Here is a 57,671-nt window from a genome sequence, read left to right on the forward strand (position 1 = left end):
CGTCAGCGGCAAAGCGAGTAGCCTGGAACGGAGATCACCTTCATTTGACTTAGGAGTGTTCACAAAGAGTCCCTTGACCATTTAGTTTTTCAACAACAAAAATAGACCTCTACCTAAAAGCAGAGGTCTATTTTTATGTTGTTGAAATACTATTATGTCAATGACATCAGGGTGACAAATTAAAAAGTATAGTCCTTTTTCAAAACGAGGGGTTGATCTCCGTTCCGACTGAGTGCTTTCCTCGGGGCGTCCGATGAGCCGCTTGGGGCAACAGATGTTTTTTGCGCGAAAGCGAAGCGGCAGCGGCAAAGCGAGTAGCCTGGAACGGAAATCACTTTCATTTGACTTAGTAGTATTCACAAAGAGTCCCTTGACCATTTAGTTTTTCAACACTATGAAAATAGACCTCTACCTAAAAGCAGAGGTCTATTTTATTTTTAACTTTTATCAAACTTCTCGTTAACCCATTCTTTAAATAATTCATAATCAGTATAAACGACTTCCTTGTAGCGCATTGCTTGTAAAATACTACTTTCCACAAATACACGGCGCTCTTTTCCGATGGCATTTAAAATTTCCTCTTCACTATGATATGTGAAAACCTGTGAGTAATCCACATCGGCACGGGCATGAATCTTAGCTGCAATTTGGCCCATAGTCGCAGTAGTTGTAAAATAATCCTCTAAATCCCGATAGTTTTTCGGCTTTACCTTTTTCTTATAAGGAGAGCGCTCTCGAATATAGTATTCCTGACCATTCATTGTGACATAATCAAGATGTGGGTCCTCTAGATGATGCATGGCTTTTTGAGTGCTGACTACACGGGCTCCTTGATGCTTATAATTCTCCCAAAATATCTCATTATATGGCAAAAAGTAAGCTGGAATGGCTGTGCGTACCTCCTTCATTTCAAGCACTAAATCGTCTATTCCCAACGAATCTGTTAGTCCCTCAACTAAAATATAATAACGTTTCAAGCCTATAGATGCTGTTCCTGAGCCATATTTGATGGCTATGTCTTTAATTTTATAGCTTGAATATACAGAGGTGATAGCAGCATATTCCTCAGCAGAGACGGGCTGAACCTCATCATTCCATTGGAAAACACGCTGACCAACATCGTTAATGTATGTTATATCCTGTAAAAAATGAGAGCGTTGCCGTTTTTCAAGCTTTTTCAACACACGTTTAATAGGCCCTTTTGTATTGTGTTTAGTAAATGTTAGTGTGAGTGGATCATCCTGCTTACGTTGAAATCGTTTTAATTGATTGATGTAGCTATTTAGAAAATGATGGATAGCCGTTTCCTGAGCAGCCTGATGTAAGCCCTGCTCCTCAAGATATAGTGCAATACTGACACTCATGCGAATAAGATCATAGAGATAAGAGCCGACATAACCTTCATCGAAATCATTAACATCAAATACAATGTCGCCTGTTTCATTTTGAAATGCTCCAAAGTTGTCCATATGCATATCACCCTGTATCCATGTTGGCTTAACATCAGACGTATGGAATATAGAAGGGGATTTTGTAACATCAAAATAAAATAAGTAGGCACTTCCACGGAAGAAGCGAAAGGGACTTTCTAGCATCGTATCATACTTTTCTTTACGTTGCTGTTCGCTTAATTTCATACGCTGTACATCAAACTCTTCAAAAATAGTTGCCAGCAAAGATCTTCTTAAATGTAAGCGTGTATCCTTTACTTGCTCTAACAATGTATGTTCCATCATTTATTCCTCTTTTCATTTTTTTACAACTATATACTGAGAATAAAGGAATAAGTTTCGATTGTTAAGTAGAAGAATGAATTTTTTTGACGGCACTTATTGTTGAAAAATTTATCGAGCGGACTCGATAAAAAAAGTGAGAGTATTCTTGTACAAACGCGTATTTGATAACATGTTCATTTTCAAATTATCATACTATATTTACATGCTAAGTCCCGGAGGGGGGTTATATGTATTTTTTTACGAAAGGTCTGGTCATTCTTATAGGTAGTACTGCTGTATCGTTAGGGATTAATTTATTCTTAACGCCCTATCAAATTTTAGATGGGGGAGTTGTAGGAATAGCACTAATTTTATACTACTTGTATAAGTTAAAAATTGGCTTAATGATTATCATCATTAGTATTCCTATTTTTATTATAGCTTGGTATAAATATAGAACGTATTTTTACAATAGCATACATGGATTAATTGCCTCTTCATTTATTATTGATTTACTGAAGCCTGTTCGCAATCTTATTCAAATCGAAGCCATCTATAGTGCCATATTGGGTGGGATTCTTATGGGATTTGGAATAGGACTAATGCTTAGATTTCAGACAAGCACTGGTGGTACAGATTTAATTGCGCAGTTCATATGCGATAAAACAGGCATTAATGTCGGGATACTTATTTTTATGATTGATTCTATTGTTATTGTTGTAGGGGGGCTGCTTTTATCCTCTAGTACATTGATGCTGTCCATTATCACCGTATTTGTTGTCGGTATTACTACCAGTTTAATGACTAGTCATCCATAAAAAATAGCCTCAGTCAGACTGAAACTATTTTAAAGTTCTTAGCGAGAGCTTTTCATCATTCTTTTTTTAGGATGAGCAGGTTTGACCTCTGCAATAAATATAGCAAGTAAAATTAGTACTGCACCTACAACCATGCGACCTGTTAATACCTCATGTAAGAATATTACAGACAATACCATACCGAAGAAGGATTCTGTCGACAAAATAATTGCAGCCTTTGTAGCGGAAGTATATTGATTTGCCACATTTTGAAATAGGTAGGCAAGGGTAGTTGAAAAAATAGCTAAATATATAATAGAATAAATGGCTTCCTTTTCAAGTGTAGTAGGGATGTCACCTTGACTGACTACAACCAGAATACCTAATAATGATGCTGTGATAAATTGAATAATTGTCAGGGCAATGGCATCTTCCTTTTGGACAAAGAGGTTTGTACAAAAAATATCAAAGGCGAATGCAACAGCGCATGCTAAGGAAAGTGCGTCTCCTATATTCATTGTTAATGAGCCCTGTAGTGATAAAAAACCGATTCCGACAATAGCCACTATTGAACCAATAATTTCATAACCGTCTATACGGCGTTTGTAAACGGCATATGCGATTAATGGAACGACAATAACATTGACTGCTGTTAAAAAGGCATTTTTAGATGGGGTTGTATATTGTAAACCCACTGTCTGAAGAGCAAAGGCAATGTACAATATGGTGCCTAATATAATCCCTTTCCAAATTACCGATTTCGAAGCTTTTTTTAATCTGTAGCCAAATATAGCTGTTAGTATAATAGCGGCTAATAAAAATCTCCCTGCCATTACTTGATAAGCTGTTAAATATTCTAAAGCGATAGCCGTTATAACAAATCCGCTACCCCAAACGATAGCTGTAACTAAAAGCATACCGTCAGCCATATATTGTTTCATCTTTCTTCCTCCTAACTTTACTAGAATAGCATGAGATGGAGGAAATTATTTTGATTTTAATTCTAAATATTCAGGCGTTTCTTTGTACTTATTCCAAAGCTGTAATTAATCACTCATTTTGCTATGTAATAAGTACAATTTAACGGCTGCTGCGAGTCGTTCATAGAAAACATACTCATTATCAATAGGTGCTAATAGCTGACGAATTTTTGCCATGCGATAGCGAATAGTATTTGGGTGGCAAAAATGGGCAACCGCTACTTCTTTGATATTGCCTTTTTTTATAACAAAGGTCATGGCGGTTTTTATTAAATCAGGATCAGCCTTTTCCTCAAGTAAGGGTCCAAGATAGCTATTAACATAGTCCATAGCAAATTTAGCGTCCTTACGGTGTAATTCAATTAACAAACAATCTGATGCAAGGGCTTCGTAATGACGGTTAGGGATAGCTTCAATGTCAGCCATGATGCGTGCATAGTAGGCCTCTCGAACAGCAATTGAGAGTTCCTGTTGAGTTACGTGACGACCGCTATAGCCAAAGGTCATTGATTCAGTTGAAATTGCATACATCACTAACCATTCATTTAGAAATTTTTCAAATTGAAACTGGTCAGATGAATGTGTAAATAAAATAAAGAGACTCTGTTTGTAAGAGCAAATCATTCCAGATTTCATTAAGGGCTCTAATTGAAATAGGGGTTGCATCCATTGATTATCTGCATATTCTTGTACTTGAATATTGACGGCAAATACATATTTATCAAAGGGCTTATTGACTTGCTGTAAGAAGGATTTTATTTGTTCATAAGGAACGTCCTCTTCGATAAGACGTCTCATCATCGTTTCTAAAAAGAATGAATAATCCTGTGTTTTTGCATAAGCCATCGTTTCTAAAATGATTTTTTCAAAAAATTCATCTCCCCCAAATCGTAATATTGGGAAATTGTTTTCATCTGCATACATTAATACTTCCGCAGGTAAATCCTTGAAGATTACAGGCTTATAAGCTAAAGCACTTGCCCCGAGCTCAATTAGATTTTTCACCGCATTCAATAAATATTCTGGTTGCTGTTTAGCAAATAATAAGCTGCTTAACACAACACTATTTGGTGTGAAAATCGTGTCACGTACAGTTTGAATATCAGGTGAAAATTCAAAGTCTAGAATTTCGACATTTTGAACTGATTTATGTAATCCATTGTGACCAGCAACGACTGTAAAATCTTTTGTAATAGGTAGTTGTAAAAAGTTCTCTACGTTCATAGGAATATCAAGCAACCTTTCTTGAGATTGAGCTTCTACTACTTATTATAAAAGTAATTGTCAATAAAATTCTATTAGTATTGATGAATCGCAGATAACATACTCTCAACGAAAAAAAACTGCTGACATTACATCAGCAGTTTTCTAGTAAAATATCTGTTTTATTTTTAAAGATTTGCAAAAATATTAGGCTTTCTATTTTTCAGCGGATTCGTTTGTTCGATCGCATAGCCAACATTCAGAATGAGACCCTCTTTAAAGGCAGGTCCTATGATTTGAAGGCCTACTGGTAAATTGCCCTTAAAGCCACAAGGAACGGAAAGGGCAGGTAATCCTGTTAAGTTACTTGGACCAGTAAAACGAATGATATTGTCAATTAAATCAACCTTTTCACCATTTAAAGTGGCAAAATTATCACCGATAGTACTTGCCACTACAGGCAATGTAGGTGATATTAACACATCTACCTGATCAAATATTTGAGTAAATTCTTGTTTAATTTGTCGACGGACTTGCTGAGCCTGTAAGTAATCCACTGCAGAAGGTAATTCACCTAGCTCGAATAACAATCGGATATCATCACCAAAATCCTGTGGTCTGCTTTGTAAATCTGAATGATGGATGGCTGCAGCCTCTGAAAGGGAAGTAACCAGCTCAGCCCATTCAGCATATTGCAGGGAAGGGATACGAACAGTTTCAACTTTTGCACCCTGATCCACTAAGCCTTGAATGCTTGCTCGCACAGCCTTTTCTACATCTGAATCAACGCGATTAAAGAAATAATCTTCGTTGATGCCAATAACTAAACCTTTTACATCACCTGAGATTTGCTGACTATAATTCTCAGTTGTGACATTTACACAAGTAGGATCTCTATGGTCAAAACCAGCGATAATTTCAAGTAGACCTGCCGCATCTTTGACTGTCTTAGTCATAGGTCCAATATGATCTAGGCTCCAGGCAAGCGGGTAGCAACCATACTTGCTTACACGTCCATGAGTGGGCTTTAAGCCAACAATCCCACAGGCGGATGATGGAATTCGAATGGAGCCAGCAGTATCAGTCCCTAATGAGGCAACACTAGCTCCTGCTACTACTGCCGCGCCGGAGCCACCACTAGAGCCTCCAGGAATCTTCTCTAAGTCCCAGGGGTTGCGAACGGGTCCATAATGAGGGTTATTATTGGTAATCCCCCAAGCATATTCATGCATGCTTAATTTCCCTGTGAAAATCACACCAGCATCACGAAGCTTTTCTACGACAGTCGCATCATAGCCTGATACGAAGTCTTTATGAATCTTGGAAGACATCGTTGTAATTTTATCTTTAAAATACAGATTATCTTTTAAAGCCATGGGAATCCCGTGGTACATTCCACGATACTGTCCGTTTAAGATCTCTTTTTCTACAACTTGTGCCTGTGCTAAGGCCTCTTCACGATAAAATGCCATATATGCGTTAATCTTTGGCTGACTTTCTTCTGCAAAATCTAAGATTGCTTTCGTCAATTCGACAGGGGAAAGTTTTTTAGCCTCCAGTAAAGGTGCCAGCTCTTCAACAGATTTTAAATGTAAATCAGTTGTCAATATGATCACCTCCAGGAAGATTACGGATAGCAATATCAGCGTCATCGATAGCGATTCCTTCTAAATTACCTCGAAGCGACCACATGCCTTCCCAGCGTATTTTTAATTGTTCAAGGTGTTCAGATTTTGGTGTAATTCCTTTGTTTTCCAATATTTGTTGAATAGACAAGCTCATTAACAGGATCCTCCTTGAAAAATAGTTTTTATCTAAATAGGTTTCCCTATTAAGAACAAATTTTTATAAAAGGTAATAAAATACTATTATTGCAAGCATACACTAATTATAAAATATATCAAATTTGTTATATTTGAATAGTTTGTATATTATGAAAAATGTACTATGGTTAAAAATAATTAAAAAAGCTTACTTTTTAAGAGAGCATTGGTTTTGATTGATAGAAATATAGTGCTTGGGCTATCTCTTTTTACATCCTATTCACAGTATATTTACAATAAAGGGGTACAATAGATCATAATAACCAATTTAAGAGGTGCGAGAATGGAGTCTGTTGTGAGACAAAGCATAAAAACTAGTAATGTATTTTCTTATTTGAAGCATTTATATGAGCAGCATCAAAACAATACATTGTATATAAAACGTTTAAAGGCATTAAAGCAAATTATTCAAGAAAATGCTTTACATACTTATTTTCAACCGATTGTCGATATTCAGACTATGCAGACAATGGGGTTTGAAGCGCTAAATCGTCCAGAGCCTTCTCAACTGTTTTCAAGTGTCGATCAGTTTTATGAATTTGTTGGACAAACTGACTGTGTTTTTTTATTTGAATGCTTTTGTCGTAACCTTTCATTACAACGTTTTAAAGAGAGGTTACACGGAGATTTGATAAATAGAGATTTTTTAGTTTTTCTAAATATACATCCGAATGTTCTGCTAGATAAGAAATATCATAGTGGTGAAACCTTGCAATTATTAAAAGAGTTAGGCATTAAACCCCAGCAGGTTGTATTTGAGCTGACAGAGCGTAGTGCAGTAATAGATTTTGTAGAGTTTGAACGTGTGTTATCACATTATCGATCACAGGGCTATCGAATTGCAGTAGATGATGTGGGTTCAGGCTATAACAGCTTAAAAACACTTATTTATTTAAAGCCTGAATTTATTAAACTAGATCGCTCTTTAATTCAATTTATCGATCAGAATAGTGAACAGCAGCAGCTGGTGTCATTGCTGGTGGGATATGCGGAGCAGGTAGAAACAAAAATTATTGCAGAGGGTATTGAACGGCAAGAGGAGCTTGAATATTTGCATAAGATAGGTATTCATTATGCCCAAGGATATGCGATAGGAAAGCCCGCAAAGGAAATACATTTAGGGAAAATAAGGATGGGTGACCATGAAGATAGGGGAAGTCATTGAAACTGTTCCTTGTATTGATGAATTTGTGAAAAACAAAGAGGTGGATTTACTGTTTACCAGTAATCTATCATTGCGCAGTGTTGTTGTTGTCAGGGATGAGAGACCAATTGGGCATATTACACGCACACATTTCTATCAAAAAATTGGTACACGTTATGGCTATAATTTATTTATGGGACGTCAAAACCAACTTATTATTAAGGACAATCCGTTAATGGTAGAACATCATACGCCTATTACTGAGGTCAGTACAGTTGCAATGAGTAGACCTCCAGAGGATTTATATGATGATGTTATTGTTACACGGAATGGTCTATATGTTGGTGTAGTTAGCATTCGCGAATTATTACTAAAGCTTGTAGACACGCAAGTAGCTATTGCAAGCTTCTTAAATCCATTAAGCAGCCTTCCAGGTAATAAATTAATTGATGAAAAACTAGAAGAATCGTTGTTATTACCACAGTATAGCTTAATCTATTTTGATTTAGATCATTTTAAATCCTATAATGACACGTACGGTTTTAATAAAGGAGATAAAATCCTACTATATTTAACTGATATTTTGAAAAGAAATATCGTTGGTGTGGAGGACTTTTTAGGGCATATTGGCGGAGATGATTTTGTCGCAATTCTTCCTCATTATGATACCACTCCAATTTGTGAAAGAATTATAAACGAATTTGATGCTCAAATTTTAGACTTTTATGACCTAGAGAATTTAGCTACATTACAGATTCATAATAGAATGGGGAAGCTAGAGCCCTTTAAATGTACATCTCTATCAGTCGCGGTGATTACCAATCAAAATCAACAATTCACCTCTGTCAATCATTTATCAGATGCTGTGACGCGTGTAAAAAAACAATGTAAAAAGATCTCAGGAAGCTGTTATTTAATTAATGAATACAAAAAAGAACCCTACCTCGTTCATTAATTGAGGTAGGATTTTTAGTTTCTATAATTTTAATAAGCACTCCAACCAGCATCGGCTGCTAATGCCACACCATTAATTAGACCAGCGTCTTCTGAGGCAAGGAATAGAGCAATGTTAGCGATATCAGAAACCTGTCCAGCTTCTGGCATCAGTTGTATACCACGAATAGATTGTTCCATTCCGAATGGGTCAACATTTGTCATTGTTGCCGCAAAGCCAGTCTCTACATGTGCAGGTGCAATAGCGTTACAGCGAATGTTTTGTGAACCATAGTGAGAGGCAATATTTTTTGTCATACCAACTACAGCATGCTTGGCAGTTGTGTATGCTAAGCCTCCTCGTCCTCCTGTAAGACCAGTAATAGAGGACATATTAACAATTGTGCCACCGCCATTTTCAACAAATATCGGCAAAACTTGACGAATCGCACGCATCATACCAGTTACATTAATGTCTATTACGCGCTGCCAAACAGTATCTTCTACATTCGCTGCTGCTTGCATATTGTCACCAACTCCAGCGTTGTTGACTAAAATATCAATACGACCATAATAATTAATGGTATTAGCAATCATTGCACGAATATCTTCCTCTACAGCGACATCTACTTTTACTCCAAATGCTTCATAGCCAGCTTCCCTAAATTCAGTAACAGTTGTGTTTAAGGCATTGTCATTAAAATCAGCAATGACCACTTTTGCACCTTCGATAGCATATTTACGTGCTATTTCTTTTCCTATTCCTGCACCACTACCAGTTATAATAGCTACTTTATCTTGTAATTTTCCCATAAAGAAACTCCTCTCTAATTGTAAAAAAAGGTTTAGTGTTAAACTAAATTTATTATATTCCGTGTTTGGGGCATAATCAAAGAAAAGGAATCGTTTTCAATTTAGGAAATTATTAATCTTAATAAAACATACTTGAATTATAGGGATTATGGGTATATAATTCGATTTACATCATAATTAAGCATCATAGGAGGATTTACATTGTCTACATTACAAATCATTCTTAACGTAGCTGTTTTGCTCGTCTTCGTTGGAATTTTATATTTTATGAACAAAAAACACGTTAAGTTTTCAAATCGTGTTTTTACAGGTTTAAGTCTAGGAATTGCACTTGGTCTTGGACTTCATTTAATTTATGGTATCGATTCTGAGGTATTGGCTAAAACGACATCTTGGTACAACATAATCGGTACTGGTTATGTGAAATTGCTACAAATGGTTGCTATGCCATTAGTGTTTATTTCTATTTTAATCGCCTTTACAAAAATGAAGGTGGGTAAGAATTTTGGTAAAATGGCTGCATTAATTTTAGCAATTTTAATTGGTACGACAGCTGTATCAGCAGCAGTAGGTATTTTATCAGCAACTGTATTTGATTTAGATGCATCACAAATTATGCAAGGTGATGCAGAAACAGAGCGTGGAGCATATATCGAAGAAAAAACTTCTGGATTAGCTGCACCAGATTTACCAACACAAATTATTGAGTTATTCCCAGCAAACCCATTCCTTGATTTAACGGGAGCTCGTTCAACATCAACGATTGCGGTCGTAATTTTTTCAGCATTCTTAGGCTTTGCCTATTTACGTGTAGCACGTAAGGATGAAGCGATGGGCGCAACGATTAAGAAGGGTCTAGATGCTATCTATGCATTAGTAATGGGTGTTGTAACAATCGTTTTACGTTTAACACCATACGGCATACTTGCCATTATGGCACGTACAGTAGCAACATCTGATTTTGGGGCAATTTATAATTTAGGTAAATTTGTCATTGCATCCTATGCAGCACTATTTATTGTGTTATTAGTACACTTATTAATCTTAACATTGAGTGGTTTAAATCCATTTACGTATTTGAAAAAATCTGCAGAAACATTATTATTCGCCTTTACATCACGTTCAAGTGCTGGTGCTTTGCCAATGAACATTAAAACGCAAACAGGTCGTCTAGGTGTACCAGAAGGAATTGCGAACTTCTCAGGTTCATTTGGTTTATCGATTGGTCAAAATGGCTGTGCGGGTGTCTATCCTGCTATGCTAGCCATCATGATTGCGCCTACAGTTGGCATTAATCCACTTGATCCAGTGTTCATCATTACTGTGATTGCAGTGGTGGCAATTAGTTCATTTGGTGTAGCTGGTGTTGGTGGTGGTGCAACATTTGCAGCAATTCTAGTCTTATCAGCTCTTGATTTACCAGTTGCGCTTGCAGGTATTTTAATCTCTGTTGAACCATTAATCGACATGGGACGTACTGCACTAAATGTAAGTGGCTCTATGACAGCGGGTGTCACAACTGCACGTGTAACCAAAGAATTGGACACAGATATGTACAATAATAAAGAATTAGGTGCTCAAGTAGCGGACCTATAAAAATGTAAGAAGGAGCTATTCTCATTTGAGAGTAGCTCCTTCTTAGTGTGAAAAATTAAATAGTCAAGGGACTTTTTGTGAATATTTAGTTAAAATGAAGGTGATTTCCGTTCCAGGCTACTCGCTTTGCCGCTGACGCTTCGCTTTCGCGCAGAGCAAGGCTTCCAGTGGGCGAGCGACGAGCCGCTTCCTGCGCTAGAGGAACGAAGACTAAGTGCGTCACGTCCTGTGACAATTTATCTGTGCGAAAGCGTAGCGACAGCAACAACGCCTTCGTGACCAACATCGTGTTGGCCTCAGTTTCTCGTCTGTCTCGCTATCCCACGGGAGTCGAGTAGCCCTGCACTCCAATCAACAATAGTGTAGAACTTTAAATATTTTCTTCCCTCAAAAGAAAAGTAAAGTAAAAGCATGTTACTCACCATCATTAAGTGGATAGAATAGTGGTACAAATTCTACAGCTGTTAACCTACATTTTATGCGTAAAACTACTTTGTCACTTTACATAAAGTACTCCTCTGTTTTCGCATAGAAAATTGTTATCAAAGCTCCATTTTTGCACAATATAATGATGGCTAAGACTCCAAATTTATCACTATATATTTGTTTGAATTGCCAGAAGAAAATACTATGAGCAAAGGTTGATTGGAGTGTAGACTGAGTGACTCCTCGGGGATACAGCGTCACAGATGAGACCCTGGAGCGAGCTACGCGAGTGAAGCGGCTCATCGGACGCCCCCAGGAAAGCACTCAGTCGGAACGGAGATCAACCCCTCGTTTTGAAAAAGGACTATACTTTTTAATTTGTCACCTTGATGTCATTGACATAATAGTATTTCAACAACATGAAGGAGCTATTCTCATTTGAGAGTAGCTCCTTCTTACATTTAGAATTTAAATTATTTTGACATAAAAATCCTTGCCGTTAATTAGTTCACTAAGTTCAATGGCATAATTGGTTTTATAGTAATCATAGATATTGCGTGCTAACCCGGAGTGACCATTTAAATATGTTCCCTTGATAATTTCCTTACGTGGATTATGGAAATCAAAATATAAGCGTGAATCGTGGCACATTGTATCCAAAATAGCTTTAAACTCTTGTTCTTCAATATGAATCCCGCGCGTATATTTGCATTCTCTGCGATACGTATCATGGGAAACATTGACCGGAGAAGGCTCAAGAATCATTTCGATTTTTTTATTCAAATGTCAACAGCTCCTTTTAGGATATTAGCAACATGACTAGTTGAAATTCAAAGATGGCTTTTAATGAGTTAACCTTATAATTAAGTATATAATTGTCAGAAAATTATATCAATATTTTTCTACCAATCTTGCTGCTGTATTTCCTCAGCTATTACTTGTAAATCGTAGGCATTTATCATTAAAAGTGTGTAATCGTGAGTGTCCATATACTTTTCAGCTAGACGCTTCATATATTTTGGAGAGCCCTCGTTTTCTTCGTCGTAAACTAGTAGCAGACCATCTGTGTTTTGGATGATAAATTTATCCTTCTCGATAAATTGCCATGGAGCCTCATATGGCTTTTTCGTAACACTCGTCACAAAATCTGCTTGAGCTACTAAGGATTGATATGCTTCCTTTTTATGGTCCTGCCAATTTTTATCCTGCTCTAAAAAAGGGGTGATGATAGCATATTTTAAATGAGGAAATTCTTTTCTTAATATAATAACAACTTCCACAGCCCATGATTCCACCCCTTGCTGACCACTAATAATAACCCATTCTAAACCTTCATCAATAAGTACACGCAGACGGTTTTCAATTGCTTTTTTTATGATGGCAATGCCAGGATGCTTGTCATTGAAAATTCCTAATTCATGTGGTTTATAGCCTGTAATGATGATTCGTTGTATCAATAGGAAATCCTCCTAGGTTTAAGCTTTGTTATAGTAATTATACAATACGAGGCAATGGAAAAGAGTACGATATATTGTTGAAGAAGGCTATTGGAAGATTACAGTTCTAATAATTCTAGTTATTTGGTTAAGTTAATTACTATATAACTAAAATTATGTTTTACATAGAAAAATAGTAGTCTACTTACTTAAATAAGAAAAGTGTAGTTTAGTTTAATAAATCATTTTTCTGAAAATTTTGTTGCCTTTTGTAAATGATTAAGGTTATAGTTGAAATGTTAAATATTTTACAATTGAGTATATAATAGTAAATATAAATAAAATATGCATTTTATGTTTATTTTAGTAAAGGAGTTAGATAGAGTGATCCAATTTCAAAATGTTAATAAACATTATGGAGATTTCCATGTTTTAAAAGATATTAATTTAACAATTGAAAAAGGTGAGGTTGTTGTTATTATTGGTCCTTCAGGCTCTGGAAAAAGTACTTTACTCCGTTGCATAAATCGTTTAGAAACCATTTCTGATGGATTGTTAGAGGTAAATGGAGTGGAGATTAACAACAAAAAAACAGATATAAATGATCTGCGTAAAAATATTGGTATGGTATTCCAGCATTTTTATTTGTATCCACATAAAACAGTTCTAAAAAATATAATGCTAGCTCCTATGAAAGTAATAGGAAAATCGGAGGAAGAGGCGAAGAAAACAGCTTTGTATTACTTAGAAAAAGTAGGTATTCCAGATAAGGCGAATTCATTTCCATCGCAATTATCAGGGGGACAACAGCAACGTGTTGCAATTGCACGTGGTTTGGCAATGAGTCCTGACATTATGTTATTTGATGAACCGACGTCTGCACTTGATCCAGAAATGATTGGAGAAGTGTTGGATGTTATGAAAGCGCTAGCACGAGAAGGAATGTCGATGGTAGTTGTGACACATGAAATGGGGTTTGCTCGTGAAGTGGCCGATCGAGTGATTTTTATCGATAAGGGTCAAATTTTGGAGGATGCTAATCCAGCGGAATTTTTTAGTGAACCGAAAGAAGAGCGGGCTAAATTATTTTTAAGCAGGATTTTCAATCATTAATAACTTTTCAGAGAAAAGAATAGGGGGATTTTCAATGTTTAAAAACAGAAAATTTTTAATGTTCACTCTACTTATTGCTCTATCTGTGCTTGTCCTAGTAGCCTGTGGTGGAGGCGATAAAGAATCAAAGGATAAAGACTCTTCAGGTGCTGCGTCAAAATCAGCATTAGAAACTATTAAAGCGAACGACAAAATTGTATGGGGTGTTAAAAACGATACAAAGTTATTTGGTTTAAAAAATCCAAGTACTGGTGAAATTGAAGGTTTTGACGTAGATATTGCAAAGGAGCTTACAAAAATTATTCTCGGTGATGAGACAAAATTTGAATTTAAGGAAGTAACATCTAAAACACGTATACCAATGTTAAATAATGGTGATATTGATGCAATTATTGCAACAATGACAATTTCAAAAGATCGCAGTAAAGAAGTTGATTTTTCTGATGTTTATTTCGAGGCGGGACAATCGCTTTTAGTAAAAAAGGGTAGCTCAATTAAGAGTATTAAGGATATAGATCAAAACACAAAAGTAATTGCTGTTAAAGGTTCTACATCGGCAATTAATATTCGCGAAAAGGCTCCAAAAGCTCAAGTTCTAGAATTTGAAAACTATGCAGAGGCATTTACAGCATTAAAAGCTGGCCAAGGTGATGTATTAACGACGGATGATTCGATTTTATATGGTATGGCTTCAGAGGATGATAGATTCGAATTAGTTGGTGGACAATTCACAGAGGAGCCTTATGGCATTGCAATGAAAAAAGGTAGTGATGATTTTGTAAAAGCTGTTAATGACGCGCTTGCAGAATTAAAATCAAATGGTAAGTATGATGAAATCCACAATAAATGGATTAAGAAATAATTTATTATAAAACAATTTTTAATGTAACGAGCAGTCATATGAATATCCTCATGAATGTGGTGTTCAATAGGTGTATGACTGCTTGTTTCAATTTGGTTATTTAGTTCTATTCAGCGAGCTTTAATATATATCGATTGAATAAAGTTAATGTTTCTACTGGGGGTTGCGAATTTTGAAATTTAAAAATGCAAATGTAACTATATCGGCGGAACGTATTGGATTGGAGTGAAAATTGAATGCTAGATTTTACTATTCTTTCAGATAATATGGGGATGTTTCTTGAGGGTTTTAAAAATACTTTAGTTGTAAGTTTGTTAGCATTGGTTGGTAGTTTTATTCTAGGAACATTAATCGCTGTATTTCGAATTGCCCCCATCAAACCCTTGAACTGGATTGGTACAATTTATGTCGAATTTTTCCGTAATATTCCGTTGTTAATTATTTTATTTTTCATCTTTGTGGGATTACCAGTTTTAGGTGCTCGATTTAGTGGATTCCAAGCGGGCACAATTGCGTTGACAGTATATACTGCTGCTTTTATCGCAGAGGCTATTCGTGCAGGTGTTTTGTCTGTACATAAAGGCCAAACAGAGGCAGCAAGATCTTCAGGTTTAACGTATATCCAAACTAAGCGTTATATCATTCTACCTCAAGCTATTAAAATTGTTATTCCTCCATTAGGCAATCAATTTTTGAATCTCGTGAAAAACTCATCGATTTTAACTATTGTTGCTGCAGGCGAGCTAATGTATCAAGGTGATTTGATTTCTTCAAGAACTTTCGTAACCTTTGATGTGTATATTTTTATAGCGTTTTTTTATTTAATCATTACGCTTCCGTTAAGCTATGGTGTTAATCGTTTAGAAAAAAGCTTAGCGAAGAGCAACTAGTAGGGGGTTAGATAAATGGACTTTATTGGAGCATATAGCCCTGATCATTTTGTTTTTATATTGAAAGGTTTTTGGGTGACGCTAAAAGTTGCAGGTATTTCTATTTTATTGAGCTTTATTTTAGGGGCAATTCTAGGTATTTTTCGTTTTGCCAACATACCCATAATTGCGCAAATTTCAGCTGTTTTTGTTGAAGTGATAAGAAATTTACCACTATTATTAATTATTTTCTTTGTATACTTTGCCTTGCCAGAAGTAGGAATTAAATTAAGTATTACATGGTCTGCTATTTTAGCCCTGACAATTTTTGAATCTGCAATGCTAGCAGAAATTATCCGTAGTGGCTTAAACTCTGTACATAAAGGGCAGATGGAGGCAGGTCGTTCGTCTGGTTTATCTTATATACAAACATTATGGTATATTATTTTACCACAAGGGGTACGACGTATGGTTCCTCCGATCGTTAGTCAGTTTATTTCACTTCTAAAAGATACATCGCTAGCAGTTGTTATTGCGCTACCCGAGATGATGCATAATGCACAAGTAATCAACGCTCAAAATATTAATTATATTATTCCTGTTTTCATTTTAGTTTCTATTATTTATTTCATTGTAAATTTTGCACTTTCTTTAGTTGCACGTCGTTTAGAATTGAATGTAAGTAATTAATAAATTATATTATTTATAAAAGTTAGAAGCGATCCTATTTATAGTGCACCCCTAAACTTGGATATATTTATCTAGTTTAGGGGTTTAATTTTCAAAATGATAGTTAAAGAGGGTCTATCTATTAGAAAGAAATGTTAATACCACAGCTACAGCTGCACAGATGCCTAAAAACCACCATGTGTCTGTGAAGTCCTCTTTGGTGTCACTATTCATGTGTTATCTGTCCTTTCTTCTTAATCTGCCCATTCCATGACCAATTTGTCCATGCTCGCAGTATTGCTTCGAATGGTCCGCGTTTAAATTTCTTTAAATAGGCAATGCTAAACGCACATTGCAAGCTATAAACTACAATTCCGAATACAATGCCGCCAAAAACGCCCAGTTTGCTATATAAGCCTAGTCCATATCCGTAAAAGATTGTTGTACAAATCATGGTTTGCATTAGATAATTGGTAAGTGATAATTTACCAACACTTTCAAAGGCAGGAGAGAGCAATTGAACAGGACGAGATTTAAATAATAGTGCTGCTAGGCAGACATAGCCAATTGCTAAAAGCTGTGAGCCTCCCATTAACAAGAGATTCGAAAAATTATTTTCTATAAAACTAAAGCTTTTACAAGCAATCCCTATCGGAACGAGTAATGAACCTAGCTTATACCATTTCTTCTCATCCTCCATATTCACAAATGCTTGCTTTTTAGCAAGTCCCATACCAAGTAGGAACAATGGGGCATAGAAGATAGGTGCAAATATAAGGATGATAAAAATAAATGCAGGATCATCCATTCCAGGAGGTAAAGCATTTGCTCGAAAATCAAAAATTTCTAAATAGCTTCCATGTGCATACACATCATTGGCTTGCTCGATGTAAGTTGCTAACTCTTTTTGTTCTTTTTTATTTGGATCCATATAACCGAATGTTAAAGCAGTTGTCAGTACAAAAAGAATTCCTGCCCAAATAAAAAGTGTTTTCGGCTTACGGTTAATAAAAGGGAGTAAAAATAGAGTCATGCAGCCATAGGATAGAAGAATATCTCCCTCCCATAGTAGTGTGGAATGAAGCCAGCCAAGTACAATAAGCCCAGTGGCACGACGTAAAATGGACCAGCGACTTTTATTTTTTCTTTTTCGAATGGATTCAATCATTTTAATAAGAGAGAAGCCAAATAAAATTGTAAAAATAGGCATGAATGATCCTTCGATAAAGATTTTAACAAAATATAAAGCACCATTATCGATGGTTGAAAGATGCTGAAGCTCATCTTTACCATACATACCAAATTGGAAAATCAGTAAATTCGCCATTAAGATGCCAAATAAACTAAATCCACGCATTGTATCAATGAAGGTTACACGGTTTGTTGTCATTGCGTTTTATCTCCTTAATTGGTTATCTTATACATAGTGTACTTGGTGAAGCTTATGGTGAAATAATGACAGCCTTAAAGTAATCTTAAAAGTAGGTGATAGAATGCAAGATGCGTCAATTTTAGTGTTAGAGGATGAACGTGCTATTGCGGAGATGATTGAAATTATCTTAAGAAAAGATGGATTTTTAAACATCACATTATGTAGCACAGTGCAAGAAGCGAGAAAGAACTTAGAGATGAAAAGCTTTGATTTTTACTTATTAGATATAATGCTGCCAGATGGAAATGGGATAGATATGGCGAATCTTATTCGTGAACGTAGTGATGCACCTGTATTCTTTTTAACTGCCAAGGGTAGTGATGCAGATAAGCTTAGGGGGTTTATGAACGGTGCAGATGATTATATTACGAAGCCATTTAATCCACTTGAGCTGGTAGCGAGGGTGAAGGTACAGCTTGGACGCTATCTAAAAAAGAAGGATGTACGACAAAACAATCTTTTTGCATGTGGTCGATTTACATTTGATATTGATGCGGCAGAGATAACAGTGGATGGGATAAAGGAAATTATAAGTGGCCGATTGTTTCATCTATTAAAATATTTATGCGAAAATGCTGGACAGGTATTATCAAAGGAGCAAATTTATGAGCGTGTATGGGGCGATTGCTTATTCGATGATAATACTGTGATGGTGCATATTCGAAAACTACGAGAAAAAATAGAAAAAAATCCAGGTAAACCAGCGTGCATTATAACTGTTAGAGGTATTGGTTATAAACTTGTTGGAGATGTTCTTTCATGAAGCCTGCCAGAAAATTAACACTTCGCTTTGTGTCTTATTTCATTGTATTTTATTTGCTAATTATCTCGGGTTTTATCATTAGTTTAGTGTCCTTCGGAATCTTTATCAATAAACGAGTGGGCGACAATATTCATGTAATGAGCTCCTATGAAATTAAAGATGATGCTATCGTAGAAAAGGGAGCATCCATTCAAATTGCTGATTATTTAGTAAAGAGAGCGAAGGAGAATGCAGGGCAATTATATTTATTCAATCAGTCCATGAACATTGTTGATTATACAGGAGACTTGTGTGAGCTATGCGGAATGTCCGATAGTGAGATAATGAATCTTAAGAAACCAGGTATGCATACGTGGGAGATTCCTAATTATTATTTATTATTTCTGCCAGTATCACCTGTTCAGCCACTTTTTGAGAGCGCACTTCAAAGTTGGAAAGAAGAAGGTGAGATATCCACAGAACTACTCCAACGTATTCAGGATAAAAAGGCAGCTATTGAAATCTATAATGAGCAATGGGACCGTGTAGAAGTTATTGGAGAGCATTATAAAAAGCTCCATAAGCCACAATTACTAGAAGAAAAATATGATATTTTTGAGCATGCAGAGTTAACACAGAGTGCAGCTTTAGAGAACAGCTCAACGCTGGTTGTACGGATGCCCAATCCATCGTATAAGCCATTTGAGGAGCCCTTTAATAAAGCAATGCTGTTATTTATCTCCATCTTTTTTGGTGGACATATTATTTTGTTAATTGGTGTTATTTTTTTATCTATAAGCATTTCCCGTCAATTTGTACGACCACTTGTTTATGTATTATCTAGAATTGATCGACTTACTCAGTTTGATTATAGTGAGGTAAGTGATAAGAATATTCATCATCGGAAGACAGGGAAGCTAAAAAGGAAATTTAAATTATTTCAACCTGTGGATGAATCTCTCAACCATTTATCAGAACGACTTACTTTTAACGAAAGGCAAATTAAACAGGCAGAGCAATTACGTGAAGAGTGGATTACGGGGCTATCACATGATTTAAAAACACCTCTTAGCTCAATTTATGGTTACTCCACTATGCTTGCTTCAGAAGACTATCATTGGTCAATGGAGGAAATGCGTATTTTTGCAAGTACAATGCAGGAAAAGGCAACGTATATGGACGCACTTATTCAGGATTTGACCTATACGTATCAATTGAAAAATAAAGCCATTCAACTTGAAAAAGTGCTGTTACCGCTTGCCTCGTGGCTACCGAAGTTCGTAGATGAGCAAGTATCTGTAAATGTCTATGGAGATGTTATGCTAGAAGCAGATGAGCTTTTATTAAAACGTATTTTAGATAATTTGATTACCAATGCTAAGAAATATACACCTAAAGGCACCAAAGTAATGGTGGAGGCACAGCAAATCAATAAATCTATAGTAATGACAATCACGGACCAAGGACCTGGTATACCGCAGGAAGAGCTAGATAATTTATTTGAACGATATTATCGAGGTACTAATACGACAGATGATACTACTGGTACAGGGTTGGGATTAGCTATTACTAAGCAATTGATTGATCTGCATAACGGATCAATCAACGTTCGTTCAGACTCAGGTGGCACAGTTTTTGTTTTAACATTTCATTGTAAATCGCAATAAAAATAGGGGTAGTACAAGTGATGATTCACTATGTACTACCCCTTGTTGTCATTCTAGTTGAAATTTCAGCATGAAAGTGTAATTTTTTAGGGGATTCCCCCTATATGAAGTCTATTTTCTAACAATTAGTATAAAGATACAAAAGGCATATTCGAAAAAATGGCAATAATCAGGGGGGATACATATGAAAACTTCTTTCAAAGTAGTCATTGTTGGAGGAGGAGCGGCTGGTATTTCTGTGGCGGCGCGTTTACTCCGGAAATCTCATGCTCTTCAAGGGGAGATTGCTATTATTGACCCAGCCGAAAATCATTATTATCAACCGCTCTGGACCTTGGTTGGTGGTGGTGCAGCGAACAAAAGTGACTCTGAACGTAAAATGGCTTCGGTTATTCCTCAAGGAGCAATTTGGTTAAAGGAGGCTGTTAATGGCTTTAAACCAGCAGAAAATCGGGTGTTTACGCATAGTGGTACAACCTATACATACGATTTTTTAGTGGTTGCAGGAGGTATTGAAATTAACTGGAATGCTATCAAAGGACTGAAGGAGTCGCTTGGCAGCAATAGTGTATGTAGTAATTATTCATTTGAACATGTGGATTATACATGGGAAACGATTCGTAATTTTAAATCTGGTACTGCTGTCTTTACACATCCTAACTCTCCAGTTAAATGTGGTGGTGCACCTCAAAAAATTATGCATATCGCAGAGGATTATTTTAATAGGGTAGATGTTCGAGACAATATTAGCATTATTTTTGGTTCAGCAAATCCAGCGATTTTTGACGTACTGAAATATCGTGAGGCACTTGAAAAAGTTATAGAACGGAAAAAAATAGATGCACGATTCCGACTAAATTTAATTGAATTAAAGGCTGATGCAAAAGTTGCTGTTTTTGAAAATTTAGATACAGGTATATTAGAGGAAATTAAATACGATATGATCCATGTTACGCCATATATGTGTTCCCCTGAATTTATCAGGACAAGTCCTTTAGCGGATGAAAATGGCTGGGTAGATGTTAACCCATTTACATTACAACACACAAGATTCCAAAATGTTTTTGGTTTGGGGGATAACGCAAATCTATCGACATCAAAAACAGGAGCTGCTATCCGTAAGCAAGCACCAGTTGTAACAGATAATTTAATGGCTTTAATGCGACAACAGCCGATGACACAAAAGTATAATGGCTATTCCTCCTGTCCAATCGTAACAGGTTATAACAAATTGATTTTAGCTGAATTTGATTATAGTAAGGAACCTGTTGAATCCATGCCTTTTAATCAAGCTGTGGAAAGGGCAAGTATGTATTTTATGAAGAAAGAGTTACTCCCTGTTTTGTATTGGGATGGCATGCTAAAAGGCACTATGTAAGTACGAATGAAGGGAGGCGATATGAATGGCTAATGCAACAACAAGCATGAACGAGGAAATACATCAATTAATGGAAGTGCTTGAGAAACCAGAAATTCGACACTCTTTACAACAATTATTAGAGAAATTACCAGAAATACAAGAAACGATAGAATCTGTTGGCGAAGTAATGGAATTTGGGAAATCTGTATTAAAAGATGATAAAACGATAAGTCGATATGAGGATTTAGTTTCTACCTATAATATAAGCCTTGATACACTTTCTGCCATTGTACAGATCATTGAGAAAATGCCAAAGCTAGTTCATATTTTACAGCAGTTAGAGGATGTAATGGATTTTATTACAGCGGTTCTTCAAGATAAGCAGACAACAACATATGCCATTAATAATGCTAAGGAATATATAGATCCATTGATTGAGAATGGGAAAAAAGGTATGGGCTTTATAAAGATAGTGCAGCAAAGGGCAGAGGAAAAACCTCAAAACCTTACCGTTTTTTCAATTATTAAATGGATGAAGGATCCTTCTGTTCAAAGGCTTCTAAATTATGTGCAGGCTACATTAGACATTTTAAAAGAAAAAAATAGAACGTAAAGGGGAGTAGAACAAATGTTATTACGCTATTTTTATGATGAAAAATTAGCTCACGCTTCATATGTAGTAGGTTGTCAGGCAAAAGGGGAAATGGTCATTATTGACCCGATGCGTAATATTGAGCCTTATCTTGCGCTAGCAGAGAAAGAGAAAATGGAAATTATAGGATCTTTAGAAACACATATACATGCTGATTTTGTTGCAGGTTCTCGTGAGCTAGCAGATCGTACAGGAGCGATAATGTATATTTCTGATGAAGGTGATAATGATTGGAAATATAAGAATCTTGAAGGAATTCCACATCAGCTATTAAAAGATGGTGACGAGTTTGTTATTGGTAATCTGATTTTTAAAGTTATGCATACACCAGGACATACGCCTGAAAGTATCTCCTTTTTACTCACTGATCGAGGTGGTGTAGCTGATAAACCAATGGGGATTTTTACAGGCGACTTTGTATTCGTAGGAGATATTGGACGTCCTGATTTATTAGAAAAGGCTGCTGGAATGAAGGGAACCTCATTAGTAGGAGCAAAGGCAATGTTTAAATCATTAGATCGCTTTAAGGATTTACCTGATTATATGCAGATTTGGCCAGCGCATGGTGCAGGTAGTGCATGTGGTAAAGCGTTAGGTGCTGTTCCATCATCGACAGTTGGATACGAAAAGCAATTTAATTGGGCTTTGCAATTTGATGATGAACAGAAATTTATAAATGCATTGCTAGATGGACAGCCAGAGCCCCCGTACTATTTCGCTATAATGAAGCAGGTCAATAAAGTGGGAATTGAGCTTGTTAAAAATTTACCTATAGTACAAGTAGTATCTAGTTATGCAGAGCTTTCTCAACTTATATCTGAAGGAAAGCAAGTCATTGATACGCGATCAGCAGCTGATTTTTCAAAAGGGCATATCGCAGGTACATTGAATATTCCTTATAATAATTCTTTTACAAATTGGGCTGGTTGGCTGGTTGATTATTCAAAGCCATTATATATGCTTATAGCACCTGACCAACTAGATGATATATTAATAGCATTACGCTCAATTGGTATTGATAATGTTGAGGGCTATGCAGATATAGAGAAAATTATACAAGAGGCAACATCCAAGGAAACCTATGAGAATATAACACCCTTGGAAGCGAAGCCACTAATAGAGGATGGAAGCGTCTATATACTAGATGTTCGTAATCAAACAGAATATATGGCTGGACATATTGAAAATGCCCAACATATTATGGTAGGGACACTAAAAAACCGTTTAAATGAGGTACAAACAGATAAAAAAATTATTGTACAGTGCCAAGCAGGTGCTCGTTCAGCTATTGCTTGTAGTGTACTAAAAGCCAATGGAATTCATGATATTACTAATTTAACAGGCGGTTATACAGCCTGGGTACAAAAAGTTATGAATAAATAGATTTTTATAAGCCGCTAGAAGCAAATGCTTTATAGCGGTTTTTTTCTAAACAAGTAAGTAAAATATGGTTATCATGCCCCTTTGAGATTTTTCAGAAAGTAAAGAAGTTCAACATGAAAAGGGTTTAGGAGGAATGCTTGTCTTGGAGGAAGAACAGCTTAAAAATAAATATTTAAAGCAAATTTTTCAATATATTCAAGATGGAATCATTATTATGAATCACGATAGAGAAATTTTAATGATGAATCCTTCAGCTAAGCGATTAACTGGTTGGAAAATGGGGGATCGAGTACCCTATTGTTCATTTTGTGAAAATCGAAAAAAATCTCCAGGAGAACAGACATGTTATTTAATAGAACGCAATGAGGTTCCCTATTTTTTGTCAAAGATGCCAACGTATCATGGTAGTAAGATCGACGTTGAGATGAGTACGGCATTAATCTATACAGATAGTAAAACAAAGGAGCAGGAATTTCTTCTAGTTCTACGAGATCAAACACTTCAATTAAGGGAAGAAGAGGCAAGAGTTTCTAAGTTTATTATTAAAAAATTAATTGAAGCAAAGGAAGAGGAGCATAAAAGACTAGCACAGGAATTACATGATGGTGTCGGGCAATCATTATTTACTATTTCAGTTGCTCTGCAAGCGGTTGAAGCCTATGTAAAAGAGCATGAAAAACTACATATTTATATTGAAGAGGTTCGGAATGAACTTGAGAAAGTGATGAATGATATTAAATCATACTCCTATCAACTCCGTCCACATAGTCTCGATCAATTAGGGATTACACCTACACTAAGTACACTTGTAGACTCTGTGCAAAAGGTCCATTCAGAAATTTCTATCTTGTTAGATGCAGATTTTCGAGAGCGTTGTCATCCATCTGTAGAAATCAATATTTATCGTGTAGTACAAGAGGCACTGCATAATATTGTGAAATACGCCAAGGCTTCAAAGGTGATTGTTCGATTAGAAAAGAAGGCAGAATACTTAACACTTTATATAGAAGATAATGGTATAGGTTTTAATCTGCAAGAGGTAAAAAAAGAAGGACTTGGTTTAAAGCATATGGAGGAACGAATAACATTGTTAGGTGGAAGCTTTAATATAATTTCTGCCCATAACCAAGGGACAAAAATTAAGATTTCAGTGCCTAACTGGAAGGATGACTATCAATGATTCGTGTACTAGTGGTAGATGATCATGTTTTAATCCGTAAGGGTATTGTTCTTTTATTAGAAAATTATAAAGATGTTGAGGTAGTTGGTGAGGCGGGTGATGGGGCGGAAGCTATTACTCAAGCAATCGCTTTAGAGCCGGATGTTATGCTAATGGATGTTTCCATACCAAATGGTCTAGATGGATTTACTGCTACAGAGGAAATTTTAAAGCAAATGGATAATGTCAAAATTATTATGCTAACAATGCATAATGAAATCGCTTATATTCAAAAGGCAATTTCTTTGGATGCACATGGCTATATTTTAAAAAATAGTCAGGGTGGAGTACTTTATGAGGCGATTCATGCCGTCTATAACGGGCGTACTTTTTATCATGTTGGTATTCCACAGGAATTAATCAATAAATTATTTAAGTATAAGGGACAAGAGGGAAAGTGTATATTAACCGTTCGGGAGAAGGAAATAGTAAGACTAACAGTGCTTGGTTTTACAAATGTTCAAATTGCTGAACAACTTTTTATAAGTAGTAAAACAGTTGAAAATCATAAGTCAAATATTATGCAAAAACTGCATTTGAAAAGCAAGGCAGAGCTTATTCAGTATGGATTGGCGAATAGCTATTTATAAGAATGAGGAACCTAATTTAGTTTGAAGTTCTCTGTCACAATGATAAAGGCGATTAGTGGAAAACCCCTATATGTCTAAAAAAACGGAGGGATTATACTGTAAGCACATATAAAGCGTGAAGGAGATGTAAAAATAATGGATATAGAATTTATAATCGTTATTTTCCTCATTGGTTTCATTGGCTCTTTTGTGTCTGGAATGCTAGGAATTGGCGGTTCAATTATTAAGTATCCAATGCTTTTATATATTCCACCGCTTTTTGGTATAACTGCATTTTCAGCACATGAAGTTTCAGGAATTAGTGCTGTTCAGGTATTTTTTGCAGCCATTGCAGGAGTTTGGGTATATCGTAAAGATGGCTATCTAAATAAAACCCTCATTCTTTATATGGGTGGAGCAATATTAGCTGGTAGTTTCATAGGGAGCTATGGATCGAAATTTTTATCCGAAAACGGTGTTAATATTGTATATGGTATTCTAGCCTTGATTGCAGCGATAATGATGTTTATGCCAAAGAAAAAAAACGATGATAAGCCGATGAATGAAATAATTTTTAACAAGCCATTAGCAGTAACCCTAGCCTTTATTGTTGGAGTAGGCTCAGGGATTGTAGGGGCTGCAGGAGGTTTTTTACTTGTTCCAATTATGCTTGTCGTTCTTGATATACCAACGCGAATGACCATTGCCACAAGTCTTGCTATTACATTTATTTCATCAATTGGGGGTACAATTGGTAAAATCATGACTGGACAGGTAGAGTACTATTCAGCAATCATCATGATTATTTCTAGTATAATAGCAGCTCCATTAGGGGCAAAAGTAGGCAAAAATATAAATACAAAAATACTACAAGGTATTTTAGCTGTACTAATATTAGCGACAGCCATTAAGATTTGGATTGATTTATTATGAAAGGATGCCTGTGTTAAATAAAGATAAGCACTGTTAATGTAATGGATTTCTAAATGCTAGGACAAAAAAACAAGGCATGGCTATATGGAAAGCTACATATTCAAGCTTCCTATATAGCCCTTTCTTGACTTTATTTTTTGCATCTCTCAGAGGGTTGCTCAATTTTTACATATCGCCAAAGGCTATTGGCAATATCACGTGCTTCTGCGACGTGCCCCGTTCCAACGAAAGCTTTACGGAAAGGTGTAAGAAGTGATTCTATGATAAAAAGCTTTGGTTTTTCACGCTGTAGTTCCTCTAATAAAAAATCCACGTACTCTAAGCCTTCCACTGTCTCATTCTTAGTTAAACCCTTTTTAAAGCCTCTTAATTGCTCAATAACTGTGTCTTTATTAACTGTTTTATAATTCACAACATTTTGGATGGTGTTAATCATTTCAACACTAACAATGATTTCTTTTGATTCAAGCATAGCAGGTATAATTACGCTAATATTGCGTAATGCTACACGTACAATTGCTTCGCGATTTATATATTTATAATCGGCAATTAAAACAGCTCGCAATGTCAGATTAATCATACCAAGTGTCTGTACAGCACATTCATAGCTTATTGGACTAATTTCTTCTCCAAATACTTGAACAAGTCGATTTGCAAGCCATTCTAGCTCTTGTAAGTGATAGTTTATAATGATTTTTTTAAGTTCATTATCCCGAGAATGGAATATAGACTCGAAAATTTGAATTAAATTATGCTCACGATTGACATACATAAGTACTGCGACTTGCTGTGTTAAGACTTCCAGGTCGGTAGGATCTTTCCCATATAGAAGTTCGTGGCGACGATTACTTGCCTCCTCACGCCCCTCATCCAATATGGCGATTAAGCATTCATTTTTAGAAGAGAAATGATTATAAAATGTGCCCTTTGAAATTTTAGCTGCACCGATGATGTCATTAATGGATGTATCAACGAATCCTTTTTCAATAAATAAGTCCCTTGCAGCAGAAATGATTTGTCTTTTTCTTTTATTCATAACCTCACCTTTTTATCAATATTATACTCTTATTCTATATCTAAAACGCTTATATATCAACGTTTAAAATTTTTATAGACTTAATTCTTGAAAAAAGTAGACTGCGAGTATAAAATAAGTTTTATCGAAAAACAAGAAAGAATTGAGGGATATATATGGAAAGTGAGCAAACAATGAAAAAGCCCCCATATGGCATGATTTCAATATTATTTGTGGGTGCTTTTGTTGCTTTTCTAAACAACACATTGTTAAATGTTGCGTTACCAACAATCATGAAAGATTTTGGTATAACGTATTCAAAAGTACAATGGCTCGCAACAGGTTATATGCTGGTAAGTGGTATTCTAGTGCCAGCTTCAGCGTTCTTTGTTACACGCTTTAAAAATAGACATTTGTTTATTGCAGCAATGTCAGTCTTTACAATCGGTACAATTATGGCTGGATTTGCACCTAACTTCGAAGTATTACTAGCAGGTCGTATGGTGCAAGCAGCAGGGGCTTCTAGTATGTCGCCGCTTTTAATGAATGTAATGCTGTTTAGTTTTCCAAAAGAAAAACGCGGTGCAGCAATGGGGATTTTTGGTTTAGTAATGATTTCTGCGCCAGCGATAGGTCCTACATTATCAGGATATATTGTTGAGCACCATGATTGGCGTATGCTATTCCAAATGATTATTCCGTTTGCTGTCATTAGTTTGTTGTTTGGTATTTGGAAATTAGAAAACGTGATGGAGACACGTAAGGTTCATTTAGATCTACTTTCAGTACTATTATCAACAGTTGCGTTCGGTGGTATTCTATATGGTTTCAGTACTGCAGGGGATAAAGGCTGGTCAAGTCCTTGGGTATATGGCCCAATTTCAATTGGTTTTATTGCTTTACTGATATTCATCTATAAACAGTTACGCATGGACCAACCTTTGTTAAATTTACGTATTTATAAATATCCGATGTTTGCATTAGGTTCTGCTATCTCAATTATCGTGTCAATGGCTATGTTCTCTGGTATGATTTTAACTCCTGCTTATGTACAATCGATTCGTGGGATTGATCCGTTTACAGCGGGTTTAATGATGCTTCCAGGGGCACTTGTAATGGGGATTATGTCGCCGATTACAGGGAAACTTTTTGATAAGTTTGGACCGCGTATCTTAGCCATTATCGGGTTAGCTATTACAACGGTTGCAACATTCGGTTTAACAAAATTAGAATTAGATTCAAGCTATACATTTATCGTATCTATGTACTCAATTCGTATGTTTGGTATATCAATGGTAATGATGCCAATTATGACAAATGGTTTAAACCAATTACCACAAATGATGAACCCGCATGGTACAGCTATTAATAATACTGTACAGCAAGTGGCAGGAGCCATTGGTAGTGCTGTAATGGTTACGTTCATGAATAACCGTACAAAAGCTACAGCCCAGGATTTAATTGCAGAGGCAAAAGCAAATGCAGCGCAATCAGGAGCAGCTCCAACACCTGAGCAAATGCAGCAAATGCAGGATCAAATCATGCAAAATGCCTTATTAGATGGGATTACACACTCATTCTTTATAGCAGCTTGTGTTACAGTAATTGCCTTTGTACTTGCGTTCTTCTTAAAACGTGTAAAAATTGAAAGTGCAGCTGCACATATGGATTTGAAAAAACCAACTAAATAATTTATAACCTGCCAGAAGTAATTCTACTGGCAGGTTTTTCCTTTTAGTAGAAAAAAATAACCCGTTTATGTAATCACAGCGATTACAAAACGGGTTATTGCTTTGCGTGATGATATTAAATGTCCTTTTTAAATAATGCCCCTGGCCAAAAAGCAAATTTACCCAAAACGGTAGTGATTGCTGGGACAAGTAAAGGACGCACAATGAATGTATCTAGAAGTACCCCAATTGCTGTAACGACACCGAACTGCACTAATACTTGAATTGGCAGTGTTGCAAGAACTGCAAATGTCCCTGCCAAGATAAGCCCAGCAGATGTAATAACACTCCCTGTTCGTACAACACCTTCCTCTACTGCAGTTAAATGATCGGTAGTCTTTCGTTTTTTCCAAATCTCTGAAATCATAAAGATATTATAATCTTCTCCAAGTGCTACTAAGAAGACAAAGGCATAGAGCGGAATTGCTCCTGAAATGGCCTCAGCTCCCATAACATGATGTAAAATAAGCCATCCAGCCCCAAGTGCACCGAAATAGGAAATAATAACAGTGGCTAATAAATAAACTGTCGCTGTAAGGGAGCGAAGATAGATAAATAATAATAGAGCGATCAAGGCAATCATCGTTGGCATAATGACCGTTTCATCCCTTACCGTAATTTGCTGTGTATCATATTGACTAGCTGTCTCTCCACCAATCCATATATGCTGGTCTGCCTCTTTAATGCCTTTAGATTCAAGCATTTTTACTACTTCTGCTTTTAGCCCTGGAATATGTGCTAATGATTCCTTAGCATAAGGATTTATATTTAAAGTTAGTTCATACAATTGTATATGATTATTCTTTTCTCCAATCTGAACATCTGTGACATTGTCAATATAAGAGATAGATGCTAATTGCTGTTGTAAATTAATATCTGTTCCCTTAGTGTCAATGACGAGCTGTATAGGTGCTAATTCACCAGGAGAGAAGTTTTCTTCTATTAAAGTAAAGCCTTCACGTGACGGCATATCCTCAGGGAAGGATGATAATAAATCAAAAGTATATTGAATACGTGGCACAAATACGCTTAAACCACCTAATAATAATAAAGTTACTACTATCACAATCCATGGTTTATGTGTCACAAAATACCCGATTTTATGACTTGTTTTATGGGAAGGCTTGTGTTGCTTTTTACCTTTCCTTTGAGCCATGTCCTCTGTTCTAGGTACAAATGGGAAAAAGGCTACGCGACCTATTAAAACAAGAATTGCTGGTAGTACAACGAGTGCTGCAACTCCCATTACAAGTACGCCAAAGCTAAATGGAACTGCAAAGCGTTGAAATGCACCATAATGGGCAAGGCTAAGAGTAGCTAGACCGATCACAACAGTTAAGGCACTCATCAAAATTGCTCCACCAGATTCCCTTACTGCAAGCTTCATGGCTGTTGTTTTATCCTCAACCTCAAATAGAATTTCGCGGTACTTTGAGATTAAAAATAGACAATAGTCTGTACCTGCACCAAAGAGTAGCACGGTCATAATAGAAACAGCCTGTGAATCCTTAGCAATCCATCCATGATCAGCGAAGAAGCCAAGGGTTGGACTGATGATACCATAAGCAAGGCCCACAACGAGTAAAGGAATGATAGCCAACAATGGTGAACGATAAATAATAATTAATAGCACCAAAACAAGGAGTACAGTTGCCATTAATAATTTTGTATCAGCTTTTGAAAATAGACTGACGGCATCTGTTGCAATGCCGACTGGTCCAGAATAACGAACATGAAGTGCGTCACTGGCTAAGTCCTTCTTTGATTGAACATTATTTTCATCCATTGTTTTCGTTAATGCATTTAAACTTTCTTGCAAAATATCAGTTGCAAGCCCTTTTTCAAAGAAGACAGGAGTGACAATGGTTGTACTGTTTTCAGATGCGGAGGCGGCAATGGCCTGTGTAGGCATTTGATCGTACGGTGGAATGAGCATTTGATGAGCTAAAGGTTTATCTTTTAGCTTTCCATAAATCTTTTGGATAACACCAAAATCATCAGTAGTTAGACCACTTTCTCGATGCCAAACAAGTAATAAGGGTGTGCCTGCATCATTAGGGAATTGCTCTGCAATGATAGCAGCGGCTTGTTCTGACATTTCTGTACTAGGTAAATTTTTACCTGATTCACTTTCAATGCTATTGATTTGTGGCCAAGCAAAGGATAGAACAACAACAAGTAAAACCCAAAAAACAAGGGTTAGGACCCGACCCTTTTTACTTGCTACTATTGAGCCCCATTGCTCAAGCGGATGTTTTTTCACAAGAAGACCTCCATTCGGTATAAGTATTATTAATTATATATACTAGTAGGTTAATTAATCAATTGTGAAATACTAATATGTTATACTATGTTTAACTTCTTTCAGCAATGTTTTTTGTATCGAATGCGTAGCTGCAGATGTTTTATGCGCGTAAGCGTAGCGGCAGATACAGAAGTCTCCCACCTCTATAGGTGGTGAGATGAATGCGAATTTAATTTTCAGAGGGTGTTCAAACTTCCGCTGAAAGAAGTTAAAGTCTCCGGCAGATGTCACAGAATCGAAAAGGAGTTCTTTGTGTAAGCACAAAGCCGATTCCGGACGCAATTATGCCGAGGCATAATTGATAAACAATGCTTTATAAGGAGGCGAATATGATGAAACAATCGCCGCGTGTTCTCGGAAGGCCTCGCCATAATGAAAATGCAAAACCGACAAAAAATATTGTCCTTGAAACGGCCACAAGACTTTTTATTAAAGAGGGCTACAAAAATATTTCGATGGATGATGTAGCAAAGGCTTGTAACGTGACAAAGGCAACCGTCTATTATTACTACCCAACAAAAGGTGATCTATATACATCTGCATTAATTGCAATGATGGATAGAATTCGACTAGCTATTCTGCAAATTTTAGAGCAGCCAAAACCCTTTAAAGAACGTCTAGAGCAACTTGTTGAAGTTCACTTATCAGCTACAGTAGATATTGACATGAAAAACTTTATGAGAGAGGCGACAATTAATTTATCGGAATCTCAGTTAAAAGAAGTACATGTTTCAGAAAATAAAATCTATCAAACAATTGAGCAGACAATGCAGCTAGAGATGGAGAAGGGTACAATTCGTAAAGGAAATGCTACCTTTTTTGCGCATACATTTATGGCGATGATGTCCATTGGATATTTCAAAGATGGGGAAGGAAAGCGATTGTTTAACACAGTACAAGAAACAGCCAAAGAAGTGACTACTTTCTTTTGGCAATCTGTTCATAATAATGAATAAGCACCTTTAAAACTTTTAAAAGAAGTTATCTCAAATTTTGAGGTAACTTCTTTTTTGTGATGCAGGTCACATTAATTGATAATGGTTCTCATTTATAGTGATGAATATAACGAAAAGAGGAGGAACTGGAATGGCAATATCAGAACAACGTCTACCAACACATTTATTTTTAGCGAAATTAGGGAAAACGGTTTTACGCCCGGGTGGGAAAGAAGCAACGAATCGAATACTTAAGGCTTGCCAATTACATAAAGGAAGTCAAGTTCTAGAGGTTGCAACAAATATGGGCACTACCGCGATACACATAGCTAAAACATATGAGGCAAAAGTAATTGGCATAGATATCAACAAGGATGCTGTTCAAAAAGCAAACGACAATATTATTCGTGAAAATGTTCAACATCTAGTTCAAATCCAACAAGGTAATGCAACACAACTACCCTTTGAGGATGCATCATTTGATGTAGTTATCAATGAAGCCATGCTCACAATGCTTCCTCAAGAAATGAAGGAACAGGCATTGTCTGAATATATGCGTGTTTTAAAGCCAGGTGGTATTTTAGCAACACATGATTTAGTTATAAAGGCTGTGAACGAGGAAAATGTGTTAGAAGAAATACAGGCATTACGTGATGTCATCATCGTAAAGGCACAGCCATTAACTAAACAGCATTGGCAGACATTGTTTGAAAATGTAGGCTTTCAACAGATTGATTCACAGACAGGTGAGCTCCATCTAGTATCCTTAGTAGGGCTTGTTCGTGATGAAGGCTTGGATGGTTTAGCTCATATGATTGAGAATGCTCGAAAAAAACCAGAGGATGAAAAATATTTCCTTGAAATTATTGAACATTTCGATGTTGCTCGTCAGCATTTTGGACACATCACTGTCGTAGCAAAAAAGCAAGGATAACGTATGGAAACAATCATCCAATTTCAACAGGTATCAAAATCCTTTGGTGCTAAACAAATAATTAAAAATTGCAATTTGAGCTTACAGGAAGGTGAGATTGCTGCGATTATCGGACCTTCAGGGTGTGGGAAAACGACTTTTTTACATTTAGCCACAAAAGTATTGCAGCCAACATCAGGACAAGTCACATGCTTTGCAGATCGATTAGGTTACGTATTCCAGGAGCCAAGGCTATTACCGTGGTGTACATTATACGAAAATGTTGCATTTAGCTGTAATGGTGTTGTAGACAAAGCACAGATTATCAATCTACTGAGTCGAGTCAAACTTGAGAATGAGCTAGCTGCGTTTCCAAAGCAATTATCTGGCGGTATGAAGCAACGGGCATCCATTGCTAGAGCATTTGCTTGTAAACCAAAGCTTATTATGATGGATGAGCCTTTTTCAGCGTTAGATTATTGGATAAAAAAAGAGCTTATAGAGGATGTTATTGATTTAATCGACAACGAGCATGTGAGTATGCTTTATGTGACACATGACTACGAGGAGGCAGCGACAGTTGCAGACCGTATTATTAATATCACGCAAGCGAAAGAGGGCATTTACAAGGAATATATATTAAATGTACCACGTAAACAACGTAGCTTTGACTACATTAAAAATATGGAATATCAATTATTACAAAAATCGTAAGGGAGAAAATAGGATGAAAAAATGGTCTTTTAATAGTTTTTTAATCATATGCCTAGTATTTATATTAGTAGCTTGTGGAAAAACGGACAATGCACAAAAAGAACAAGCATCGAAAGAAAAAGAGCAGCCTTCTACTGAGCAATCAGCAACTACTGAGGTAGAAAAGGCTGAAAAAATTACGATTCAAGCACCTGCAGGTATTTCGATTGCAGCTCCACTCTATAAAATCATGAAGGATAATTCCTTATTGGAGGGTGCAGAGGAGGTTGAATTTTTGACGTGGAATACACCTGATGAGCTACGAGCACGCATAAGCGGTAAGCAAGTGCAAATATCTGCTGTTCCCACATATGTAGGAGCAAATCTTTATAATAAAGGTGTAGACATTCAATTAGTCAATACATTAATTTGGGGAATTTTATATTTTATTGGACCTGAAGGGGAAACGATTTCATGGGAGAGTTTGAAGGGAAAAACAGTACATGTTCCTTTTAAGGGTGACATGCCAGCTTTAGTATTCCAGTATTTATTGCAAAAAAATGGTCTGGATATTGAAAAGGATTTAAAGGTGGAATATTCCTCTACACCACAAGAGGTCGTGCAGCTATTAGCAGCAGGCAAGGCACAGTATGCAGTGTTACCAGAGCATACAGCATCATTAGTTATGGCAAAGGCTAAGAAAGAGGGAGTTGCGTTACAGAAATCAATGAGTTTGCAAGAGGAGTGGGCAAAGGCAACAGGAAAGGAACCACGAATTCCACAAGCAGGAATTATTGTTGATCGAGCATTAATCCAAGAGCATCCTGAGTTTGTGGAGTTATTGCAAAAACAAATAGAGACATCCATTCAATTTTTAAAAAATGAACCTGTGGCTGCAGGCGAACTATTAGCGAGCTATCAAGAGGGACTAGAACCTGCGTTTATTACTAAATTGCTTCCGTATTTAAATATTGAATTCGTAACAGCTCAAGAAGCAAAAGAGGAGCTTGAGTTTTTCTTTGAACAGCTAGCCTCATTATCACCAGAAATAATCGGTGGACAGTTACCAGATGAAAAATTCTATTATGAGCCGTAAAAATAGCTTTATCATTCAAGTAAGTACGTGCATTGGGATATTGCTCATTTGGATAGTGCTATCATTTAACTTTCCTAGTATTCTCATTCCATCACCATATGAAACACTAGTAGCTTTATGGAAAATTACAATTACTGGCGAGTTACTACAGCAATTTTATTTAACGATGATTAGAATGAGTATAGGATTGCTAATAGGTATGACCTTTGCAACTATTTGTGGACTGTTAGCAGGGAGGTTTGCTGTTATTTATGAAATATTTCGCCCTATTATTTCATTTTTACTGGGTATCCCGCCAATTATTTTAGTAGTCGTTGCAATGGTTTGGTTTGGCACAAATTCTATTATTCCAGTATTTGTAGTAAGTATATTGGTGTTTCCAACCTTTTACGTTAATATTGCCAATGGCTATCGACAAATTGATAGTCAGTTATTACAGATGGCAACTGTTTATCAAAAATCAAATTGGCAGAAAATGCGCTTTATTATTTTGCCGAGTCTAATGATTCCTTTTTTGACTGCGTGTTCATTAGCAGCTGGAGGTGCAGTAAGAATTACAATCATGGCAGAGTTATTAGGAACAAGTAATGGAGTTGGTGCAGCGCTAACAATGGCTCGTATTAATATCAATACAGATAAAGTATTTGCTTGGACATTTATCAGTGTATTAACCATCATAGCAATTGATATATTTATATTAAATCCGTTAAAAGTAAAAATGATGAAATGGAATATGGAGGAGTAACGATGACAATTTTTCATGTACAGACTGTGCTAGCAGAAAAGGCAAAGCATGTAGGAAAGCTAGGAAGTGTTGATGGTGCAGAGGTATTAAATATTCAATTATGTGCAGGTGAAAAAATTCCAGCACATCATACAGATAATGAAGTATTAATTATCGTTCAATTTGGCGAAGTTCGCTTTATCATTGAAGGAAAAGAAGAAATTTTAACGGCGGATACGATATTAGCTATAAAACCACTGGAGAGTCATAGCTTAGAGGCAATAACAGATGTTCGTATCATCGTCATTAAATTAAAATAACGAAAAAGCTCCTATTATGGAGCTTTTTCTCATAGTGTTGAAAAATTAAATAGTCAAGGGACTTTTTGTGAATATTTAGTTAAAATGAAGGTGATTTCCGTTCCAGGCTACTCGCTTTCCAGTGGGCGAGCGACGAGCCGCTTCCTGCGCTGACGCTCCGTGCAGGGTCTCGTCTGTCTCGCTATCCCACAGGAGTCGAGTAGCCTTGCACTCCAATCAACAATAGTGTAGAACTTTAAATATTTTCTTCCCTCAAAAGTAAAGTAAAAGTATGTTACTCACCATCATTAAATGGATATAATGGCACAATTCTATAGTTGTTGCCCTACATTTTATGTATAGAATCATTTTGTTGCTTTACATAAAGCCACTTATTGCTACCGCTCTGCTTTCGCATTGAAAAATGTTATCAAAGCTCCATTTTTGCACAATATAATGATGGCTAAGACTTCAAATTTATCACTATATATTTGTGTGAATTGCCAGAAGAAAATACTATGAGCAAAGGTTGATTGGAGTGTAGACTGAGTGACTCCTCGGGGATTCAGCGTCGCAGATGAGACCCTGGAGCGAGCTACGCGAGTGAAGCGGCTCATCGGACGCCCCCAGGAAAGCACTCTGTCGGAACGGAGATCAACCCCTCGTTTTGAAAAAGGGCTATACTTTTTAATTTGTCACCTTGATTTCATTGACATAATAGTATTTCAACAACATGCGAAAAAGCTCCTATTATGGAGCTTTTTCTATGTGTAGATGGTGCTGTTATTTAGGTAACCGTGCTACGATGGATATGGCTTGTAAATATTGATTATATGTCATAAATGATTTCGCATCAACAGCACACGCTTCCGAGCTTTGGCGTTTGTTAACATATTTTTGGCGATTTTCATAACTCCTAAAAATCCCTCATCTTCAATTAAACGTTTCGGATAAAGTAGGTGCATAGGCGCCGTTTCCACATGCTCGATTATAAAGCCATGCTGTTGTAAAATTTCCTGCCACTCTTCAGCTGTTAATGGTAATGCATTTACTTTAACTTCTTTCAGCGAATGTCTTTTGTACCGATTTAGCGGCTTCCTCGTCTCGCTCAATAGCTGTATAAGTTGGTTTATTTTCAAGTGTCATTTTGGCCGTAATGCCAAGCCCTGGTGCAAACTCTACAAGCATTTGCCTAGTCATTTGAATGCCACCAGGACGCAATACGGTTTTTCCTAAGCTTGCTAACAACCAATGGTCAGGCATTTTTTCATAGTCTACAATATGGGTGTTCAAAATCGATAGCCTCCTTTATGTTGAAAATGATTATTATTCTCACTATTATATAGGTAGAAGAACGATTCATTCTGTGATATAAGTCAAATTTGGAGGGATACATGTGAGCTGTCAAAAAGAATATTGTTTTTCAAAGGTACCGATATTTCAACATTTAAAAACACATGAGATGGAGCAAATTTCACATATTATTACACATCAACATTTTGATAAAGGGAATATTATCTTATTGGCTGGTGATCATAAGAAAAAACTATTTATCGTAAGGCATGGTCGAGCAAAGGTTTCACATATATCTACGGACGGGCGTGAATATGTTGTAAGAGTATTAGAAAAAGGTGATTTTTTTGGAGATGTAACATTGTTCAATGATGAGCCACAAAAATCTACAGTAGAAGCACTAGAGAAAACAGAAGTTTGCTCTCTTGATGGTGAGGAGCTAATGAAAATATTGGCGGGAACACCTATTACTTTATTTCAAATGCTTGCCCAGCTTTCTACGCGTTTAGAGGAAACAGAAAATCATCTAAGTGAAGCGATTTATAAAGAGGTCAGCGAAAGACTAGCTGCTTTTATTCTAAAATCAGGGGCAACTGCTAAGAGTGATTCATTTTTATTAACAATGAGTAAAAAAGATTTAGCATCTTATCTCAATACAACCCGTGAAACATTAAGCCGCCGTTTATCTGCTTTCCAAAAAGAGGGGTACATAAGGATGACGGGCAAAAAAATTACAATTCTTAATTTTGCTGCTTTGGAAAATTTATTATAGTCAGACAGTTAATAGTTGACTAAAACAATGAATTTTGAAAAGATTGTCGAAATTGTGATTTAGCTCATTGAAATAATGGACAAACAGTTTTATAATGAAGGTTGTAATGTCACCAAGACAAGATAAGGATGGAATTATGATGCGCTTTTTGCGGATTAAAGTTAACATTGTAATAACAAGTCATACGAATCGCTATCCGGCCCTTGTGACTGGTGAATGTGGAAGATATACGCTGTAACGACTGTTAAGTTTTACCTTAATGGTCTTTTTTACATGTAAGTAATAAAAAATAGTATTAGTGATGGCAAAGGAGAGTTCAACATGTCAGAAACGAATAACCAAACACAGGCTGAGCAAGTAACTGTGAGTAAAGAACAATTAGATGTCCTAGATCAATTATTAAAGCCTGAAGTTCAAGAATCTCTTACAACTTTAGTTGAGCAATTACCGAAGTTAACTGAAATGATGACATTATTAACGAAATCATACGAGTTTGCTCAAGCTGTTGCAACAGACGAAGTGCTTAAAAACGATACAGTTGGAGCAGTAACAGAAATGGCTGGTCCTGTAGTAGGCTCTGCAAAAAACCTTGCAGCAACTGCAATTGAAGCAAAAGACCGTGCATCTGAAAGCCATGAAGTAATTGGTTTATTCGGTCTTGTGAAAATGTTAAAAGACCCTCAAGTTCAAAATGTTTTCCGTTTTGTTAATGCTTTCTTACAAGTAAGCTCAGAACGCAAAGCTAAATAAGACTCAAGGTAAATTCAATTCGTAAGGACGGAGGATTAATTAATCATGTCAAAAGAAATCGTCATCTTAGGTGCTGGTTACGCTGGCGTTTTAACTGCATTAACAGCACGTAAGTATCTATCAGCTGATGAAGCTAAAATTACTGTAGTAAACCAATTCCCAACACACCAAATCATCACTGAGCTTCACCGTTTAGCTGGTGGTACAATTGCAGAAGGTGCTGTTGCTTTACCACTTAAAAAAATCTTTAAAGGTTTAGATATTGATTTACAAATTGCGAAAGTAACAAAATTCAATGTAGACACTAAAAAAGTAGACCTAGATACTGGTTATACATTAACTTACGATACACTTGTAGTATCTTTAGGCAGCCAAACTGGATTCTTCGGTATCCCTGGATTAGAAGAAAATTCAATGGTACTAAAATCAGTAAATGATGCCAATAAAATTAACAGACATATTGAAGACCGCATTAAAGCATATGCACAATCTAAAGATGAAGCAGATGCAACAATCGTTATCGGTGGTGGCGGTTTAACGGGTGTTGAGCTTGTTGGTGAAATTGTGGACAACTTCCCGAAAATCGCTGCAAAACACGGTGTTAACTTTGCTGACCTAAAAATTAAACTTGTTGAAGCTGGTCCAAAAATCTTACCAGTACTTCCAGATGCACTTATCCAACGTGCTACTGAAAGCTTAACAAAACGCGGAGTAGAATTTATTACGGGTACGCCTGTTACTGGTGTGGATGGTAATGTTATTTCTCTTAAAGACCGTGAACCAATCGTTGCAAACACGCTTGTTTGGACAGGTGGGGTAGCTCCACTACCAATCGTAGGCGAATCAGGTCTTGCAGCAGATCGTGGTAAAGCAACAATCAACGAATTCTTACAATCTACATCTCACGAAGATGTATTTGTTATTGGTGACGCATCTGTAGCATTACCAGCTGATGGTGGTCGTCCACTGTATGCTCCAACTGCTCAAGTTGCGTGGCAAATGGGTGAATTCGCTGGCTACAATGTATTTGCACAATACAAAAACCAAGAGATGAAATCATTCTCAGCTGTGAACTCTGGTACACTTGCAAGCTTAGGCCGCAAAGACGCAGTTGCTACGATTGGCGCTAGCAACACAGAGCTTAAAGGTCTTCCAGCAACACTTATGAAAGAAGCGTCTAACATTCGCTATCTAACACATATTAAAGCACTATTCGGCTTAGCATATTAATATTTTAAGGGCATGAATCAATAATTTTATTGAATTCATGCCTTTTTAATGTTGATTAGGGCTGCTTGAGCATTCTTTGGGATGGGTGACCCGAGCAATTTTAGGGCATACCCGATCACTTTTCCGGGTGACCCGAGCAATTTTAGGGCATACCTGATCACTTTTTCGGGTGACCCGAGCGGCTTTAGGGAATACCCGATCACTTTTTCGGGTGACCCGAGCGGCTTTAGGGCATACCCGATCACTTTTTCGAGTCACCCGAGCGGCTTTAGGGAATACCCGATCACTTTTTCGGGTGACCCGAGCAGTTATAGGGAATACCCAATCACTTTTTCGAATCACTTGATCAATTTTAGGACAAATCTGATCTTTTAAGATGGATGCTTCAGATGTGATTGTAGATTGATTGTAAAGGATAGGAGAGCGATAGTAGCGGATAGAAAAGGCAAAGCAATGGATAGTAAGATCAAAGTGGCGGATAGAAAAGCTGAGGTGGAGAAACTTATAGCACAAAAACCACCTCCTGTAATAGAAGGGCACTCTAAAAAATTCACTTTTTAATATTAGAAATTTATCTTTTGTTAGATTTGAAAACTTAAAAAAGTCGAATTGCATCACAATTTTTGTGGCAAATCGACTTTTTCAGTGCCCTCCTGTAATAGGAGGCGCATTGCATTAATCTCGATGAACTTTAAATAGCTCTCTTGTTGTTTTGCGGATTAACCCTGGCAGAATACCAAAGGAGTATGGTTTATAAACTCTTTCTGTCCATTTATGGCCGTCTTTCCCATATACACCCATCGTTACAGAGGGGATGTTTAAAGCTTTTATTTTCTCGAAAGGTAGGGGATAAAGCCTTTCCCATTCTGGAAAATTATGAAGCAACTCATTTAGCTCTTCTTGTGTAGCATGGATAGAGAGGAAGCTTCCATCTGCTAAATATGGAAAAAATCTTTTTACTTGAAATTGTTCACCGGTTTCGCTTGCTACCTCATCTACGGCCTTTGTCACTATTTGCTTTAAGAGTTGATCTCTTGCCATATCTTCCTTCAAGTAGTTATGAGGTAAAAAGGGAGGTGCAAAAAATAAAATGACACGCGGCCTGTGCTCCGGGTCTGCTTTTTGCAATGCATTCACGATTGCAAATGATTGATGGCGCGATTCCTGACCACTACTCTTTTCTAAGGCTTCCCTCACAATTAAATTTGTATCTATACCCCTTTGATTTAAATACGAGATATATTCTTGGTAAGTTACAATCTCAATATGCCATGAAAGAAGATGCTTTGGAACATTAGAGAATTCAACGTATTTCTCGTATTGTTGCTGCAAATATGTCTCTGCTTCTAAACAAGCCTGTTGTGCGACAGCCTTGAGTTTATCGACTACTTTATCAGGTGTTTCCTCATATAAAAAGTAATTAAAATAAATATGACTTGTAGAAGCGGTTTGAACAGTATAAGTTTCCTTTGTATCACGTTGATATAGGCAAGTAGGAGGGAGAATTGTTTCTCCTTTAATTTGCTCAGTCAATTCAAAATTATTGTGAATACGCTCCGTTATTTTAGCTGCAATAAAGTTCGGATCGAGGCCACTTAAAGTATCGCCTACATGAACTTCACGACCGTAAATATGGAAGGAGGGGAGAAGCTTTCCTGCTACACCTGTATATACATAACGATGTGGATCATTATTATATAAAGGTGTTGTAAAATCAGTATTTATTGCCATTAGAAAATCTAATCTATGTGCTATTTTTAAACGATTTAGTTCATCCAAGGCATCAATAATCCCATTATGCTCAGATTCTTCACCACCATTTAAAATCAGTAATAAGTTCCCTTGTAATTCTTCAAGATGATTGGAGAAATAATGAATGTTCGCAATATGCACCGCTGCACCACTCTTCATATCAACCGCACCTCGGCCGAATAGCCAATCACCACTTAATGCATCCTGTTGTACATCGACATTGCCCTCATAAGTTTTAAAAAATGCTTCTAACTGCTGCGGTGAAAAAGCATGTTTTTTTAAATTCCCATAGTCTTCTATATCAACTGTATCGAGATGCGAATGGAAAATAATTGTTTTATGAGTTTCTTTTGGACTTTTAACAAATGCAAAAAGATTTTTACGACCAATCGGATCTTTTTTTACATTATTTGTCCAAAGAAAAGATGGATTTTCTTGATAGTAAGGGAAAGCTCGCATCATATCATAAATAAACTCAATAATTTTCCCTTCACCGGATGTTCCATTAATACTATTAATATTTATTAGCTCCATCGTCAGCTTTTCGATTTGCATTTCCATTGGTAATTGCCCCTGTTGTCGATTCATGATTATTGCCCCTTTGTTCTACCATTGTAATTTTTTATCATAGTATCGCAAATCTAATATTCCAATCTGTGAAATAAAATCCGTAATACGGAATATAGATTCATCATATAAAATATTTTTCAAATCGTCAATTTTCATTTTTAAAAATATTCGGTCTCTTTTTATAGATTAATATCTATTTAAATAGATAAAAATTCGTTAAAATAAGTGGAAGGAGGAATTGCAATGATTCAGTCGATTGAAAGAGCAATGGTAATAATAAATGTGCTAGCCAAGCATCCTAAACGTTTCTTTTCTGTACAAGAGATTTATAATGAAACAAATTTACCTAGTAGTACTATTTACAGGTTATTATATACATTGGAGAATTTTGATTTAGTCGAAAGAAACGAAGAAAAAAAGGAGTTTCGATTAGGCTATACGTGGCTACAGCTTGGAATGAAAATGTATCATGATACCAATATAAGGGAACAGGCGCACTCATTATTAGAAGAGCTTGCTATTAATGTTCGTGAAACAACCTATTTAAACATTCCAAAACACTTTACTTCGATTATCATTGATCGCGTAGATAGCCCTAAGAATGTTCGCATTATAGATATGATTGGCGAAAAAATTCCCTTTCCTATTGGAGCAGCAAATAAAGTACTTCTTGCATTTATGAAGAAGGAAATACAACATCAATTTTTTGAAACATTAGAAGAGCAAGTGAGAGAAGAGCTTATGGAGCAGCTTCTTAAGATTAAAGAAGAAGGATATTCGATAAGCTATGGGGAAAAAACAAAAGGAACCGTTTCAGTCGCAGCACCAGTGTTAAATTTAGATGGTGAGCCGATTGCAGCGATTAGTGCAGAGTGTTTTGAATATGATACAGATAATGAATCGTTAGAAAGTATTGCGAAACAAGTAACAAAAACGGCACATCAGCTTTCGCATAAATTAGGGCATTCATAAATAGGTCTTTCCAGCTTAGGGAAAGACCTATTTTTGTTTATACAGTTTTATCAATATAAAATCTAGTCTTTGAAGGTAAAATATTGACTAGTAAAAGTATGCTGGCTATAAACAGCATGAGTAGAGCGGCAGATACTACAACAATGCGAATTGAGAAGAATTCTGCAGTAATACCGAATAGTGCTGTAGCTATAATGATGAAAAGAGCTTCGATGAAGCCGTAAATACTCCCGATTCTCCCCATGCTATCAATTGGAATATTATTTTGATAAAAAGTATAAAAGCCAGTATTCGCAAAGGCCGTTGCGAAGGACAAAATAAAACAACCAAAGGAGGCTATAAGAAAAGTATGAGAGGATGTGAAAGCTAAATAACCAACTGCGGTAATAAGTGATCCCATACCAATCAACCAAGCAGTAGGTACTTTTTCAACGATAGCTGTATTCATTATTGAGCCGGCTAAAACTCCAGCACCTGCAATACTTACTAAAATTCCATATTGCCCTTCGGATAACGAAAGTACTTGCTTAGCAAAGGCAGCCTCTAATGAATCCGTTGCTGTCATCATGACAATCATTGCACTGAATAATAAATAGATTGTCATAATATAGCGATGCTGAAGGCTAAATTTGATGACCAAATGCCAATCATTAAATAATAATTTAAAAGAAGATTCATTTTCAATTTTTCTAGCAAGCTGTTTATTGGTATCAACATTCGGCATTCTAATAGTAATACAGGCTGATAAAAATAAAGCTATTGCATTAACATAAATAGCCATATTCGATGATCCGAGTGTAAATAGTAAGCCTGCGATAGCTGGGCCCGTTAAAAATGCCCCTGAATCAAGCAGGCTTCGAAGGGAGTTAAAACGTTTCCTTTGTGCCATGGGTATCAGCTTAGTAATATAAGTCATAGCAGTCGGATGATACATAGAACTCGCTATTGTAATCACAAAGACGAGGAAATATATCCAGATAACAGTAGTAAAGAAGGGCAGCATAACAATAAATATAGATTGAAAAATATTAAGGAAGATCATGAGATATTTTTTATTCATACGATCAATTAAGCTTCCAGCCCAGATGTTTGTAAAGAGTGTGGACAAAGCTCTAATAATATATAAACCAGATACAGCAATTGCTGAATCTGTGAGGTTTAAGACAATGAGATTTAAAGCAATAAAATAAATCCAATTGCCGACGCTAGAAACGCCAATACTACATAATAATATAACTGGATAGCGCCACGATTTTAAATTAGTGTTTATTTTCATAAAAATTCCCCCTAAAAGTTTTTCGCCCGCTCAATCAAGATAAAGTGTCCAAATCTGAACGCAATTACCTAACTGATAAGTAACTAAAAAAATCTCACCCCCAAGACGATTTGTCTTAGGGACGAGATTGTGGAATTTATATTCACGTGGTGCCACCCTAGTTCACTATTATGTCACCATAATAGCCTTTTCAGTACGGCATAACGATTTATGCTTATACTGTTCCTCTGTAACGGGAGCTCCCGTCGCACCATCATTCATGCAGAAATCCAATGCGCTACTCCGAGACTTGTTTCAATAATACGTTCTTACTCGTTTTCAGCACCCCGAGCTCTCTGGGAAGAACAGCCTTATTTACTCTTCTCTTCATTGTATTTTGCATATTGTAGCATAAATTTATAATTCTGGTAAAGCACAAGTTTTCTGTAGGTATTTCTTAAGCTCTGCTAATATTCCATGGCATGTAATTATGGATTCTACTGTGTCACTTGTTATTTCAAGAGAATGATTCGCATTTTCTATAATAGAAAGATGATGGGAAGAAAGTTGCTCGATTCAAATACCTTAAATGATTTTTTAATGATGAATCCCTTTTAAAGAATGTATATAAATGTTTATGTATGATGTTTTTTATATGTTGTCTTTTAGTTTTAGTTGAACAAATCTCGGTATTTTTATTTAATATGATTGCACAAATCCCATTTTGGATATTCATTTTTTTATGATGAATAGAAGTTGAGAAATTTGTTTGAAAAAATGAATTTAATGATTTTGGCAGTAGGTTCAATTCCACTGTTTGTAATAAAGCATGCATGCCAAAAGCATCATTCACTTGATTGGGTTGAAGGTTATAAATAGGGTGATAGATTGGCACTATCAATTGTTCATTATATAGGATATTATTTGCAATATATTGTTGATATAGTTGCTTTAAGTTAGTGATTAGAGAATCTGTTATATGAGGGAATGCAAATAACTCTCAAATTATTCTCTTTTATAATGTTACCATAACAAGGAGGCGAACATTTATGAAGGCTGTGATTATGAATGAGTTTGGTTCTGCTAATGTTTTGCAATATGTAGAATGTCAAATACCCGTTATAAGTTCCGGAGAAGTATTAATACGTACAACTTATACAAGTGTAAATTTTGCTGATATTAAAAACAGAACAGGGAATAAGGGCAAAGCAAATTTTCCAATGATTTTAGGCTTAGATGTAGCAGGGGTTGTTGAAAAGGTTTTTGATGAGAATAGTACGTTTAAAAAAGGAGATCTTGTTATTGCATTTCCGAAAAATGGAGCCTACGCGGAATATGTAGTAGCAAAGGAACAGCTTGTATTTCGTATCCCTAATGGTGTACCAGTGGAGAAAGCGGCTGCAGCCCCAACAGTTTTATTTTTATCCTATATGCTGACTCATCAAATTGCACCCATTCAAAAAAATGATGATGTATTAATTCATGCTGCTTCTGGTGGAGTAGGGACAATGCTTATTCAAATGGCCAAAAGCCTTGGAGCAAGAAAGATTATTGGAACGGTTAGCAATATAGAGAAAGCAAGTATTGTTTATGAGCTTGGTGCACATCAGGTGATAACCTATGAGAATTTTAGTGCGCAAGTCAATGACTATACAGATGGACATGGTGTAAATATCATTTTTGATTCCATTGCGGGTAATATAACGGAAGAAAGCTTAAACTGTTTAGCTCCATATGGTACCCTTGTGCAATTTGGGAATAGCGGTGGTAAAGCGGGGCAAATCATGACCTCAGATTTACATAGTAGCTGCCGTAATATCAAGGGCTTTAGTCTAGGAACAACTCGAAATCTAAAGCCAGAGTTATTACAGCAGGTTGCCCAGAATATTTTTACTATATTAAAGAATGAGAGCTTTCAAGTACCAGTTGCTAAAGTTTTCTCATTAGAGGATATGCAAAAAGCGCACAAGTTAATGGAAAGTCGTCAGCATCAGGGAAAAATTTTAATAAAAATATAAAACAATCACCCTCTGTAAGATGAATATACAGGGGGTTGATTGTTATTATTTTCCGTCAGTAACGGTCAAGATGCCACGTTGAAGCATACCAGCAAATCCAGCCATAGCTCTATGTGCTGCTGCCTCACCTACGCGAGCATACGCGACAATTACGGATGAGCCGTCATTCTCTTCATTTGCTAAAAACACAGTTTCACCAGTTGTTCTAACAGCCTTGTCCAAAGCTAATAGAAAAACTGGATCGCCATTCCAAGCGAGGGTATATAAATAACCTGTAGAGCTATCAAGATGACCTGAGCGTAATTGATCGATCTCTGTTCTAGTATAACCTTGCTCCACAACTGCAAGAATGGTATCCTCTTTTATTTGCTCCCCTGAAAAATCTGCCGGCTCACTTATTTCATAAGCCTTCATGTCAGGCTGAGAATCAAAAGTATTTCTATAAAAATTATTTATTTTCTGCGAGTCATTGATTAAGCGACAATTGGGCATGACTCCTGTAGAGCCAGTATAGGTAATCCCATGAGCTAGCCATGCTAAGCCCATACCAACATATGCATTATATCCTGATGAAGGGAAAAACTTACGACCTGAATTTATAGTTACTAAGCCACCTATAGCTACAGAGGCCATTGTTTCGGAGGAGTCTAAGGTTGACCATCTGTCCATCACATATGTTCCGTATTTATATAAAACGTCATATTTTGAATAATCGGTTGCGGAAGCATGGCTTGACATAATATCTAAATATAATCCTAGACCCCCAACATGCAAAATAGGACCATTGACAGCGAAATTAGCAAATTTTTGATTTCTCCAGCAATCAACAGTATCCTCTAAAGCATTGAAACTTGGATTTGCTGTGCTATCCATCCAAGAGGCGATTTGATTGGCCAAAGATTCTGTTGCGAGCAGTAGACGGTTTTGATCAATTGTATCCAAATCATTGTAAACTCGCTCGTAAGCGATCACTAAGCCTGCTAACGCAATACCGCCAGATGGCGAGCCTCCTAAAGTAGCATTGGTGAATAAAAGCGATTGGCCGGAGTTATTCTGTAATCCTTCCATAGCAGTTAAGGTAGCTAAAATTGCTATTTTCACCTGTTCCTTTATGGGAGGAGAAGGGACTTTATCATATAAGCTTGCTAAAAATTGTAATTGATTGCCTAAACGCTGAAAGCGAAGATTAACTTCTTGACCATTGCTTCCAGATCGAATGGCGGCTACTTGTGAATAATTTTCATTATAGGAACAGCCTTCAGGGAAATGCTCATTAAAAAATCGGATAGCTTCATCTAATGTCAATTTTGTGGTCATGATTTCACTCCTTATTTCACTCCTTGATCGTATTTTGAAGGAAAAAGAACTTTCATATATCATTCAACGTATTAAGTTTTTCAACGATTCTTCGTTTACGATAGAGCATGATTCCTGTTTCAGATACATCTTGCATCATCCCCTTATTAGCATAGGCACCGAAAATCATTCCAGCAATAGGAATCATCTGAAAAAGCTTTTTCCAGCCTAGCTGATCTCGATACGTAAAGAATACTTCCTGCCAGCCCTGAAGCTGTGAAACCATGTTTTCCGATGCATGATTAGTATCATGCATAGAAGTAAGCTCCTTTAAAATAGCCTCCTTGCCCACGATATCAGCGGAAGTAAATTGAAGACATTTAACAATAAAAATACGCTCCATTTTATCATTTGGATCATAGCCATGAATAATGGCGATTTCTTGTAAGGTTTTTAAAGCCATTCCTAAAATAAATGGGATATCAATGGCTAATGTAAAGATACCACCAAAGCCAGTAGAAGCACCTTGCACAGTTGCTAATTTCACACGTTCTTCCTGTAGTTTGTCACTAAGAGCAATCATATCCTCTAAAGGCATTTGTCCAATATCGGAAATATCAAAAATATGCTGAAACGAAGAAGTGCTACGAACTTTTTGCATCATGGTCTGTTCATTAATTAAATATTTACCGCCAGATTGAACATAGCTTCCTAACTCATCAACAAGTAAAGCTATCTTATTTTGAAGAAAAGAAGGAGTCATCTTGTCTAAAATTTTAAATGGAATACGTCCTAATTTCTCCCAAAACCATAAATCCTTTTGATCCTTTTCCCAAGCTTGAATTTCTTGCAGATGCTTTTCTAATTGCTCTCGATTCTCCATTATGACGATTCCCCTTTAATAGCATTATCCTGCGTAAAACGGACAGTAAAACTCTCACTTCAAAAATTAAGAGATACACTGTCAGTGATAGCTCGATTTGTTTAACTGCCATTCAGTAGGGATGAGGGAAATTCTTACTGAATGAAGTCTTCTTTATTTACAATACGAGGAAATTTGGTAAAAGGTTTCGATAGTTTAGTGAAATTTTAAAATTAACTAAAATCTATTGATACAGAAGTTTGCCAGACAGAAGCTAGCAAAACAATACCTTCAGTGATCTGATTAAGTGTTAACCCACCATAGCCTATAATGACCATTGCATCTTGAGAAACCTGTTGATAAGAGGCAGAGCATGGATAGACAGCAATACCTACTTGCATGGCTAGCTGTATGGCATTTTGCTCAGTAAGCCATGATGGTAATTTGACAACAATATGAAGCCCTGATTTTTCACCAATTACCTTAAATTCCTCTGAAAAATGTGCATGTATAGCTTCAAGTAAAACCTGTTGCTTTTTACGATAAATTGTACGCATTTTAGCTAAATGCTTATCGAATAATCCCTGTGCAATAAACTCGGCTAAAGCAAGCTGGTCAATTTTTGACACAACTGATTTTTGATTTTGATGAAAAAGCATATAATCATCCACTAATGAATGAGGTAAAATCATATAACTTATACGCAGTGATGGAATAAGTGTTTTAGAAAACGTGCCAAAATAAATAACACGCTGAAGCTGATCCATTTTCGCTAAAGAGGGGATAGGAAGTCCCTTAAAGCGAAATTCCGAATCATAATCATCCTCAATAATAAAGGCCCCATTAGATGTAGCCCATTGCAAAATAGCAGCGCGGCGCTCAATAGGCATAACCATTCCAAGTGGGAACTGATGTGCAGGTGTTGTGTATATCAAATGTAAAGATTCGTTGGGGATTGTAATACCTGATTTATCAACAGGAATAGCATGGGCGAACAATCCACATTGCTGTACTGTTGAACATACCCGTTTAAAGCCAGGGTCTTCAATGCCTACATGTGCGTTCAAGCCAAAGAAATGGCATAATGCCTGAAGCTGATTTTGTGTACCACTATAAACAAACACCTGCGATGCCTCACATTGTACGCCTCTTGAACGTGCCACATAACGTGCAATCTCTTCACGCAATGTCCATTCACCTTGCCAGGGACTAATTATTAAATTTTCCATATTCAAGTGTTTTTTCAACAACTTATACCAGCTAGTAAAAGGGAAAGCACCTTTATCCACATGTCCGTTGTGAAAGTCATAGTTAATCGTATGTGAGGTAGCTGTTGATGCTGAGAAGGAGTGTTCCTGTAAATGCTGGTCCCATTCAAATTCAAAGGGAGCAATAAAATAGCCTAAGCGCTCCTTACTATAAATATATCCTTCAGCTAGTAATTGCTCATAGGCCTCCTGTGCCGTATGTATACTAACATTCAATGTTTTAGCAAGAGCTCGCTTGGAAGGAAGTTTATCCTGCGCACAAAGCTTTTTGTTGATGATAGCTATTTTGATTTCTTCATAGATTTGAATATATTTTGCTGTATCTTTAGTAAATGAAATGGAAAGCTCCATCATGCACCTCGTCTGGTATGGTGTATTTTTTGATATTTGGTTCTATCTATCATATCAAAATTGCCGTTTAATAGTTAAAAAAGGAGTGAAGCCACATGAATTTTATTGTATTAGAAAATGAAGTAGTCTTACTAAGACCACTGGAAAAAGGGGATGTACAGGGTATTTTAGAGGCTGCTAGTTTTCCGGAAATATGGCTACACATGTCTACAGTTATTGAAAATATAGAGGATGTGAATGGCTTTGTGGATAGTGCCTTAGCGACTAAAAATGAGAAAACAGAATTTCCATTTGTCATTGTAGATAAGGTATCTGGACAGATTATCGGTTCAACTAGATTTATGGATATAGATGATAAACATAAACGGCTCGAAATAGGTACGACATGGCTGATTCCAGCTTATTGGAGGACTGCTATTAATACAAGCTGTAAATATTTGTTATTGCAATATTGTTTTGAAATCTTAAGATTGCAACGTGTGCAAATTAAAACAGACCATGAAAATTACCGTTCTCAAAAGGCAATTGAGCGCATTGGAGCAATAAAAGAGGGGGTTTTACGTAATCATATGATTCGTAAAGATGGTACGATTCGTCATACAGTTATGTACAGTATAACAAAGGAGGATTGGCCAGAGGTTAAAATGAAATTACAGCAATTATTAGATTAATCTCCTATTAATTAGGTAAAATATAGTATTTAATTACGCTATATATCTATCTTTATCTAAAAAAGTGTTGAAAATAAAATGGAAGGGTAGAATACCTAAAACTTGAAAGAGGGTAATCTACTTGAAACCAAAATTGACACTAAGGCAAATTTACGGTAATCATGCTGTGTATACACCAAGAACGCCGTACAGTGATAATCCCTGGATGATGGATGATCCACATAAACTAGACGCCTTAACATCTAGGGAAGTGGCAATAGCAGATATACCTGTGTTAGTACATCGTGCCACGCAAACAGTAAAAGCACAAGAGCTTCATGAATTAGCAGGGATACCATGGGTGGAACAGCCTTATAGTTATGATACGCAAGAGGAATATATTGCACAGATTCAAGCTTGGTGTGAAGAGGGGAAAACTATTGTCTGCCAATATATTCATGATACAGAGCATATGAATCGGGATTGCTATTGGATGGACGCGGAGAAATTTAATGAGCTAAATACAAAAGCATATATTGATCATTTAATTGATAGCAAATTTGTTCCTAGTCGCTTAAATGTGGAAACATATAGACTTTCAGATGCTATTAAAAATTGGCAGCCACCTGTCGTTTTGAAGCCGGGTGATGATTCCCCTACATCAGGAGGATATGGGGTCATTATTTGCCAGAATAAAAATGAGCTCACAGATGGGTTGCGACAGTTTCGTATGACTGATACAGAGAGCGTTATTATTGAGGAGCTATTACAGACAAAGGATAACTATAGCTGTCAGTTTGTTTATTCTGATGAACTAGGTATTCAGTTTTTAGGAGCTTCTCAGCAAATAACAGATGATAATGGTATCTATGAAGGAAATATTATCATTGATAAAGTACCGAAAAAGGTTATTGAGGCGGGACGACATATTATGGAAAGAGGAGTAGCGGAAGGCTTTGTAGGAGTGGCAGGATTTGATTTAATTGTTACCGAGGCTGGAGACGTTCAGGCAATAGATTTAAATTTCCGGCAGAACGGCTCAACCTCTATGCTAATGTTTCATGATGCACTAGGTAAGCCCATAAATAAATTTACCTCCTATGTAGCACAAAATCCACGACAAAATGAACCCTTTTATCAAACGATAAAAAAATTCATAGCACAAGGAGTCCTTTTCCCATTATCCTTCTATGATGGTGACTATTTTTCTGAGCCTGTTGAATCGAGATTTGTGGGAATCTGGTATGCTGATACTTTAGAGAAAATTGAAATATATGAACAAGGATTATTATATTAGAAAAAGAATGGTCATTAGTCGACCATTCTTTTTTTATAGATAAATGCTGTGATAATCCAAGCGAAAATTGACCAAACAATGATTGTAACAATCGGGATAATCACATCTGTTGTTGAATAGCTTCCCTCTAAAGCCTCTGCTAATAGTACCAACTGGGAGCTTGGTAACCACTCCATAAATTTCAAAGCTGGGTAAATTGTTGATAATGGTGAAGCATAAGAGCCTAATGGGAAAATTAGAATAACAGGTAGGATGATTATAGATCCTTCCATAATAGACTTCGCAAATAATCCACACAATGTTCCAAGTGCAATATAGAACACAGATGAAAGCATTAAAGCAATAGCTATGATGAATATGTTGGCAGGATTATAGCCCACAAGAAAAATAGTGATTCCCACTACTATCATTGTAACAATAAAGACAAACAAGCTTTTACCAATTAAAATATCTCCAAGTGAAGCAGGGGAAAGCATTAAATTACGAAGTGTATTTTTTTCTTTCTCCTCAGCAATTAAACAGCATTGTACATAGGCAGTCACCATAGAAAAGCCTATATTAATTGGTAGAAAATACTCGCTGATAGAAGAGATTCCAGTTTTGTTATAAAAAAATGCTAAAACAAATGGTACAAATATCATAAGAGATACTGCATAGTTCCGTGAAAACTCCTTATAATCCTTCATAAAAATAGCCTGAATACGTGTCATTGAAATGTTCATACTAAATCACTCCCTGTTATTTGCATAAAAATATCACCCAGTGTAGGTTCGTTTGTATAAATACGAGAAACTTCGTTAGATTGCATCCATTCATACAATTTTGATGCATCTTCTGAGCCATTTTGAATAACGGCAACCTCACCATTTTTTAATTCGACTGTGATGGATTCATCGCCAAATTTCTTTTTCAATTCTTTTGGTGAGCCCATTGCCCGAATTTTTCCTTTGTGTAAAAAGGCTACACGATCACAAAGTATTTCTGCTTCACTCATATCATGAGTTGTTAAAAAGATGGTAGTTCCCATTTCATTTAATTTACGTAAACCATTATAAATATGCTGTGTATTAACAGGGTCGAGTGCGGAAGTTGGTTCATCTAAAAATAATAAATCGGGTTTATGCATGATTGCTCGTGCAAGTGTTACTCGTTGAATCATGCCTTTAGAAAGCTGACTAACCTTCTTTTTACGCTCAGTATATAAGTTAACAAAATCCAAAGCCTCTTTTACAGCTGTTTTAGATAATTGGTATAAATCACTATATAGAAATAAGTTTTCCTCGATTGATAATCTAGTATACAAACCGCTATTATCTGTTAAAATGCCAAAGCGTTTACGATTTTGGCTTTTTTTCATTTCATTTGCTGGACGACCAAATAATAATACATCGCCATCTGTTTTGTCTGTTTGTGCAGTTAGTATTTTAATAGTAGTTGTTTTTCCAGAACCACTCGGTCCCAAGAAACCAAAGATTTCTCCTTTTTGAATCTTAAAGGAAACATCCTGTAAAGCTGTTTCCTTATGAAATATCTTTTTTAAATGTTGAACTTCAATCACTGTGTTCATGTGTTAACCTCCTGTGTGTTGTTGATGTCTACACTATAAATGACAATCAAGAACACAACAGTAAATTAAAGGTGAAAGGCGGAAAAATGATCTTTAATGGAGAGATATTTCATCTGACAGGAGTCGTTTATTTCCTGGGAAATCTCCTAAATTCCGAGTATTTCCTTTAAATCTGCTAGCTTATTTTTCGACAGTGGTACTATTGTTTTTTCAGTGCTGTTAAGGGAAAGACTGTAGCTATTACGAGTCCATGTGATGATTTCACGTACCTTTTGTAAATTGACAATATATGAGCGATGACTTCTAAAGAAGCCAAATGGTGTCAATTTTTGCTCAAGCTCATTTAAAGATAATGTACATGGATAAGCTTCACCTGCAACATATACAGAAACAGATCCTTCAACACTTTCAATGTAATCAATTTCTGGAGGATTAAATAAAATGATTTTGTCATTCCTTTTTGTTGGGATTTTATCAAGTCGAATTGGAGCATTTTCAATTGAAGGAATAATCATTTCTGATTCATCATCTTTTACATCTAATGCATGTAAGCCATTTGTATCTAATCTATATATTTCTGTACTCGAAATAATTAAATTTTCCATGTTATTTGATAGCAAAATAATTTTTTTCTTCTGTTTTTGAAGAGCATCCAATAATTGCTGAACATTTTGCTTTGAAAATTCATCAAGATTTTGAAATGGCTCTTCTAACACTTGTATTGGTGCTGGATGTAGATAGGTATGAATGAGCTTTAAGCGCTGCTTTTCACCATTTGAAAGCTTGTCAATTCTTCTATCTTTTTGCTCCACTAAAGCAAATAATCCTAATAAATCTTCCGTTTTTTCAGAATGAGCATTAAAAAGCTTTATGCAAAATCGGATGTATTCTCGAACTGTTAGTCGCTCATACAAGGCACTTTCACGAAAATGTGTAAAAGCTTCATGGTGTTTCACAAACCAATTCATTAAAGTATGTATTTTAGAAACATCCGTATAAATACCTATAATACTATCTGATTGCAAGGATAGCCTTAAACTTGGATAAATAACATTGCCCCCTTCAATATAAGGGTCAATAATTATTTCCTCATTTTGCTTCATTTTGTTGTCCCCCTTGATCTTGCTGGTTTTCTATAAATTTGATGATATCGAAATGTGCTTGCAAATAGCTTTCATAACAATAGTTCGGATTATAACAGTCCATAAAACCATGTAGACCAATAAATTGTTTTGTTTCAACTGTTGGTAATTGATTAAGCGTTTCCTTTATTTCATGAACATTAAAGCTACTCTCAGTACTAGGGAAAATAACAAATGTTGGACATGCTGGTATGACATCAAGGTATTGACGAATACGTGATCCATACACGCAAATTACCCTATGTAATGGGAGAGAGGATAGCCTCCAAGCTAATGTTGCACCCACACTATATCCTATTAACACGACCTCATCATATTTCTTCTTCGCTTCTAGCAATCTGTGAGTAAGTAGTTTAAGAGGCGCATCAAACCCAACATTATTGTTGAAATATAAATATGCCTCTTGTTCTTGTTTGTAGGTAAATGTTTTATTTTCTGGATATAAAGATATGCATTCAACCTTAGTGTTAGTATTTTCATATGCTGTAGCTTGCATTTTTATAAAATCATTAATGCCATATATTTCATGTAGAATAAATACTTTTCTCTTCATTTTGACCTCAATTTGACTTTTTATAATAGTGTACCAAAAAGAAAATATAGTGTATATTTTTAGAAAATTTTAGGATTGTATTTATTATTGTAGAAAAATTATTCAGGAGTAAAAATTCAACTTGCAAAATCTAAATAAATAAAAAATTTTTTGACTTTTTTTATTTTGGGTGGTAAAACTAGCTTTATCTTTTACAAGGAGGATGAGTGGAGTGAAATATCAATCAATCAATGTGAATGGTAGCGAGTTACATTTCGCTGATTACCCAGGAGAGAAAGGTACAATTATCGCGGTACATGGTCTCACAGGTAATCACATGCAAATGCATTATTACGCGGAGTTGCTAAAGGGTGAATATCGTTTTATATCTGTAGATTTAAAGGGGCGTGGCAAAAGTGCTTCAGCCGCGGTAAATACAGGAATCGAATTACATACACAGGATATTTTAGCTTTAATAAATGCATTGAACATTGAACAACCAATTCTAATGGGTTATTCAATGGGAGCATTTATCATGGCGAATGTTGCTAGTAAGCGTAACGATGTCAAAGGGGTAGTTTTACTTGATGGGGCAGCAACCTGCACGGATCATCAGCGTAAAATTGTTGAACCTTCACTTGGTCGTATTAGCAAGCAATATGAAAATGCCGATGCATATATTCAAGAAATTAAAGAAATCTATGGTCGACTTGGAGTTGAGTGGACTGATCATTTGGAAAATGTAGGTCGCTATGAGATTGCAGAAAAAGATGGACATTGGGAAAATAAATCTGATGAAGAGAAAATACGTCAAGATTTCCAAAGTTTTTATGCCTATAAACCAGAGGAAGTTTTCAAAAATATAGCGTGCCCAGTTCTTTTAATTCATTCTACAGGGGAAATTGGCGCTATGCCTGCGTTATTTTTAGCAGAATCCTATGCTGAAACATTGATAAATGCTAAAAATATTTGGAAATACACATCTAGCAGCAATCATTACACATTAGTCTTTGAAGAAAGAAAAGATGTAAATCCAGTAATTCAATGTTTTTTAGAGAATTTATAAAAAAACTATTGCAGATTTTTAAATTTTGTGTAAATAATTAAATAACTAAAATAAATGCCTATCGAGCAGCCATAGAAAAATAACCTTTTTCTATTTTCCCTGCTTGACTGTTGGCTACACTTTTTCTAAATGTACGGGTAAGTCCGTGCTTTAGGCGAAGTGTGGCCTTTTTTTATTCAACTTTAATGGAAAAGGGGAGTTACTAAATGACAACAGGCTTAGCGTATTTCAAAAAGGTTTATGGTGTTGTACCTGGCTGGGTACAAAAAATGCACGATTATAATCCTGCAATGCTTGATCATTATACTGCGCTTCGAGGTGCAGCGATGGCACCAGGGGCTCTTTCAGTGAAAGAGAAGGATATTCTGTTAGTTGGTATAAATGCCGCAAGATATTATGCGCGTAGCATGGTGTATCACACAAAGGGGGCAGTAGATGGTGGCGCTACATTAGATGAGCTAATTGAGTATTTACTTGTAGCCTTTAACTTTGGCGGAGAAAGAGCATTACAACTAGGCTTGCAATCCTTTGAATATGCCCTAGAGCTAACAAATACGGATGCAGATAAGCTTCCACATGAAGCATCAACCATTGATATTGTACGTTACTACAGTACATTCGCCTCAACAGAGAAAAGTGAAGCATATTTTGAAAAATTACTGTCTTATTTGACAGCAAATGATGAAAACGCTTTAAAGCAAGAACTTCTTAACGGTAATGTGGTATCAACACAAATGAAACACATCTTAATGACAGGGATATACACAACTATTTTAAAAAATAAAGAAACAGATGATTGGGCTAAAAAATCGAGGGATGTAGGTGTAGTGGAAGCTGAATTAGCAGAGCTAGGCTATATTTGCCTACTGACAGCGGGCATACCTTCTTGGTTTGAACTAAGTGATGCCCTTATTCAAAAATAACGGAGTGAGTACAATGAAAATTTATGATTCTGTAGAGCAAGCATTAACATGCGTGAAGA

Annotated in this window: 56 protein-coding genes and 1 other annotated feature (1 of these 57 running past the window's edge); of the genes, 33 read left to right on the forward strand and 23 right to left on the reverse strand. The window is 36.2% G+C overall.

Annotated features, from left to right (window positions below):
- Positions 1 to 437: 437 nt before the first annotated feature.
- A complete protein-coding gene (locus tag ACQKIM_RS10525; protein ID WP_427543085.1) occupies positions 438 to 1,733 on the reverse strand; it encodes a DUF2252 domain-containing protein in 1,296 nt (431 codons plus the stop codon).
- 230 nt (positions 1,734 to 1,963) lie between these two features.
- Here ACQKIM_RS10525 and ACQKIM_RS10530 point away from each other — a divergent pair, with 230 nt between their 5' ends.
- Complete coding sequence (locus ACQKIM_RS10530) at positions 1,964 to 2,533, forward strand: YitT family protein (RefSeq protein WP_427543088.1); 570 nt, start codon at positions 1,964 to 1,966, stop codon at positions 2,531 to 2,533.
- 38 nt (positions 2,534 to 2,571) lie between these two features.
- Here ACQKIM_RS10530 and ACQKIM_RS10535 read toward each other — a convergent pair whose 3' ends face one another.
- The 4 genes from ACQKIM_RS10535 to ACQKIM_RS10550 all read right to left on the reverse strand — a co-directional run bounded on the left by ACQKIM_RS10535 (position 2,572) and on the right by ACQKIM_RS10550 (position 6,477).
- Positions 2,572 to 3,453 carry a DMT family transporter gene (locus tag ACQKIM_RS10535; RefSeq protein ID WP_427543091.1) on the reverse strand — a complete coding sequence of 294 codons (882 nt, stop codon included), beginning with the start codon at positions 3,451 to 3,453 and terminating at the stop codon, positions 2,572 to 2,574.
- 105 nt (positions 3,454 to 3,558) lie between these two features.
- Positions 3,559 to 4,716 carry a PucR family transcriptional regulator gene (locus ACQKIM_RS10540; RefSeq protein ID WP_427543094.1) on the reverse strand — a complete coding sequence of 386 codons (1,158 nt, stop codon included), beginning with the start codon at positions 4,714 to 4,716 and terminating at the stop codon, positions 3,559 to 3,561.
- A gap of 167 nt (positions 4,717 to 4,883) precedes the next feature.
- Positions 4,884 to 6,302, reverse strand: a complete 1,419-nt coding sequence (locus ACQKIM_RS10545) for an amidase (RefSeq protein ID WP_427543097.1) — start codon at positions 6,300 to 6,302, stop codon at positions 4,884 to 4,886.
- Complete coding sequence (locus tag ACQKIM_RS10550) at positions 6,292 to 6,477, reverse strand: hypothetical protein (protein ID WP_427543099.1); 186 nt, start codon at positions 6,475 to 6,477, stop codon at positions 6,292 to 6,294. Before ACQKIM_RS10550 ends, ACQKIM_RS10545 begins: the two co-directional genes overlap by 11 nt.
- A 324-nt stretch (positions 6,478 to 6,801) precedes the next feature.
- On the opposite strand from ACQKIM_RS10550, the gene ACQKIM_RS10555 reads away from it, so the two are divergent.
- Both ACQKIM_RS10555 and ACQKIM_RS10560 read left to right on the forward strand, forming a co-directional pair.
- Positions 6,802 to 7,683 (forward strand): EAL domain-containing protein, encoded by an 882-nt coding sequence (locus ACQKIM_RS10555; protein ID WP_427543102.1) that lies wholly within the window; start codon positions 6,802 to 6,804, stop codon positions 7,681 to 7,683.
- Positions 7,661 to 8,617, forward strand: coding sequence for a GGDEF domain-containing protein (locus ACQKIM_RS10560; RefSeq protein ID WP_427543105.1), 957 nt, complete (start codon positions 7,661 to 7,663; stop codon positions 8,615 to 8,617). The genes ACQKIM_RS10555 and ACQKIM_RS10560 overlap by 23 nt, the downstream gene beginning before the upstream one ends.
- 29 nt (positions 8,618 to 8,646) lie before the next feature.
- Here the strand turns inward: ACQKIM_RS10560 and ACQKIM_RS10565 are convergent, their stop codons facing one another.
- Positions 8,647 to 9,408, reverse strand: coding sequence for an SDR family oxidoreductase (locus ACQKIM_RS10565; protein ID WP_427543108.1), 762 nt, complete (start codon positions 9,406 to 9,408; stop codon positions 8,647 to 8,649).
- A 201-nt stretch (positions 9,409 to 9,609) separates the two neighbouring features.
- On the opposite strand from ACQKIM_RS10565, the gene ACQKIM_RS10570 reads away from it, so the two are divergent.
- Positions 9,610 to 11,004 (forward strand): L-cystine transporter, encoded by a 1,395-nt coding sequence (locus tag ACQKIM_RS10570; RefSeq protein ID WP_427543111.1) that lies wholly within the window; start codon positions 9,610 to 9,612, stop codon positions 11,002 to 11,004.
- 501 nt (positions 11,005 to 11,505) lie between these two features.
- On the opposite strand, the gene ACQKIM_RS10575 is transcribed toward ACQKIM_RS10570, so the two are convergent.
- The 3 genes from ACQKIM_RS10575 to ACQKIM_RS10585 all read right to left on the reverse strand — a co-directional run bounded on the left by ACQKIM_RS10575 (position 11,506) and on the right by ACQKIM_RS10585 (position 12,887).
- On the reverse strand, positions 11,506 to 11,733 hold the full coding sequence (locus ACQKIM_RS10575; protein WP_427543114.1) for a hypothetical protein: 228 nt from the start codon (positions 11,731 to 11,733) through the stop codon (positions 11,506 to 11,508).
- Positions 11,734 to 11,898: 165 nt separating this feature from the next.
- Positions 11,899 to 12,213, reverse strand: coding sequence for a hypothetical protein (locus ACQKIM_RS10580; protein WP_283870433.1), 315 nt, complete (start codon positions 12,211 to 12,213; stop codon positions 11,899 to 11,901).
- A gap of 119 nt (positions 12,214 to 12,332) precedes the next feature.
- Positions 12,333 to 12,887, reverse strand: coding sequence for an SLOG family protein (locus ACQKIM_RS10585; RefSeq protein ID WP_427543117.1), 555 nt, complete (start codon positions 12,885 to 12,887; stop codon positions 12,333 to 12,335).
- A gap of 363 nt (positions 12,888 to 13,250) precedes the next feature.
- On the opposite strand from ACQKIM_RS10585, the gene ACQKIM_RS10590 reads away from it, so the two are divergent.
- The 4 genes from ACQKIM_RS10590 to ACQKIM_RS10605 all read left to right on the forward strand — a co-directional run bounded on the left by ACQKIM_RS10590 (position 13,251) and on the right by ACQKIM_RS10605 (position 16,400).
- Entirely contained in the window at positions 13,251 to 13,979 is a 729-nt protein-coding gene (locus tag ACQKIM_RS10590) for an amino acid ABC transporter ATP-binding protein (protein WP_427543120.1), read from the forward strand.
- 34 nt (positions 13,980 to 14,013) lie between these two features.
- Positions 14,014 to 14,841 (forward strand): transporter substrate-binding domain-containing protein, encoded by an 828-nt coding sequence (locus ACQKIM_RS10595; protein WP_427543123.1) that lies wholly within the window; start codon positions 14,014 to 14,016, stop codon positions 14,839 to 14,841.
- 236 nt (positions 14,842 to 15,077) lie between these two features.
- The gene (locus ACQKIM_RS10600) at positions 15,078 to 15,731 is read left to right on the forward strand and encodes an amino acid ABC transporter permease (protein ID WP_427543126.1); all 654 of its coding nucleotides are present in this window, start codon (positions 15,078 to 15,080) and stop codon (positions 15,729 to 15,731) included.
- Positions 15,732 to 15,746: 15 nt separating this feature from the next.
- Positions 15,747 to 16,400, forward strand: a complete 654-nt coding sequence (locus ACQKIM_RS10605; RefSeq protein ID WP_427543129.1) for an amino acid ABC transporter permease — start codon at positions 15,747 to 15,749, stop codon at positions 16,398 to 16,400.
- Between the two features lie 205 nt (positions 16,401 to 16,605).
- Here the strand turns inward: ACQKIM_RS10605 and ACQKIM_RS10610 are convergent, their stop codons facing one another.
- Positions 16,606 to 17,769, reverse strand: a complete 1,164-nt coding sequence (locus tag ACQKIM_RS10610; protein ID WP_427543132.1) for a DUF418 domain-containing protein — start codon at positions 17,767 to 17,769, stop codon at positions 16,606 to 16,608.
- A gap of 103 nt (positions 17,770 to 17,872) precedes the next feature.
- Between ACQKIM_RS10610 and ACQKIM_RS10615 the strand changes: the two genes are divergently transcribed.
- The 8 genes from ACQKIM_RS10615 (at position 17,873) to ACQKIM_RS10650 (ending at position 26,336) form a co-directional block, all read left to right on the forward strand.
- Positions 17,873 to 18,574, forward strand: a complete 702-nt coding sequence (locus tag ACQKIM_RS10615) for a response regulator transcription factor (RefSeq protein WP_427543135.1) — start codon at positions 17,873 to 17,875, stop codon at positions 18,572 to 18,574.
- A complete protein-coding gene (locus ACQKIM_RS10620; protein ID WP_427543138.1) occupies positions 18,571 to 20,220 on the forward strand; it encodes a sensor histidine kinase in 1,650 nt (549 codons plus the stop codon). Before ACQKIM_RS10615 ends, ACQKIM_RS10620 begins: the two co-directional genes overlap by 4 nt.
- Positions 20,221 to 20,404: 184 nt before the next feature.
- Positions 20,405 to 21,598: an FAD-dependent oxidoreductase gene (locus ACQKIM_RS10625; RefSeq protein ID WP_427543141.1), complete on the forward strand. Its 1,194-nt coding sequence runs from the start codon at positions 20,405 to 20,407 to the stop codon at positions 21,596 to 21,598.
- 25 nt (positions 21,599 to 21,623) lie between these two features.
- The gene (locus tag ACQKIM_RS10630) at positions 21,624 to 22,193 is read left to right on the forward strand and encodes a hypothetical protein (protein WP_427543144.1); all 570 of its coding nucleotides are present in this window, start codon (positions 21,624 to 21,626) and stop codon (positions 22,191 to 22,193) included.
- Positions 22,194 to 22,208: 15 nt separating this feature from the next.
- A complete protein-coding gene (locus ACQKIM_RS10635; protein ID WP_427543147.1) occupies positions 22,209 to 23,615 on the forward strand; it encodes an MBL fold metallo-hydrolase in 1,407 nt (468 codons plus the stop codon).
- 142 nt (positions 23,616 to 23,757) lie between these two features.
- Positions 23,758 to 24,795, forward strand: coding sequence for a PAS domain-containing sensor histidine kinase (locus tag ACQKIM_RS10640; RefSeq protein ID WP_427543150.1), 1,038 nt, complete (start codon positions 23,758 to 23,760; stop codon positions 24,793 to 24,795).
- Positions 24,792 to 25,424 carry a response regulator transcription factor gene (locus tag ACQKIM_RS10645; protein WP_427543153.1) on the forward strand — a complete coding sequence of 211 codons (633 nt, stop codon included), beginning with the start codon at positions 24,792 to 24,794 and terminating at the stop codon, positions 25,422 to 25,424. The genes ACQKIM_RS10640 and ACQKIM_RS10645 overlap by 4 nt, the downstream gene beginning before the upstream one ends.
- A gap of 135 nt (positions 25,425 to 25,559) precedes the next feature.
- The gene (locus ACQKIM_RS10650) at positions 25,560 to 26,336 is read left to right on the forward strand and encodes a sulfite exporter TauE/SafE family protein (protein WP_427543156.1); all 777 of its coding nucleotides are present in this window, start codon (positions 25,560 to 25,562) and stop codon (positions 26,334 to 26,336) included.
- 130 nt (positions 26,337 to 26,466) lie between these two features.
- Here ACQKIM_RS10650 and ACQKIM_RS10655 read toward each other — a convergent pair whose 3' ends face one another.
- Positions 26,467 to 27,372 (reverse strand): TetR/AcrR family transcriptional regulator, encoded by a 906-nt coding sequence (locus ACQKIM_RS10655; RefSeq protein ID WP_427543159.1) that lies wholly within the window; start codon positions 27,370 to 27,372, stop codon positions 26,467 to 26,469.
- A gap of 155 nt (positions 27,373 to 27,527) precedes the next feature.
- On the opposite strand from ACQKIM_RS10655, the gene ACQKIM_RS10660 reads away from it, so the two are divergent.
- Positions 27,528 to 29,042: a DHA2 family efflux MFS transporter permease subunit gene (locus tag ACQKIM_RS10660; protein ID WP_427543161.1), complete on the forward strand. Its 1,515-nt coding sequence runs from the start codon at positions 27,528 to 27,530 to the stop codon at positions 29,040 to 29,042.
- Between the two features lie 115 nt (positions 29,043 to 29,157).
- Here ACQKIM_RS10660 and ACQKIM_RS10665 read toward each other — a convergent pair whose 3' ends face one another.
- Positions 29,158 to 31,344 carry an MMPL family transporter gene (locus tag ACQKIM_RS10665; protein WP_427543164.1) on the reverse strand — a complete coding sequence of 729 codons (2,187 nt, stop codon included), beginning with the start codon at positions 31,342 to 31,344 and terminating at the stop codon, positions 29,158 to 29,160.
- Positions 31,345 to 31,715: 371 nt separating this feature from the next.
- Between ACQKIM_RS10665 and ACQKIM_RS10670 the strand changes: the two genes are divergently transcribed.
- From ACQKIM_RS10670 to ACQKIM_RS10695, 6 genes are all read left to right on the forward strand, one after another.
- Entirely contained in the window at positions 31,716 to 32,342 is a 627-nt protein-coding gene (locus tag ACQKIM_RS10670) for a TetR/AcrR family transcriptional regulator (protein ID WP_427543167.1), read from the forward strand.
- 130 nt (positions 32,343 to 32,472) lie between these two features.
- Positions 32,473 to 33,255: a class I SAM-dependent methyltransferase gene (locus tag ACQKIM_RS10675; RefSeq protein WP_427543170.1), complete on the forward strand. Its 783-nt coding sequence runs from the start codon at positions 32,473 to 32,475 to the stop codon at positions 33,253 to 33,255.
- Positions 33,256 to 33,258: 3 nt separating this feature from the next.
- Complete coding sequence (locus tag ACQKIM_RS10680; protein ID WP_427543173.1) at positions 33,259 to 33,948, forward strand: ATP-binding cassette domain-containing protein; 690 nt, start codon at positions 33,259 to 33,261, stop codon at positions 33,946 to 33,948.
- 13 nt (positions 33,949 to 33,961) lie between these two features.
- Positions 33,962 to 35,023: an ABC transporter substrate-binding protein gene (locus tag ACQKIM_RS10685; protein WP_427543176.1), complete on the forward strand. Its 1,062-nt coding sequence runs from the start codon at positions 33,962 to 33,964 to the stop codon at positions 35,021 to 35,023.
- Entirely contained in the window at positions 34,998 to 35,768 is a 771-nt protein-coding gene (locus tag ACQKIM_RS10690; protein ID WP_427543179.1) for an ABC transporter permease, read from the forward strand. The genes ACQKIM_RS10685 and ACQKIM_RS10690 overlap by 26 nt, the downstream gene beginning before the upstream one ends.
- A gap of 2 nt (positions 35,769 to 35,770) precedes the next feature.
- Positions 35,771 to 36,067: a cupin domain-containing protein gene (locus tag ACQKIM_RS10695; protein ID WP_427543182.1), complete on the forward strand. Its 297-nt coding sequence runs from the start codon at positions 35,771 to 35,773 to the stop codon at positions 36,065 to 36,067.
- Between the two features lie 377 nt (positions 36,068 to 36,444).
- Here ACQKIM_RS10695 and ACQKIM_RS10700 read toward each other — a convergent pair whose 3' ends face one another.
- The gene (locus ACQKIM_RS10700) at positions 36,445 to 36,663 is read right to left on the reverse strand and encodes a hypothetical protein (RefSeq protein WP_427543185.1); all 219 of its coding nucleotides are present in this window, start codon (positions 36,661 to 36,663) and stop codon (positions 36,445 to 36,447) included.
- A 436-nt stretch (positions 36,664 to 37,099) separates the two neighbouring features.
- Positions 37,100 to 37,339 (reverse strand): hypothetical protein, encoded by a 240-nt coding sequence (locus ACQKIM_RS10705; protein WP_427543188.1) that lies wholly within the window; start codon positions 37,337 to 37,339, stop codon positions 37,100 to 37,102.
- Positions 37,340 to 37,442: 103 nt separating this feature from the next.
- Between ACQKIM_RS10705 and ACQKIM_RS10710 the strand changes: the two genes are divergently transcribed.
- From ACQKIM_RS10710 to ACQKIM_RS10720, 3 genes are all read left to right on the forward strand, one after another.
- Complete coding sequence (locus tag ACQKIM_RS10710; RefSeq protein ID WP_427543191.1) at positions 37,443 to 38,111, forward strand: Crp/Fnr family transcriptional regulator; 669 nt, start codon at positions 37,443 to 37,445, stop codon at positions 38,109 to 38,111.
- Positions 38,112 to 38,432: 321 nt separating this feature from the next.
- Complete coding sequence (locus ACQKIM_RS10715) at positions 38,433 to 38,861, forward strand: DUF1641 domain-containing protein (protein ID WP_205446557.1); 429 nt, start codon at positions 38,433 to 38,435, stop codon at positions 38,859 to 38,861.
- A 45-nt stretch (positions 38,862 to 38,906) separates the two neighbouring features.
- Positions 38,907 to 40,091: an NAD(P)/FAD-dependent oxidoreductase gene (locus ACQKIM_RS10720; RefSeq protein WP_427543194.1), complete on the forward strand. Its 1,185-nt coding sequence runs from the start codon at positions 38,907 to 38,909 to the stop codon at positions 40,089 to 40,091.
- Positions 40,092 to 40,766: 675 nt separating this feature from the next.
- Here ACQKIM_RS10720 and ACQKIM_RS10725 read toward each other — a convergent pair.
- Positions 40,767 to 42,431, reverse strand: a complete 1,665-nt coding sequence (locus ACQKIM_RS10725) for a M20/M25/M40 family metallo-hydrolase (protein WP_427543197.1) — start codon at positions 42,429 to 42,431, stop codon at positions 40,767 to 40,769.
- 225 nt (positions 42,432 to 42,656) lie between these two features.
- Here ACQKIM_RS10725 and ACQKIM_RS10730 point away from each other — a divergent pair, with 225 nt between their 5' ends.
- Positions 42,657 to 43,385 (forward strand): IclR family transcriptional regulator, encoded by a 729-nt coding sequence (locus ACQKIM_RS10730; RefSeq protein WP_427543200.1) that lies wholly within the window; start codon positions 42,657 to 42,659, stop codon positions 43,383 to 43,385.
- A gap of 37 nt (positions 43,386 to 43,422) precedes the next feature.
- Here ACQKIM_RS10730 and ACQKIM_RS10735 read toward each other — a convergent pair whose 3' ends face one another.
- Positions 43,423 to 44,661 carry an MFS transporter gene (locus ACQKIM_RS10735; RefSeq protein ID WP_427543203.1) on the reverse strand — a complete coding sequence of 413 codons (1,239 nt, stop codon included), beginning with the start codon at positions 44,659 to 44,661 and terminating at the stop codon, positions 43,423 to 43,425.
- A gap of 114 nt (positions 44,662 to 44,775) precedes the next feature.
- Positions 44,776 to 45,040 (reverse strand) — a binding site (T-box leader).
- Between the two features lie 649 nt (positions 45,041 to 45,689).
- On the opposite strand from ACQKIM_RS10735, the gene ACQKIM_RS10740 reads away from it, so the two are divergent.
- Entirely contained in the window at positions 45,690 to 46,658 is a 969-nt protein-coding gene (locus ACQKIM_RS10740; protein WP_427543206.1) for a quinone oxidoreductase family protein, read from the forward strand.
- A 45-nt stretch (positions 46,659 to 46,703) separates the two neighbouring features.
- Here the strand turns inward: ACQKIM_RS10740 and ACQKIM_RS10745 are convergent, their stop codons facing one another.
- From ACQKIM_RS10745 to ACQKIM_RS10755, 3 genes are all read right to left on the reverse strand, one after another.
- A complete protein-coding gene (locus ACQKIM_RS10745; protein WP_427543209.1) occupies positions 46,704 to 47,975 on the reverse strand; it encodes a hypothetical protein in 1,272 nt (423 codons plus the stop codon).
- A 52-nt stretch (positions 47,976 to 48,027) separates the two neighbouring features.
- Positions 48,028 to 48,837, reverse strand: a complete 810-nt coding sequence (locus tag ACQKIM_RS10750) for an EcsC family protein (protein WP_427543212.1) — start codon at positions 48,835 to 48,837, stop codon at positions 48,028 to 48,030.
- Between the two features lie 212 nt (positions 48,838 to 49,049).
- Entirely contained in the window at positions 49,050 to 50,435 is a 1,386-nt protein-coding gene (locus tag ACQKIM_RS10755; RefSeq protein ID WP_427543215.1) for a PLP-dependent aminotransferase family protein, read from the reverse strand.
- A 95-nt stretch (positions 50,436 to 50,530) separates the two neighbouring features.
- Between ACQKIM_RS10755 and ACQKIM_RS10760 the strand changes: the two genes are divergently transcribed.
- Positions 50,531 to 51,106, forward strand: coding sequence for a GNAT family N-acetyltransferase (locus tag ACQKIM_RS10760; RefSeq protein ID WP_427543218.1), 576 nt, complete (start codon positions 50,531 to 50,533; stop codon positions 51,104 to 51,106).
- Positions 51,107 to 51,227: 121 nt separating this feature from the next.
- Positions 51,228 to 52,382, forward strand: a complete 1,155-nt coding sequence (gene ldmS / locus ACQKIM_RS10765) for an L-aspartate--L-methionine ligase LdmS (RefSeq protein WP_427543221.1) — start codon at positions 51,228 to 51,230, stop codon at positions 52,380 to 52,382.
- 14 nt (positions 52,383 to 52,396) lie between these two features.
- Here ldmS and ACQKIM_RS10770 read toward each other — a convergent pair whose 3' ends face one another.
- The 4 genes from ACQKIM_RS10770 to ACQKIM_RS10785 all read right to left on the reverse strand — a co-directional run bounded on the left by ACQKIM_RS10770 (position 52,397) and on the right by ACQKIM_RS10785 (position 55,644).
- The gene (locus ACQKIM_RS10770; RefSeq protein ID WP_427543224.1) at positions 52,397 to 53,104 is read right to left on the reverse strand and encodes an ABC transporter permease; all 708 of its coding nucleotides are present in this window, start codon (positions 53,102 to 53,104) and stop codon (positions 52,397 to 52,399) included.
- Complete coding sequence (locus tag ACQKIM_RS10775; protein WP_427543227.1) at positions 53,101 to 53,949, reverse strand: ATP-binding cassette domain-containing protein; 849 nt, start codon at positions 53,947 to 53,949, stop codon at positions 53,101 to 53,103. The genes ACQKIM_RS10770 and ACQKIM_RS10775 overlap by 4 nt, the downstream gene beginning before the upstream one ends.
- A gap of 146 nt (positions 53,950 to 54,095) precedes the next feature.
- The gene (locus ACQKIM_RS10780) at positions 54,096 to 55,052 is read right to left on the reverse strand and encodes a LytTR family transcriptional regulator DNA-binding domain-containing protein (RefSeq protein WP_427543230.1); all 957 of its coding nucleotides are present in this window, start codon (positions 55,050 to 55,052) and stop codon (positions 54,096 to 54,098) included.
- Positions 55,039 to 55,644, reverse strand: coding sequence for a dienelactone hydrolase family protein (locus ACQKIM_RS10785; RefSeq protein WP_427543233.1), 606 nt, complete (start codon positions 55,642 to 55,644; stop codon positions 55,039 to 55,041). The genes ACQKIM_RS10780 and ACQKIM_RS10785 overlap by 14 nt, the downstream gene beginning before the upstream one ends.
- A gap of 202 nt (positions 55,645 to 55,846) precedes the next feature.
- Here ACQKIM_RS10785 and ACQKIM_RS10790 point away from each other — a divergent pair, with 202 nt between their 5' ends.
- From ACQKIM_RS10790 to ACQKIM_RS10800, 3 genes are all read left to right on the forward strand, one after another.
- On the forward strand, positions 55,847 to 56,689 hold the full coding sequence (locus tag ACQKIM_RS10790; protein WP_427543235.1) for an alpha/beta fold hydrolase: 843 nt from the start codon (positions 55,847 to 55,849) through the stop codon (positions 56,687 to 56,689).
- A gap of 206 nt (positions 56,690 to 56,895) precedes the next feature.
- Positions 56,896 to 57,612, forward strand: coding sequence for a carboxymuconolactone decarboxylase family protein (locus ACQKIM_RS10795; protein WP_427543238.1), 717 nt, complete (start codon positions 56,896 to 56,898; stop codon positions 57,610 to 57,612).
- 13 nt (positions 57,613 to 57,625) lie between these two features.
- Positions 57,626 to 57,671, forward strand: the 5' end (the start) of a protein-coding gene (locus ACQKIM_RS10800; RefSeq protein ID WP_427543241.1) for a CoA transferase subunit A. 641 nt of this gene lie beyond the right edge of the window; only the first 46 of its 687 coding nucleotides appear in the window; it begins with the start codon at positions 57,626 to 57,628; its stop codon lies off the right edge, out of view.

The organism is Lysinibacillus sp. NPDC047702, from assembly GCF_050272555.1.
GTDB lineage: Bacteria > Bacillota > Bacilli > Bacillales_A > Planococcaceae > Lysinibacillus.

Excerpts from the sequence above, each read along its gene's own strand:
- ACQKIM_RS10525 (WP_427543085.1), bottom strand. The coding sequence starts at position 1,733 with ATGGAACATACATTGTTAGAGCAAGTAAAGGATACACGCTTACATTTA.
- ACQKIM_RS10530 (WP_427543088.1), top strand. The coding sequence starts at position 1,964 with ATGTATTTTTTTACGAAAGGTCTGGTCATTCTTATAGGTAGTACTGCT.
- ACQKIM_RS10535 (WP_427543091.1), bottom strand. The coding sequence starts at position 3,453 with ATGAAACAATATATGGCTGACGGTATGCTTTTAGTTACAGCTATCGTT.
- ACQKIM_RS10540 (WP_427543094.1), bottom strand. The coding sequence starts at position 4,716 with ATGAACGTAGAGAACTTTTTACAACTACCTATTACAAAAGATTTTACA.
- ACQKIM_RS10550 (WP_427543099.1), bottom strand. The coding sequence starts at position 6,477 with ATGAGCTTGTCTATTCAACAAATATTGGAAAACAAAGGAATTACACCA.
- ACQKIM_RS10555 (WP_427543102.1), top strand. The coding sequence starts at position 6,802 with ATGGAGTCTGTTGTGAGACAAAGCATAAAAACTAGTAATGTATTTTCT.
- ACQKIM_RS10560 (WP_427543105.1), top strand. The coding sequence starts at position 7,661 with ATGAAGATAGGGGAAGTCATTGAAACTGTTCCTTGTATTGATGAATTT.
- ACQKIM_RS10565 (WP_427543108.1), bottom strand. The coding sequence starts at position 9,408 with ATGGGAAAATTACAAGATAAAGTAGCTATTATAACTGGTAGTGGTGCA.
- ACQKIM_RS10575 (WP_427543114.1), bottom strand. The coding sequence starts at position 11,733 with ATGAGCCGCTTCACTCGCGTAGCTCGCTCCAGGGTCTCATCTGTGACG.
- ACQKIM_RS10595 (WP_427543123.1), top strand. The coding sequence starts at position 14,014 with ATGTTTAAAAACAGAAAATTTTTAATGTTCACTCTACTTATTGCTCTA.
- ACQKIM_RS10600 (WP_427543126.1), top strand. The coding sequence starts at position 15,078 with ATGCTAGATTTTACTATTCTTTCAGATAATATGGGGATGTTTCTTGAG.
- ACQKIM_RS10605 (WP_427543129.1), top strand. The coding sequence starts at position 15,747 with ATGGACTTTATTGGAGCATATAGCCCTGATCATTTTGTTTTTATATTG.
- ACQKIM_RS10610 (WP_427543132.1), bottom strand. The coding sequence starts at position 17,769 with ATGACAACAAACCGTGTAACCTTCATTGATACAATGCGTGGATTTAGT.
- ACQKIM_RS10615 (WP_427543135.1), top strand. The coding sequence starts at position 17,873 with ATGCAAGATGCGTCAATTTTAGTGTTAGAGGATGAACGTGCTATTGCG.
- ACQKIM_RS10620 (WP_427543138.1), top strand. The coding sequence starts at position 18,571 with ATGAAGCCTGCCAGAAAATTAACACTTCGCTTTGTGTCTTATTTCATT.
- ACQKIM_RS10625 (WP_427543141.1), top strand. The coding sequence starts at position 20,405 with ATGAAAACTTCTTTCAAAGTAGTCATTGTTGGAGGAGGAGCGGCTGGT.
- ACQKIM_RS10630 (WP_427543144.1), top strand. The coding sequence starts at position 21,624 with ATGGCTAATGCAACAACAAGCATGAACGAGGAAATACATCAATTAATG.
- ACQKIM_RS10635 (WP_427543147.1), top strand. The coding sequence starts at position 22,209 with ATGTTATTACGCTATTTTTATGATGAAAAATTAGCTCACGCTTCATAT.
- ACQKIM_RS10645 (WP_427543153.1), top strand. The coding sequence starts at position 24,792 with ATGATTCGTGTACTAGTGGTAGATGATCATGTTTTAATCCGTAAGGGT.
- ACQKIM_RS10650 (WP_427543156.1), top strand. The coding sequence starts at position 25,560 with ATGGATATAGAATTTATAATCGTTATTTTCCTCATTGGTTTCATTGGC.
- ACQKIM_RS10655 (WP_427543159.1), bottom strand. The coding sequence starts at position 27,372 with ATGAATAAAAGAAAAAGACAAATCATTTCTGCTGCAAGGGACTTATTT.
- ACQKIM_RS10660 (WP_427543161.1), top strand. The coding sequence starts at position 27,528 with ATGGAAAGTGAGCAAACAATGAAAAAGCCCCCATATGGCATGATTTCA.
- ACQKIM_RS10670 (WP_427543167.1), top strand. The coding sequence starts at position 31,716 with ATGATGAAACAATCGCCGCGTGTTCTCGGAAGGCCTCGCCATAATGAA.
- ACQKIM_RS10675 (WP_427543170.1), top strand. The coding sequence starts at position 32,473 with ATGGCAATATCAGAACAACGTCTACCAACACATTTATTTTTAGCGAAA.
- ACQKIM_RS10680 (WP_427543173.1), top strand. The coding sequence starts at position 33,259 with ATGGAAACAATCATCCAATTTCAACAGGTATCAAAATCCTTTGGTGCT.
- ACQKIM_RS10685 (WP_427543176.1), top strand. The coding sequence starts at position 33,962 with ATGAAAAAATGGTCTTTTAATAGTTTTTTAATCATATGCCTAGTATTT.
- ACQKIM_RS10690 (WP_427543179.1), top strand. The coding sequence starts at position 34,998 with ATGAAAAATTCTATTATGAGCCGTAAAAATAGCTTTATCATTCAAGTA.
- ACQKIM_RS10695 (WP_427543182.1), top strand. The coding sequence starts at position 35,771 with ATGACAATTTTTCATGTACAGACTGTGCTAGCAGAAAAGGCAAAGCAT.
- ACQKIM_RS10700 (WP_427543185.1), bottom strand. The coding sequence starts at position 36,663 with ATGAGCCGCTTCACTCGCGTAGCTCGCTCCAGGGTCTCATCTGCGACG.
- ACQKIM_RS10715 (WP_205446557.1), top strand. The coding sequence starts at position 38,433 with ATGTCAGAAACGAATAACCAAACACAGGCTGAGCAAGTAACTGTGAGT.
- ACQKIM_RS10720 (WP_427543194.1), top strand. The coding sequence starts at position 38,907 with ATGTCAAAAGAAATCGTCATCTTAGGTGCTGGTTACGCTGGCGTTTTA.
- ACQKIM_RS10725 (WP_427543197.1), bottom strand. The coding sequence starts at position 42,431 with ATGAATCGACAACAGGGGCAATTACCAATGGAAATGCAAATCGAAAAG.
- ACQKIM_RS10730 (WP_427543200.1), top strand. The coding sequence starts at position 42,657 with ATGATTCAGTCGATTGAAAGAGCAATGGTAATAATAAATGTGCTAGCC.
- ACQKIM_RS10735 (WP_427543203.1), bottom strand. The coding sequence starts at position 44,661 with ATGAAAATAAACACTAATTTAAAATCGTGGCGCTATCCAGTTATATTA.
- ACQKIM_RS10740 (WP_427543206.1), top strand. The coding sequence starts at position 45,690 with ATGAAGGCTGTGATTATGAATGAGTTTGGTTCTGCTAATGTTTTGCAA.
- ACQKIM_RS10745 (WP_427543209.1), bottom strand. The coding sequence starts at position 47,975 with ATGACCACAAAATTGACATTAGATGAAGCTATCCGATTTTTTAATGAG.
- ACQKIM_RS10750 (WP_427543212.1), bottom strand. The coding sequence starts at position 48,837 with ATGGAGAATCGAGAGCAATTAGAAAAGCATCTGCAAGAAATTCAAGCT.
- ACQKIM_RS10755 (WP_427543215.1), bottom strand. The coding sequence starts at position 50,435 with ATGGAGCTTTCCATTTCATTTACTAAAGATACAGCAAAATATATTCAA.
- ACQKIM_RS10760 (WP_427543218.1), top strand. The coding sequence starts at position 50,531 with ATGAATTTTATTGTATTAGAAAATGAAGTAGTCTTACTAAGACCACTG.
- ACQKIM_RS10770 (WP_427543224.1), bottom strand. The coding sequence starts at position 53,104 with ATGAACATTTCAATGACACGTATTCAGGCTATTTTTATGAAGGATTAT.
- ACQKIM_RS10775 (WP_427543227.1), bottom strand. The coding sequence starts at position 53,949 with ATGAACACAGTGATTGAAGTTCAACATTTAAAAAAGATATTTCATAAG.
- ACQKIM_RS10780 (WP_427543230.1), bottom strand. The coding sequence starts at position 55,052 with ATGAAGCAAAATGAGGAAATAATTATTGACCCTTATATTGAAGGGGGC.
- ACQKIM_RS10785 (WP_427543233.1), bottom strand. The coding sequence starts at position 55,644 with ATGAAGAGAAAAGTATTTATTCTACATGAAATATATGGCATTAATGAT.
- ACQKIM_RS10790 (WP_427543235.1), top strand. The coding sequence starts at position 55,847 with ATGAGTGGAGTGAAATATCAATCAATCAATGTGAATGGTAGCGAGTTA.
- ACQKIM_RS10795 (WP_427543238.1), top strand. The coding sequence starts at position 56,896 with ATGACAACAGGCTTAGCGTATTTCAAAAAGGTTTATGGTGTTGTACCT.